The organism is Snodgrassella sp. M0110, from assembly GCF_016101465.1.
In the GTDB taxonomy this organism is placed as follows: domain Bacteria; phylum Pseudomonadota; class Gammaproteobacteria; order Burkholderiales; family Neisseriaceae; genus Snodgrassella; species Snodgrassella alvi.
Genome location: NZ_JACFQM010000003.1, coordinates 1 through 57,671, shown reverse-complemented (window position 1 = coordinate 57,671; position 57,671 = coordinate 1). Strand labels below are relative to the sequence as shown.

Genomic DNA, 57,671 nt, shown 5'->3' with positions numbered 1-57,671 from the left:
GAATTTAGGCACAAACTGGTCGTTGACAGCGCTTTGCACATAAATATGATTGGCACAGACTTAGGTTTGTCCGTCATTGTGGAATTTGAAAATTATGGCGCTGGTTACTGCTGCATCAATATCTGTATCATTGAAAACAATAGATAAAGCTTTCCCCAAGTTCTATAGAAATTTTTTTACTGAAAATGCTTATTACGCAATAAGTTTTGTTCCAACTTCGTTTTTAAAGTAATCCGGGTGGCAGTTACCGCACATACAGCTTCTGTGGTAACCATTTTAGGATTATCAGCCAGTTTTTCACCGATTGTAGGATTGGATATGGTTATGATTTTTTATCATCAGCATTTAATCATTCACCATCAACTTAGCACTGGGTTTTGAATAATTTAGAATCATACAACTGCGTTTTATTTTCCCTGAAATATGACTATTTAAACGTTTACAACTGTTAAACGATAATATGATTGTGTCGGATAGTTTAGGAAAATATTTGTTTGTTAATGCGGATTTTTGGCGGTATGAATTTATTTATTACTACAGTGCTTTATTGATATTGATAATAGTTGTTTTAAGATAAGCCTATAGTCAGTTTTAGAACCTTATTAGAACGCTGATTACGGTGCTGATCAGTGATTAACCTTTGACTTTGAGGGCGATTTAATTGCTGAAGGCGGTGGCTGAATAATCAGGCACAAGATGAAAGATAAAATTACCATGGCTAAAGAAATGGTATAGATACTCTGATGGCCGAAGTTGGCCGAAATTACGCCCTGCAACATACCGGCCAGAATAATACTGCAAGAAATACAGTTATTAAACAATGTAGAAGCAACACCCGTACGTTTAGGTAATAAATCCTGGAAATAAATCAGGCCGATACTGGCTATTATGCCGATAAATAAACCATTAAAGAATTGTAAACCAATCAGCATCCATTCGTTTTGGGTCGAAACCATACCGATATAAAATATGATGCCGCAAATGACTGCAAAACAAATCAGATTTTTATTACCAAAGCGCGGTACCAGCATGCTGGCAATCAGCATAGCGGGAATTTCAATGGCAGCAGCTATGCCCATCAAATGTCCGGGCAGTGACGGTGAACCGGGCAGAATGTCATCGATATATAAAGGCATATCAATCAAATACATCATATTGGCTGTACCCATACTGATTGAAGCGATAAACAGCAAAATGACATTAGGATTATTGAAAATCTTTTCTTTTGGCTCTTGTTTTTTAGTAACAGATGTTGGACGTTTTATGACAGGAAAGCACAGAAAAACGATCAGCATGGCTACAAAAAACATAGCTGCCGCACTCAGATACATAATGGTAAATCCGTAATTCACGGCTAATGCAAATGATAATGGCGGACCGATTACCCAGGCCAGTGACAATTGTGCCCGTAAAATGCCATTGAAAACGACAATGTTGCGGCCAGTTTTATCTGTATATTCACGTGCAGATGCAAAAATTTGCGGCATAGCAGCAGAGGTAAAAGCTGAAAAAAATATGCCTACGGTAACGAGGATAAAGTATTGGCGCGAAAATGCAAATGTAATGCAATTTCCTATGCCCATCAGACAACAAAATAGAATAATATTCCGTCGAACACCTTTATTATCAGAGTATTGTGCCAGCAGAAAGCTGATGACAATGCCGGCAACGGCATTGATTGAGTAAAACAAACCTACCTGATATGGATTAACCTTCACATCTTCGGCAAGATAACGGCTGAGTGTCGGTGCCTGCAATGCACCGGCAATACCAATAATAAATGCGGCAACCAGAAAAGAACCCAGAATAATATAAGCCTTTTGTTTTATCGCAAGGTTTTCTTCCATAACTGACTTTTCTATTCTGAAAAGAAAGAGTTATATCATAAATCATGGTTATAGGTATTTAAAACTCTTAATAAAATATCATATTTTTTTATTAAGTACATAAGTTGTTGTTAATTTGTTAATTAAATTTCAAATTGTGGATATTTATTTAATTTGAATTTATTAATAATAAATATAAATGCAGTATATATGAAATCGTGTTTGATAAAAAATAGGCACATGACTATAAAACCCGATAAACTTTTATTTAAAAATAATTGGCAGAGACCAGCGTTTGTATAAAGATATTTGATTATTACAAACTGGTTTAAATGATTAATTTTAAATGAAATTTTTTGGAAAATTTGAACAGTTTTTCAACGAAAGTTTCTAGTAATTGAGGATACAAAAAGTTGTTAATAGCTTTTTATAGTATCGACGATACCGGACTAAGTTATCAGAAGCTGTTTATTAACAAAAATTTTGCAGGATTAATCGGTTACAGGGTAAGCCGGATAATCCTGCAAAAGTAAATATTTAAATCAGCTTCTGTGTATGCAGCAGATTTTCAATTTGTTCTTTATTCCAGTTATTGCTTACAGCCAGTGTCAGGATAGCCACAGCAGTTTCCAGATTACATTTACCGCCGTTGATAACGCCGGCTGCACGCAATTCATGTCCTTGTGCGTAAACAGCAGAGGCACATCCCTGTAAAACCTGACTGATATTCAGAACAGGTATAGATTGCTCACTAATCTGTCTGATTGCAGCCAGAAAATTCCTATCATTAGGTGTATTGCCATTGCCATAGCTTTGTAAAATTACTCCGTCAGGCGGATTGTGAGTAAGACTGGTGGTAATCATTGCCAGATTAGCGCCCGGAGTCAGAGTAAAGCAGTGAATTCTGGCCGATGTACTGATGTCATATTGTGCAGATAGGTCTGAATTGCCGGCAACAGGCAGATTAGTATTAAACCATCCTTCGGATTCTGACCATTGTGCCAGTGAACCAAACTGCGGATTGGCAAATGCGTCTGCCTGTTCTGTACTGATTTTGCTGCTGCCGACAGCCGGCCAGAGCTGTCTGTTAAAGGCAATGGCAGTTTGGGTAAAACCCGGCAGGCTGAATGCAGCTAGTGCAGTACGCAGGTTTTGTGGTGCATCACTGTTATCAGCTTCCAGGGGTAGCATGGCTCCGGTAAGGATAATGGGGATATTCAGTTTCGGCCGTGCCAGCGCAATTATATTGGCACTGTAGGCCATGGTATCGGTACCGTGCAGAATGAGCAGACCATCATAATTTTCAGCTTTGCTGTCTATCCAGTTAAGCCATGTCTCCCAGTTTGAAAGGGTAATCGCTGAAGAATCAATCAGTGGTTCACAAATAAACCAGTCGCATTTGAGCTGATGACTGTATTCCTGAAAAATCGGCGCAGCCAGGCTGGCAAAATTGGCAGCCGGAGCCAGTCCGGCCGGTGTTTGCTGCATACCAATGGTTCCGCCAGTGTAGTAAACAGCCAGATGTTTCGGGGAGTTCATATATGCTGCCTTTCATACGGTTACTGGTATTAGTGCAAGCATATCACGAACGGGTTTTGTTTACTCTGGCTTACGCGTACAATAAGGTTTTTTCTGTGTCTGAAGAATGGTAATCATGATTCGTACTCGTTTTGCTCCCAGTCCTACCGGTTTTTTGCATATTGGTGGTGTGCGCACTGCTTTGTTCTCTTGGGCATTTGCACGTAAACATCATGGTAAGTTTATATTACGAATTGAAGACACGGATCTGGAACGTTCTACGGCTGAATCAGTGCAGGCGATTATGGATGGTATGCACTGGGTTGGTCTGGACTATGATGAAGGTCCGTTTTACCAGACAAAGCGCTTTGACCGTTATGCAGAAGTTTTACGTGAGTTAGTGGCTTCCGGTCATGCCTATTATGACTATACCAGCCGTGAAGAACTGGAAGCAATGCGGCAGGAAGCTGAGGCACGTGGTGAACACTTCTGGTATGACCGCCGCTGGCGGCCGGATGAAGGCAAAACACTGCCGCCTGTACCCGAAGGTGTTCAGCCGGTTGTACGTTTTAAAATGCCGCTAACTGGTGAAACGGCATGGGATGATTTGGTTAAAGGTCATATTGCCATTGCCAATCAGGATCTGGATGATCTGATTATTGCGCGTGCCGATGGTACGCCTACCTATAATTTCTGTGTAGTTGTAGATGATTATGATATGGGTATTACGCAGGTTATCCGTGGTGATGACCATGTCAACAATACACCTAAACAGATTAATATTCTTTTGGCTATGGGTGCAGCTTTACCTCAATATGCTCATTTGCCGATGATTTTGAATGAAAAAGGCGCAAAAATGAGTAAGCGCCGTGACGCTGTTAGTGTGGTTGATTATGACCGGCAAGGTATTTTACCGGAAGCTTTGCTGAATTATCTGGCACGACTCGGCTGGGGACATGGTGATGATGAATTCTTCACGATGGAACAGTTTGTTGAATGGTTTGATTTAAAAGATGTCAGCCCTTCAGCCAGCCGTTTTGATCATGAAAAGCTGTTGTGGCTGAATGCGCAGCATATTAAAGCCAGTGATAATTCTCGTCTGGCTGAGCTGGTGCGTCCGCGTCTGACACAGCAGGGCATTGAAGTGACTGAGCAGCCGGATTTGGCTGAAGTGATAGCACTGGTTAAGGAACGTGCTCAGGATTTAAATCAGCTGGCTGAAGAATGCAGATATTTTTATGCTAAAGCCACTCCTGGAGAAAAGGAAGTAGCTAAACACTGGGATGCTGATGCTCCGGCACGTATGCAGCGCTTTGCAGCCCTGCTTGAACAGTTATCACACTGGGATGCGGAAAGTATTCACGCTCTTTTTGCACCATTTTGTGAAACAGAAAATATTAAAATGGGTAAATTGGGTATGCCTTTACGTCTGGCTGTATGTGGTACAGAAAAAACCCCGTCGATTGATCAGGTGCTGGCTTTATTAGGGCGCGATGAGGTATTGCGCCGTCTGCGTCAGAACTGAGTTTGATTTGCATTTACACAGGCTGCCGGTCTTGTGATTATTTGTCTACAGACAGATATTACAGTACCGGCAGTCTGTGTTATTTAGGCTAATAGTATTGAGTAAAAATTTTTTTTGTGTAAATAAAAAGCTGATTATGGATGTAAATTGTGTATTTATGGCATTTTTTTGTAAGTTTGATACACAATTAATTATGCCGGCAGGTTGCTGCTGTGTTCTGCCTGTGGCACAATCTGCGCCGGTTTTGGATGAATGTAAATGAATACAAAAGCAAATTTATCACAACGTATTGTTGTTGGCATGTCCGGTGGAGTGGATTCATCGGTTACAGCCTGGCTGCTCAAGCAGGGCGGTTATGATGTGCGCGGTGTCTTCATGCAAAACTGGGAAGACGATAACGATGACGAATATTGTTCTATCAAGCAGGATTCACTGGATGCAGTAGCAGTGGCTGATCTGATTGATATGGATATTGATATTGTTAATTTTGCAGGTCAGTATAAAGATAATGTCTTTGCATATTTTCTTCAGGAGTATCAGGCTGGTCGCACACCCAATCCTGATGTATTGTGTAATGCAGAAATTAAATTCAAATGTTTTCTGGAACATGCGCTGAACGGTGGTGCAGATCTGATTGCAACAGGACATTATGCACGTAAGGATGTACGCGATGGCGTACATTATCTGCTCAAGGGGCTGGATCAGAATAAAGACCAAAGCTATTTTCTGTATCGACTGCAACCATACCAATTACAGCGTGCATTGTTTCCGCTGGGTGATCTGGAAAAATCTGAAGTACGCCGACTGGCGGAGCAGGCTCAGTTACCCACAGCCGGAAAAAAAGACAGTACCGGAATCTGCTTTATTGGTGAACGTCCGTTCAGACAATTTTTACAGCGTTATCTGCCTACTAATCCGGGTGCAATGGTGACGCCGGAAGGTAAAATTGTAGGTGAGCATGAAGGACTGATGTATTACACACTGGGGCAGCGCAAAGGTTTGGGTATTGGTGGCGACGGTGAGCCATGGTTTGTTGCCGGAAAAAATTTGTCGGATAATGAGCTTCTGGTTGTACAGGGACATGATCATCCACTGTTGTTCAGTCGCAGCCTGATTATGCATGATTTAAGTTTTACGACACCAGAACGTCCGGCAGAAGGGCGCTATGGCGTGAAAACACGTTATCGCATGCCTGATGCGGCGGCTCAATTGCGTTATCTGGCTGATGATTGCGCGGAACTGGTGTTTGATGAACCACAATGGGCAGTGACACCCGGTCAGTCTGCTGTACTGTATGCTGGCGCTGTGTGTCTGGGTGGTGGTATTATCAGAGATACCGACAGTCATAGTATTCAAAATAATTAATTTAATCACTTATATCAACAGACTGGCTGGCTACAGTCAGTCATCTTGCAGACAATGCTGATGTTCTGATTTGATGTTTTCTTTGCAGTCTGTTTTGACTGATATTTCCTTACTTCACTTTAAATTAGACGCATTGTTGCAGAGGAAAAAGATAATGGAAAAAATCTGGTTACAAAGTTATCAGGAAGGGGTGCGGGCAGAAGTAGATGTGCGTGCATATTCGTCAATTATTGACGTTCTTGACACCAGTGTGAAGAAATTCGGCCCGCAGCCAAGCTTTTCCAATATGGGTACTACACTCACGTATACTCAAACTGCTACTTTTGTAAATCAGTTCACCTCATATTTGCAGAATGTACTGAATCTGCAAAAAGGTGAGCGGGTAGCAATTATGATGCCTAATGTATTGCAGTATCCGATTGCGGTATTCGGGGTGTTACAGGCTGGCGGCGTAGTTGTTAACGTCAATCCTCTGTATACGCCGAGGGAATTAGCACATCAGTTGATTGATTCCGGTGCAACTGCGATTATTGTACTGGAAAATTTTGCGCATACAGTGGCTCAGGTTCTGGAGCAGACTGCAATCAAGCAGGTGATAGTGGCCAGTATGGGCGATATGCTTGGCTGGCTGAAGGGTACTGTAGTGAACTTCATGCTGCACAAAGTCAAAAAAATGGTGAAGCCTTTTCGGATTGAGGGGGCAGTTACTTTTCTGCATGCTCTGGAATTAGGGAAAAAACAACGTTTTACTCCGGTACCGCTTGAGCTGGAAGATTTGGCTTTGTTGCAATATACCGGCGGAACAACCGGTATGTCCAAGGGCGCAATGCTGACCCACGGTAATATTGTAGCCAATATGCAGCAGGCATCAGAGTGGATTAAGGCAAATCTGGTGCCCGGAAAGGAAGTAGTAGTAACACCATTGCCGCTATATCATATTTTTTCACTTACTGTGAATATTATGATTTTTGCTAATGCCGGTTCCAAAAATATTCTGATTACCAACCCACGTGATATTAAAGCTTTGGTCAAAGTTCTGAAAAACAATCGGGTAACGGTAATGAGTGGCGTTAATACTCTATTTAATGCACTGATTCATAATGAAGAATTTAAAACGATTGATTTTTCAACCTGGAAACTGGTACTAGGTGGAGGAATGGCAACTCAGAAAATGGTGGCGCAGGAATGGAAAGCCATTACGGGTGTGCCCATTATTGATGCTTATGGTCTAACTGAGGCCAGCCCCGGCGTGTGCGCTAATCCGCTGAATAATCCTGAATATACGGGTACTGCCGGTTTGCCGGTTTCGAATACAGATATTGAAATTCGTGATGATAACGGCAAGGTTCTCGGGGTTGGTGAAGTAGGAGAATTATGGGTTCAAGGGCCGCAAGTAATGAAAGGCTACTGGAACCGGCCGGAAGAAACAGCTAAAGTTCTTGATAGCCGTGGTTTTGTGGCTACCGGTGATATGGCTGAAATTGATGCTAAAGGTTATGTAAAACTGGTAGATCGCAAAAAAGATATGATTCTGGTATCGGGTTTTAATGTATATCCGAATGAGGTAGAAGAGGTTGTAGCCGCTATGCCTGAGGTGCTGGAAGTGGCTTGTATCGGTGTACCTAATGAAAAATCAGGCGAAGCAATCAAGTTATTTGTAGTAAAACGGGATCCGAATCTGACTCGTGAACAAATTATTGCCTATTGTCGCCAGAATCTGACCGGTTATAAGGTGCCTAAAGATATAGAGTTTTGCTCAGAATTGCCCAAATCTGCTGTAGGAAAAATTTTGCGTAAGGATTTGAGAACAGAAAAATAATATTTTGTTATAAAAAATGGATACTGCTAATATAGGAGCAGTATCTTTTTTTATTCAGTAAATAAAATGTAATAATTTATTTATTATGGGTATCAAGCATAATAAATGATATAAACATATTTATAGGTTTTATTTGTTTAATATTAAAATTTTGTTTAGTTATAATAAGTAAATGAATTTACTAATTTTTTAGCTTAATTTATTGTTAAAACTGAATTGTAAATCAATCCAATTTCGATTGTAATTCAAATGAAATATTTAATTTAGAATGAATATTTTTAGTATTTGTTGTTGGCAATAATAAGAAAGCTGGAATTTTATTTTTAATTTTAAATCTTTATTCTACTTTCAGTTACTTAGCAGAAATTCTTTAGATTAAGTTGATAACTAAAAACTGATATTGCTTTTTGGAGCTAATTCTAATCATGTAAATATGCTCATGCTACTGAGGATAATAGTCAATTTTCTTTCTTATTTGAATACAATTAATATCAATAGCATAATGATATTATTCATTATATTTATGCAGCAAATATGTCTGAATTAAATAGTAATCAGGCTGGAATGCTGGGTAAATTCATATCCAGAACACTTTGTTTCTGGCTTTCACGAAATTCTGCCAGTTTTTGTGCTAGCTGCGGATTGTCATTGGCCAGCATGGAAATGGCAAATAAAGCAGCATTGGCTGCACCAGCTTCACCAATAGCAAAAGTGGCTACTGGTACGCCTTTAGGCATTTGGACAATAGACAGTAGTGAATCTTCACCGCGCAAATATTTACTTGGTACAGGTACGCCCAGAACAGGAACGGTGGTTTTGGCAGCAACCATGCCCGGCAGATGAGCAGCCCCGCCAGCGCCGGCTATAATCGCTTTCAAGCCTCGGGAACGGGCGGTTTCAGCGTATTCAAACATTAAATCCGGAGTACGGTGTGCGGATACAACCTGTATTTCATAAGGAATACTGAATTGCTGCAGAAACTGCTCTGCCTGCTGCATAATCGGATAGTCACTATTGCTACCCATAATAATGCCAATTTGCGGAGTGTTCATCGAGTTCCTTTTTTGATTGGTAACAGGTTTTTTAATTGATGCCTGGCTTTAACAGCGGCATTACTGTTGGGATAACTATTGATAATGTGCTGATAAGTAAGGCGGGCAATATCCTGCTGCTGTAAATGAGTCTGACATTGTGCCACCAGATAAAGGGCATTGGCACTTTGACTGTTTTGCGGATAAAGGCTGTTAAAGCGCTTGCCGATATTAATTACCGATTCACAATTATTCAAACGGGAATGGTTTTGCAGCAGCAGCCACATGCGCTCTTGTGCCTGGGCGCTGCCATTGCCACCACTATCAGCATTTTTCAGCAGACGAATGCTTTGGCTATAAAGACCGGCATTATATAGCCGGCGTGCTTCGCTGGTATTATCATTAGTAGCGGAGGCTTTGGCCGGAGTAGTGTGGCTGACCGGAGTATGTGCATTCAGGTAGCGCGATAATGTATCTTGTTGCTGACGAATATCATTCATCTGGTTTTGCAGGCCATTGATCTGTATCTGTAAAGCATTCAGTTGCGTCTGAATCTGGTCAAGCTGCTCAGTGGATTGGTTAGTATTTGTATGTACTTCTTCCGCTGCAGAATTGCTAGCTGCAACAGAGGGGGATGGTATGTTACTGCAAGCACTGATACAAAATGTAACTATCAGGATTAGGCTGAAATGGTATTGATTTAAACGTGAATTCATGTATTTTTCTCCTCTGGTTGTTTATTATTATCTTTTCTGAATAAGTGTTAAACCATCACCAAGTGGTATGGTTAACGGAATTATCCGCGTATCGTTTATCAAGCTGGCATTGAACTGACGCATAATATGAACACTTTCTGATTCATTAGCATTGGCTGTCTGTGCAACACGGCCGTGCAATAAGACATTATCAATGGCGATAATACCGCCGGGACGAACCAATTGCAGGCAGCGCTCAAAATATTGAGGGGTGGGTATCTTATCCGCGTCTATCAGAGCAATATCGTAATAATTGTTTTGATTACTGGTAATCAGTTTATCGAGGGTTATTATTGCCGGCTGCAGATACAGCTGGATTTTATGGCTGACATTAGCCTCTTGCCAGTAGCGGCGGGCAATATCGGTATAGGTTACGTTAATATCACAGGCAGTGATATGTCCGTCTTCCGGCAGTGCCATTGCCATAGCTGTACTACTGTAACCAGTAAAAACACCAATTTCCAGATAGTTGCGAGCCTGAATCATCCGTGCAAGCCATACCATTAATTGAGCCTGTTCCGGTGCGATACTCATATTACCCTTGCGATGCAGTGCCGTTTCAGCACGCAGCTGTGCCAGTAGTGGCGCTTCTGCAGGGTTTATTCCGGCAAGATATTGCCTCAGCTCCGGGGTATTCAGACAACCGTTCTGGCTCATAACGGGTTAAACAGGGATTATTCAGTTAGATAGGTATAGCCTTTTTTCGGCAATCTAGAGGCGGCAAAGTTTGCCTCATCTTCTGGATTGAGCTGTACATCCCATAGCATGCCGCGATGTTCGATTTGTGCTTGTGCCTCTTCTGGGTGCTTAGTCAGAAATTCATTCAGAAACTGGGTAGTGTCAGACTGATAATTATACATATCGGTTTCTTCTTACATGATGAGTTCAGAAACGGGTGTATTATATACAAAGTAGGCAGTGGTAGTGAAGAAAATGCCGGCAGATTGCACTTGTCTGTGCGGTGAGGAATGATGAGATACAGATAGATAGGTTATACTATAGTACTATATCGGTCGTGGTTGCTGCGGCACGCGAGTATTTTTTCACAAGCTTTTGTATTATTTATGCTAACAAAGTGGTTACATAAGGTTTTGCCGAGAAAGTCTGCCCGGCTTGGCAAAAGGCGGGAAATCTCATTGGCACAACACCATATTCAGGCAGATGATCTGAGTTTTGCGGCGGAAAAAGTCATTACCCGCTTACAGAGAGAAGGTTATCAGGCTTATGTGGTGGGCGGTGCTGTACGTGATTTACTGCTTGGAGTGACACCAAAAGATTTTGATATAGCAACAGATGCTACACCCGAACAGGTGCGAAAACTTTTCCGGCGCAGCCGTATTATCGGCCGGCGTTTTCCGATTGTGCATGTTATGGTTGGCCCGGAAACTATCGAAGTAACAACTTTTCGCGGCGGTGCGGTTAACAGCCATAATGAGCTGGGCCGGATAATGAAAGATGTGAGTTTCGGTACATTAGAACAGGATGCAATGCGCCGGGATTTTACTGCCAACGCTTTGTACTACGATCCGAAACGACAAGTTATTCTGGATTTTCATCATGGGGTTGAAGATATTCTCAACCGGCGTTTGGTAATGATTGGTAATCCGGTCGAGCGCTATCAGGAGGATCCGGTGCGCATGCTGCGGGCAGCCAGATTATCTGGAAAACTTGGCTTTACCGTAGATAAACATACATCTAAACCAATAGCTGAATGTGCGCAGCTTTTAAAGCGGGAGCCGCCGGCACGGCTTTTTGATGAAGTGCTGAAAATTTTGTTCAGTGGTTATGCACAGGCCTGCCTGCGTCAGATGAATAAACTTGGTCTGAAAGATATTCATCCGTTGCTTGATGCATTAATGCCGGGTGGAGAGGATAATGACAATATTGCTGCATTGGCGCTGCATAATACAGATGAACGGCTGCGGGCAGATAAATCAGTTTCTATGGGTTTCGTATTAGCTGCTATATTATGGCCGCATATCAGAAAGGCATGGCAGCGGGAGCTGAATAACGGTATGCGCTCCAGTGCTGCTATGAATGCAGCAATTAGTTCAGAACGCCATTACGTAGATAAAAACTGGGGTGTGCCGCAGCGATATAGTGTAACTATGCGTGAAATCTGGAGTTTGCAGCCGCAGTTTGAGATTATGCGCGGGGCGCGTCCTTACCGCTTACTCGGACAGCCGCGTTTTCGTGCTGCTTTTGATTTTATGTGTCTGCGTGCCAGTCTAGGGGAATTATCTCAGGAAACAGTTCAGTGGTGGCAGGCTTTTCAGCATGCTTCAGAGGCAGAGCGAGAGCAGTTAATCCGTACAGCCGCACAAATAGAAAAAACTTCAACAAGACAAAAAAGATACCGTAACAAACACGCTAACAAACTCAAGCAGGAGGAAACATGAATTTAGTTACAGCGGTAATTGCTTTAGGGGCTAATCTCGACAATCCACGTAAACAGGTTGAAGCAGCTCTGGCGGCTTTAAATCAGGTAAAAGGATTGCGGGTAAAGGCAATTTCACCTCTTTATAGTACGAAACCAGTAGGTATCACTGATCAGCCGGATTTTGTCAATGCAGTTGTTCTGGTTCACACGACTAAGAGTGCTCATGAGTTATTAAACACTTTATTAGAGCTGGAAAATAAACTTGGCAGGATACGTGATGTCCCGAACGGACCGCGTGTGATTGATCTGGATCTGATAGATTATAATCATCAGAATATTAATGATGCCGATCTGGTCTTACCTCATCCGCGTGCATGTGAACGGGCTTTTGTGATGGTTCCGCTGGCTGCAATTGCGCCGTATTATGTAATCGGTACTCATGATAATGCTTCTGCGGTAGCTGCAACATTATTAAAAAAAGAGCCGGATGCGGTGACCATTATGACTGATATAACTGATATTATTGACGATCAGGAATAAAAGCAGGGGAAAAAGGAGTATGGATTATCGCTACATAGTCGTAGAAGGATCCATTGGCAGTGGTAAATCTGCTTTAAGTCGCCGTCTGGCGCAGCATTTTGATGCTTTACTGCTGTCGGAAATTCCGGAAAGCAATCCGTTTCTGGAAAAATTTTATCTGAATGCGGCAAATCACGGGCTGGCGACAGAGATGCATTTTCTAATGCGCCGTTGTGAGGCAATAAATGTAATTTATGCTGAAGATGAGCGACGCTCGCGGATTGTAGCTGATTTTCTGCTTGAAAAAGATCAGATATATGTGCCGGTAATTTTACGTGAAGAAGAGCAGACTCTGTACTGGCAGATTAAGCAGAAAGTGATGCCGAAATTTCCGGTACCGGATCTGGTTATTTATCTGGAAGCTGATGACGAGTTACTCGACAAACGTTTGCGCCAGCGGGATGACGGAATGGTAAATCTGTTTCCGGCTGGTTATTTACAGCAGATTCACGCAGAATATCGTCGGTTTTTTCATTTATATCAGCATGCTCCGCTATTGATTGCTAATACTAATGAGCTGGATTTCCTTGGTAATGATGACCATTTTGAACTATTACTCAATACCATTGCCAATATGCAGGGTAGTCGTAATTATCTCAATTTAAGCGAATAATTATTTAAAATTGTTTGGTGAAATAATTATTTCTGTTGTCTGCGTGGATATTTCAGCCAATCTGATTTGTCGTAAATTAGCTATATCGGCATTTTATGCCGTTTAATTTGAGTAAAAAAATATCAATGACAATATTCTGTTAATTAGGTATTTATTTGCTCTTTGCGATGGATTTCAGACTTACAAACTGTACTTTTTATAGAAAAAAGTACAGTTTTTGTATATGGAATTGCAAAATTCAGATACGTATTTTTCCGGCATTATCGAGGATGAAATTACTGGTTTAGTACCAACATCTGGATATATCCATATTAGATAAATAGTTTTAAAGATATCCCGGTCAGATGAGAATAAAGGATGGCAAAATATTTGTTAATCTGTTCTGGTTTGGCTGTAGTCTGTGGTATTTTGCCGGTCATTACAACTAGCCGAATATTTGTTGTAACAAATTTGGGTTTCTTTAGCCGGAATGCAGGTTAAAAATAAATGAGCTGTTATTACCGGCAGTATTTTCTGATAAAACATAAATAGCGGATTTATCTGTATATGCATACTATTCATACTTTAAGGAAAATGAAGGCAGCCGGTGAAAAAATTGCCATGCTGACTTGTTATGATGCCAGTTTTGCCCGTCTGATGAGCGATGCCGGTGTTGATATATTGCTGATTGGTGATTCGCTTGGTATGGCGGTACAAGGGCAAACATCTACTATACCAGTTAGTGTTGATGATATCTGTTATCACACGGCTGCTGTAGCACGGGGTAATCAACAGGCAATGATTCTGGCTGATCTGCCTTTCGGTGCCTATCAGCAAAGCAAAGAACAGGCTTTTGCTGCTGCAGTACGCCTGATGGTTGCCGGTGCACATATGGTAAAACTAGAAGGGGGGGCATGGATAGCAGAAACCACACAGTTTTTACAGCAGCGAGGTATTCCGGTATGTGCACATATCGGTCTGACACCGCAATCTGTTCATACACTCGGAGGCTATAAAGTACAAGGTCGTGGTGAAGCCGCGGCACAATTAATGGCCGATGCTCAGGCTCATGCACAGGCTGGTGCTGATATGGTATTAATGGAGTGTGTACCCGGCCGGCTGGCAGCAGAGGTGACAGCAGCACTTAGCTGTCCGACAATCGGTATTGGTGCAGGTGTCGACTGTGACGGACAGGTTCTGGTAATGCATGATATGCTGGGTATTTATCCGGGTAAAACAGCTAAATTTGTCAAAAATTTTATGCGGGATCAGGATAGTATTCAGGCAGCTGTCAGTGCCTATGTTCGCGAAGTAAAAGCAAAAACTTTTCCGGCAGCAGAACATATTTTTGCTGATTGAAAGTTTGAATTAAATTTCTGTTTTTAATTGAAAATATTATATTTTTTTGTGGGTTTTTCTTTACAAATAGTCAATAGGCATATTTTGTGGATATTTATACGGGCTTGTTTTTTTTTCTGGAAGTATATATAAGTTAATTCGTTGACAAATAAAAATTTTCAGGGAGATGCTTATGGCGCTCGCCAAGCCTTACCCCCGTGCTTTAACTATTGCCGGATCTGATTCCAGTGGCGGAGCAGGTATTCAGGCGGACTTAAAAACTTTTGCTGCGCTGGGCGCATACGGTACCAGTGTGATTACAGCCATTACTGCACAGAATACTTTTGGTGTACAGCAGGTTATGGTAGTAGCGCCGGATATGATAGAAGCGCAGTGTGCGGCAGTGATGTCTGATATTCGTATTGATGCAGTCAAAATCGGTATGCTGGCTGATATTGACAGCATCCGTACGGTTGCTCAATCACTGCAACAATATCATTTGCCCTTTACTGTACTGGATCCGGTCATGGTGGCTACTTCAGGTTCAGCTTTGTCGATAGAAAATACTGTGCAGACAATGAAGCATTTGCTGATGCCGCTAGCTGATATTCTGACACCTAATCTTTTTGAACTGTCTATCATGACACATAAGCCGATAGCCACTACGGATAAAGAAATGCTCGAGCAGGGACAGATTTTACTGGATGAAGGCTGTCATGCGGTACTGGTAAAAGGCGGGCACCGTAATAACTCTGAAGATGCTGCAGACTGGCTGATGGAACGGGATAATGAACCGGTATGTTTTAAAAGTCTCCGGATTCATACTTCACATACTCATGGTACCGGCTGTACTCTTTCAGCTGCGATAGCCGCTTTGCGACCACAGCATGAAAATCTGGCTAATACAGTTGCGGCTGCCAAAAGTTATGTACATGGTGCGATTGAGGCAGGGCAACACTGGCATCTGGGACATGGGTATGGTCCGTTAGCGCATTTCTGGCGTATAAGGCATGATTAGTAGTTTTGCCGCTATGCTAAAATTGGCAGCTTGACGGGTATAAGGCCGACTGCAAGGTATAAATTGCTTTTTTATCAGACAGGGGAAGTTTTAATGCAGACATGGCATCAGGCAATTGGTGCAGAAAAACAGCAACCGTATTTTCAGCATATTCTGGAAACAGTACGTGCTGAAAGGCTGGCCGGTAAGGTGATTTATCCGCCGGCACAAGATGTGTTCAATGCGTTTAAGGCAACTGAATTTGCTCAGGTTAAAGTGGTTATTCTTGGTCAGGATCCTTATCATGGTCCGCAGCAGGCGCATGGTTTGTCTTTTTCTGTACGGCAAGGTGTAGCCATTCCTCCTTCACTAGTCAATATATATAAAGAACTGACTGAGGATATACCCGGCTTTCGTATTCCGCAGCATGGCTATTTGCAGCACTGGGCAGAGCAAGGTGTATTGTTGCTTAATACCGTTTTAACCGTGCGCGCCGGTCAGGCACATTCACATGCAGAGCTGGGCTGGGAAACTTTTACCGACCATGTGATTGCTGTCTTAAATGCTGAACGTGAACATATTGTATTTATGCTTTGGGGCAGCCATGCCCAAAAAAAAGGTGCTATGATTGACCGGAAAAAACATCTGGTATTAACTGCACCTCATCCGTCTCCTTTATCTGCATACCGTGGTTTTTTCGGATGCAGACATTTTTCACGGGCTAATGCATATCTGCAGGAGCACGGATTAAGCCCGATAGACTGGCAATTGTAAGATATCCGGCTGACCAGAAGCCGGCCTGATAAACAGTACGGTTGTGTTTTTGCCGGAAGCATCAATAAAACCATGTTAAATCTGAATCCGCAACAACACGAAGCTATTCACTATCTTGATGGACCATTACTGGTGCTGGCCGGTGCCGGCAGTGGTAAAACGCGTGTTATTACTGAAAAAATTGCTTACCTGATTACACAAGCACATTATCCTGCCCAGCAGATAGCTGCAATTACCTTTACTAATAAAGCGGCACGGGAAATGCAGGAGCGTGTTGGTCATTTATTAAGTAAATCGCAAACCCGCGGTTTAACTATATGTACTTTTCATTCGCTGGGTATGCGTTTTTTACGTGAGGAAGCAGCAGCTGCGGGATATAAAAAACAATTTTCTATTCTCGACAGTGCCGATGCGGGCAAAATCATCAGTGAATTACTGGGCAGTACCGGCAGGGAAATGGTGTTTAAAGCCCAGCATCAGATTTCACTGTGGAAAAATAGTCTGCTTTCTCCGGAAACTGTTATTCGGCAGGCTGATGATACATGGACACATCAGATGGGGCAGTTATATGCCTCTTATCAGGATACTCTGACCAGCTATCAGGCAGTAGATTTTGATGATTTAATCCGGATACCGGTTGAGCTGCTCCAGTCACAGGCAGACATTCGCTATAAGTGGCAGCTTCGTTTGCGTTATTTGCTGGTAGATGAATGTCAGGATACCAATACCTGTCAGTATGCGCTGATGCGTCTGCTTACCGGTGCAGAAGGTAAGTTTACTGCCGTAGGTGATGATGATCAGAGTATTTATGCCTGGCGTGGTGCCAATATGGAAAATCTGCGTTTGCTGCAACAAGATTATCCGGATTTAAAAATTATTAAACTGGAGCAGAATTATCGCTCTACTGCACGTATTCTGCGTGTAGCCAATCAGGTGATTGCCCATAATCCCAAACTTTTTGCTAAAACATTATGGAGTGAATACGGGTTGGGTGACATGATTGATGTTATTGCCTGTAAAAATGAGGCTCATGAAGCTGATGTAGTCGTCAGCAGAATTGCTCATCAAAAACTGATTGGTGGTGATGCAGTACATTACCGGGATTTTGCGATTTTATATCGGGGTAATCATCAGGCGAGAGTTTTTGAAGAGGCATTGCGCAGCCGGAGAATTCCATACAGACTTTCAGGCGGACAAAGTTTTTTTGATAAGGCTGAAATCAAAGATGTTCTGGCTTATGTTCGTTTACTTGCTAATCCGGACGATGATCCGGCATTTTTGCGCGCAGTAACGACACCACGGCGAGGAGTAGGTGAAACCACACTGGCTAAGCTGAATAATTATGCCAAAGTGGCGCAATGCAGTTTATTTGAAGCTGCACGCAGTATGGATGCACTGGCAGAGCTGTCAGCAAAAAGCCGTGAACCGTTACAGCAGTTTATGGCTTTGCTGGTTGATTATCAGGCACGTGCTACTGTGGAAGATGCCGGACAATTGTTGCACAGTTTGCTTGCCGATATAGCTTATGAAACACATTTGCTCAATACGGAGGAAGGACGGGCCGGAGAAATTAAATGGCGCAATGTGCAAGATTTGCTCAGCTGGATAGGCAAAAAAGGTGAAGAAGATGGCCGAAATATTCTGGAAATAGCCCAGACTATAGCACTAATGACATTGCTTGATGGTAAAGAAGATGAAGATGCAGATATGGTAAGCATGTCTACTTTGCATGCGTCTAAAGGTCTGGAGTATCCGCATGTGTTTCTGGTAGGCTGTGAAGAAGGAGTATTTCCGCATGCTGACAGTATCGAAGAAGGCAATATTGATGAGGAACGCCGGCTGATGTATGTGGGTATCACCCGTGCGCGGCAATCCCTTACTCTTACACATTGTCATAAACGCAAACGTGCTGGTTCTTGGGAATTTCATGAACCCAGCCGTTTCATTGATGAAATGCCGGGCGAAGATATTCGTTTGCTGGGACGTAAAGGCAGTGAACCCATTGTTAGCCAGTCGGAAGGTAAAAGTATTCTTGCCGGAATGATGGCACGGCTGGATAGTCTGCAATAGCTGTCTGTAACGTCATGTGATTTGCACCATTACATGTTAAAATACAAATTGTTTGCTGCCTGTGCAGCTTGATTATGGAAAAAAATTATGAAAATCGCCAAAAATTCTGTTGTGACGCTGGATTATGAAATGTTTGATGCTGATAACCAGCTGATCGATAAAACTGAAGAACCGATTAGTTATTTACATGGTGGTTATGACGGTATTTTTCCATTAGTGGAAGAGCAGTTACATGATAAAATAATTGGCGATGTAGTGGATGTAACACTGGCACCCGACGATGCATTTGGTGAACAGGAAGAAGATCTGATTCGTATCGAACCATTGGATGTGTTCCCGGTTGAAGTTAAAGTGGGTATGATGTTTGAAGCGGATGATCCGGAAACCGGAGATGTAATGGTTTATCGTATTACCGATGTGGCTGATGGCAAAGCTGTAGTTGATGGTAATCACCCATTGGCTGGTCAGCGTATTCGTTTTAAAGCAACTGTAAAAGATATTCGCCCTGCTACTGAAGAAGAACTGGAACATGGTCATGTTCATGGGGCGCATGATCACCATCATCATTAAATTGCAGATATTATTCAATAATTAAATCAAAAGGAAGTTTTGCTGTATGCGTAAACTTCCTTTTTTGATTTTTACTGGTAATATTCAGCACAATAATATTTTTATAATATAATATTAGGAAAAATGTTATGAAAATTACTAAAAATTCTGTAGTGACGATAGAATGGGAAATATTTGATCTTGATAATAAACTGATCGAAAAATCTCCAAAACCGTACAGCTATTTGCAAGGTGGCTATCGTGGTATTATGCCTATGGTGAAAGAACAATTATATGATAAAACTGTTGGTGATATAGTCGATATAAAACTGGCGCCGGCTGATGCGTTTGGTGAAGTTGATGAAGACCTTATTTTTGTTGATCAGCTGGATAATCTTCCTGGCAAAAAAGATGACATATATGTAGGGTTGCTTTTAGAAATTAAAGACAGGAAAACTGGTGAGGTACGTATATATCGTGTTACCGATGTGTCTGATAATAAAGCTGTAATAGATGGTAATCATCCTTTGGCCGGTCTTCATATACGTTTCAAAGCAGCTGTAAAAGATATTCGTCCGGCTACTGCTAAAGAACTGAAACGAGGTTCTGTTTAAGAGTAAATGGCGGTTAACTCTTAATAATTAATTAGTTATTAAAATTATATAAAATAAAGGGAATTTTTGCTTTAAACGAAAACTTCCTTATACAGTATTACTAATAATATTTCACATTATAATGGCATATTGGCTTTCGTTGTCTCTGATTTACTGATTCACAGTATTAGTTTCAGACGGTATGATAAACCATGCATGCATTTTCTTATTAATGCCATTATGACTCCCGAACAAATTCTTGCAGCAGCACGTCCGTATTCATTGTTTCTAAGCCGTTTACTGGATAATCAATTACTTAATACAGACAAACTTTATCTCTGGCTGGAGCGGCAACTGACCATTGATGATTTTCGGAATTTCGCTGACTGGGCGCAATTACAGAGCAGTGAAAATGAAGATGAACTGGCACGCCAGTTACGCCTGCTGCGCCGTTATGTAATGGCACATATTATGGCTCGTGATTTGGCGCGGATAAGCGATTTAAATGAAGTCACTGTAACCATTACCCATCTGGCGGATTTCGCTATAAATATTGCTGAGCAGTATGCACATGCCTACTATGCTGGTTTGTACGGACAGCCAGTCGGTCAGTATAGCGGAGATAAGCAACGCCTTAGTATTGTAGGTATGGGGAAAATGGGTGGCTATGAGCTGAATGTATCGTCTGATATTGATTTAATTTTTGTGTTTCCGGAAGCCGGAGATACTGATGGTAAACGACAGAAGAGCAATCAGGAATTTTTTACAAAAGTCGGACAGAAAATCATTGCTCTGTTAAATGATATTACCGGAGATGGTCAGGTCTTTCGGGTTGATATGCGTTTGCGTCCTGATGGTGATTCTGGAGCTCTGGTAATCAATGAAACCGCACTGGAGCATTATCTGATTCAGCAGGGACGGGAGTGGGAGCGTTATGCATGGACAAAGGCGCGTCTGGTCACAGACTATCCGAATAATATTGCTGCACTGGTACGACCTTTTGTGTATCGCAAATATCTGGATTTTAATGCTTATGACGGCATGCGCAACCTGCATCGGCAGATACAGCGTGAAGTTACCCGTAAAGGTATGGCCGATAATATCAAACTTGGTGCAGGTGGTATCCGCGAGGTGGAATTTGTTGCCCAGATATTCCAGTTAATACGGGGCGGACAGGTACGCAGCCTGCAATTAAAAGGTACACAGGAAACGCTGCATGCTTTGCTTCAGCACGGTATGCTATCGGAGGATAGTGTCGATACATTACTGAAAGCCTATTATTTTTTGCGAGATACCGAACACCGGCTGCAATACTGGGATGACCAGCAAACCCAGATGTTACCAACTGGTGAAAAGCAGCAGCAAATGCTGGCACAAAGTATGGGATACAGCGACTACAAAGATTATCTGGCTGCCCTGAATCTGCACAGACAGGCTGTGCACCAGATTTTTGAAGCAATATTTACTGAACCGGAAGATAAAGCCAAAGTAAATGATCCGGATATGCTGCGTGTATGGCAGGATGAAAGTGACAACAAAGAAAAAATCGCTTTGCTGACTGCGCACGGGTTTGATGCAAAAAATGTATTGCAGCGGCTGCAGCAATTGCATCATGGCAGTCAGTACCGGCAGTTATCGTCCACTGCACAACAGCGTTTTGACGAAATCATACCGTCAGTGCTTAGTATTGCCGCAAAATGTCCGCAAGCGGATGTTACTTTAGCCCGTTTACTGGATTTTCTTGAGGCTATCGGCCGGCGCAGCTCTTATCTGGCATTTATGCATGAGCATCCTGAGGCTCTGGAAAAGCTGGCTGGTTTAATGAGCCAGAGCAGCTGGGTAGCTACTTATCTGCAGCAGCATCCGGTATTGCTGGATGAGCTGCTCAGCAATGAATTAATGCGTATAGATACTGATTGGGCAGCTCACTCGATTGAACTGGAGCATCAGCTTGATGAGTGTCACGGTGATGTTGAAGCCCAGATGGATGTTTTACGCCGGTTTCAGCATGCATGGACTTTCCGTCTGGCCGTGCAGGATCTGGCTGGCTTGTGGACAGTTGAGTCCTTATCCGACCAGCTTTCCGCTTTAGCAGACTTGATTATTCAAGCTGCACTTACAAGAGTATGGACTGAATTACCACGCAGGCATACTAATACTGCACATTTTGCCGTGATTGGTTATGGCAAATTAGGCGGCAAAGAGCTGGGCTATACTTCTGATCTGGATTTGGTTTATGTATTTGATGATAATCATCCGGATGCTGTCGATACTTATACTCGTCTGGCACGCCGCTTGACCAGCTGGCTCACTGTTCCGACTGGCGCCGGCATGCTCTATGATATTGATTTACGTCTGCGTCCGAACGGAGATTCCGGTTTTACCGTCACACATATACAGGCTTATGAGCGCTATGAACGTGAAAGTGCATGGACATGGGAACATCAGGCTTTAACACGTGCCCGCTTTATTGCCGGAGACAGTGTAGTTGGCAGACGCTTTGATGCTATACGGAATGAGATACTGTGTCGTCAGCGTGATGCAGAACAGCTTCGGAAAGAAATTATTGCCATGCGCGAAAAAATGTTCCCTACACATCCTCCAGTTGATAGTAACGTGAAATATGCCCGCGGCGGTGTCGTTGATGTGGAATTCATTGTGCAGTATCTGATTCTTTCTTTTGCACATCAGTATCCGCAATTATTACAAAATTATGGCAATATTGCTTTACTCAGTATTGCTGCTAAGCTGGGGCTGATTGACAGTAAACTGGCGGAAGGCAGCCGTACTGCGTATCGTTATTATCGACAGCTACAGCATAACACCCGTCTTCGTGACGCAGTCACTACGCCCATAGATGCTTCCTTACTTGAATATTATCAGATAGTGAAGAAACTATGGAAACAGGTATTTGCTGCCGAACCGTCGGAGTAAATATTTTATCTGTCGGTTTTCACTTCTGCTAAATATAAAATCCTTATTCATCAGTTAAATTCCATCGTTATGCTGCTTGATATGAACTAAGCAGACAGCTACAATCAAAGGTCGCACTAGCTTTCAAACTGGTCTACTGTAGTGAACCAACTGATATTTGACTTTGACGATCGTAGCTATCCCGGATTTGATAAATTTCTTGGCCATACCAATGCGGAACTGATTTATGTGTTACAGCATCAGGCTGACCCATTTATCTTTGTCTGGGGGGAAGCAGGCAGTGGTAAAAGCCACTTGCTCAAAGCATGGGTGGCTCAAGCACAGTCACGCGGGCTGAAAGCTGAATATGTTGATGCAGCCAGAGAAGGTCTGGGACACTGGCTGTTCGATCTGGACTGTGTTGCCGTAGACCAGATTGAATTACTCAGTGCAACTGAACAGCAGCAACTATTTTCTCTTTTCAATCATTTTCGCAACAGCCGGCACGGTAATCTGCTTTTAAGTTCAGCAATTCCTCCTCAGCAGCTAATGATCCGTGAAGATTTACGTACACGCATGGCCTATTGTCTTGTCTACGAAATCAAACCATTAAGTGATGATGAAAAATTCAACGCTCTGGTAGGCATGGCTCATGCACGGCAAATACCGGTTGATGCAGAAGTAATCCGCTATTTGCTGGCTCACTGGCGCAGAGATCTGGATAGCTTGCTGCTGATGCTCAATACCCTGAATGATTATTCACTGGCGCAGGGTCGACGCATCACTCTTACATTATTGCGCCAGTTACTTAAACAACAGGAAAATGCATGAATCTGGCTATTTTTGACCTTGACCACACACTGATTAACTGTGATTCAGATAATGAATGGCCGAAGTATCTGATGCAAAAGGGACTGGTAGATAAGTCGTTTGTTGACATGAAAAATGACAAATTCTACCAGGATTACCTGAATGGCTGTCTGGATATTGATGAGTTTCTGAAATTCCAGCTTGCACCACTGGCGCGCTTTAGCCGCGCGGAGCTGGATGAAATGCATAATGAGTATATGCGTGATTTTATCGTGCCGCATATTTCTACTATGGCTAAAATGCTGGTTCAAGGACACCGCGATGCCGGTGATGAAATGCTGCTTTTGTCTGCTACTAATGAATTTATTATCGCACCCATTGCAAAAGCGTTTGGTATTCAGAATATTATCGGCGTGCAGTTAGAAACAGATGCAGACGGTAACTATACCGGACACTATACAGGTACGCCCAGTTTTAAAGAAGGCAAAGTTACCCGCTTGCAGCAGTGGCTAGCACAGCGCGGACAGCAGCTGGAAGATTTTAGTAAAGTGTATTTTTACAGTGATTCGCATAATGATTTGCCTTTGCTCAATTTGGTAACTGATCCGGTTGCCGTTAATCCTGATGAGAAACTGGTGCAGTATGCCCATCGCCATGGCTGGCCGATACTGAATTTTATGTAATGATGTATCATAACTTTGGCAAACAGCGGAAAATTTATTCAAAATTTCTGGATTAGAAATTATATTTCCTGAAATAAATGGTAGTGTTGAATATAATAACTTGGCAGTAAAAGTGGTTCCAAAAATTACAGAGGAAGAAAAATAAAATTTTGTGGATGAGTGATTGAACTATGTAATATGAATGATTTATTTACCTTCATTTTTATCAGCCAGAATTCATCAATCACCTTATCCACTAAACGAGAGAGTTTTTGAAATCTTAGCTTAGCAAAGATAGTAAGGATTATCAGTGGTGTTGAATGAGGAAAAACCAGTGGTATGCGCCTTGGTCAATTGGAATAATGGATCGGTATAATTTTGAATTGGCTAAACTGGTCGTAACATCAGAATTTCAAAGTAAGCATATTGGTGCAAAGTTTATAGAGGTTGTCATAATCAAAGTCAGAGAGCAGGGAGAAAAAAGCTCTATTCGAGCTATACTAGCTTGAAGCCTACATACAACTCTATCAGTAAGCTGGTTTTAAAAAAACTGAACATACAAGTGTTTTTAAGAAGTCAATATTCAAATGGTGCTGAATTTGTAAAGTTACATTACGAATACATTAAAATTTTTATATATAAAAACATACAAAGAATAAATAAGCTTATTTTTACAAATAAGCTTATTTATTTACGATATATAAATATATATATAGTTTCTGCATAAATTTTTACTGAAATTAATTAAAAAAGTGTGTTAATTTAGTTAAACGTAAATCTAATAAAATTATTTTATAGTAAGTATTATTTAAATAAAAATTATGGTTACTTTAGCTCAAGGTACTATTTTAAGTAATGAGAAATTATGTGAATTGTTTCTTTGCTCACCTCAAGGGGGGATGCGCAAATCAAACAGAACGAATACATTGGTGCTCATCACTAATCATATAAATTCTATATATAACGATATATGGAAAGATGATATTTTATACTATACAGGTATGGGGCAATTGGGAGATCAGTCTTTAGAATCTGCACAAAATAAAACCTTAGCTAATATTGAAAACAATGGTGTAAAAGTGCATTATTTTGAGGTTTTCAAAACAAATGAGTACACTTATATAGGTGAAATGCTTAAAGCCAGTGAGCCCTATACAGCACAGCAATTAGATGTAGAAAAACAATGGCGGCAAGTTTATATTTTCCCTCTTCGTTTAAAGGCAGGGGGACTTCCTAATGAAGTTATAAATCATTATGAGAATGAGAAATTATCTTCAATAAAAAACTTATCTGATAAAAAGCTGTTAGTTAAAATTCGACAGCAAAATGATGGAGCTAAACAAACTAAAACCAGTAAAATGACGGTTAAAGTGCCACGTTATCGACGCAGTATGGAGTTAGCAGAGTATGTAAAGCGTCAGGCTAAAGGTCATTGTGATTTGTGTGAACAACCTGCTCCTTTTACTAATAAAGAACATCAACCTTATTTAGAATGTCATCATATAATATGGTTATCACAGAATGGTGCGGATACATTAGATAATATAGTTGCACTTTGCCCAAATTGCCATCGAAAAATGCACATAGTACAAGATGAGAACGATATCAAAAGATTAATTAATATTGCTTATCAACGTATGCAAGAATTGGATCATAAAAGCTGATTTAGAGAATCATTTATTTTCATAGTTAGATATGTTTATTCAATTTGGTATTTACGATAAACAGATAAATAAATCTTTCATATTAATAAAAATTCTGTCGCCGGCCGGTATTATGAATACCCGCCAGCATTACCGACGGCATTATTCTTACAATACAAGAATCGCGCGAAAGTCATTGATATTGGTTAATGTCGGCTTTGTTATCAGTAATTGTCCGGTTGTACTAAAAAAATCATATGCATTATGATTATTCAGCATGTCGTGTGTTGATATTCCGGCTTGTTCGGCACGGAGTAATGTATCAGGTGTTATCCATGCTCCGGCATTATCTTCGCTGCCATCAATACCATCTGTATCGGCAGCCAGTGCATAAATATTGTTTGCTCCATTCAGAGCAATAGCCAGTGCCAGTAAAAATTCAGTATTACGACCGCCGCGTCCTTGTTGCCGGTTTAAGGTAACAGTGGTTTCTCCACCACTGAGAATCAGCAAAGGTTTATTGCGCTGATGCCGGTTTTGCTGAAACAGAGCGATTCCGGCCATTACCTGAGCCACTTCACGTGCCTCGCCACCTATACGGTCTCCTAGATACAGTACTTCAATTCCCTGATGGATTGCCCGGTTTTGCACAGCAGTAAATACCTGATCAGGGCTAATAATAATGTGAGCACTGCTGTTCGGAAGATTTTTAGGTGTTTCAGCCTCTGCTTTGTTTAAATAGGCGATAACACTTGCGGGAAGGTCGATTTGGTATTGATTTACAATACGTTTAATATCAGCCAGCGTGGTAGGATCGGGCACACCTGCGCCGGAGCCTATGGTACTGATATCATCACCAACTACATCTGAAATAGCCAGAGTGGTGATATGTGCTGGTGCTGCTGCGGCAGCCAGTCGACCGCCTTTGATGCGAGAAAGATGTTTCCGCAGTGTATTCATGGCGTCTATGGGAACACCATTACTAAGTAACTGGCGGTTAATATATTGCTTATCAGCCAGTGTGATACTGCTAACCGGCAGTGTGGTCAGAGCGGAAGCGCCACCTGAAACGAGATAATAAACCTGATCCTGCGGATTTAATCCGCTAACAGCATTAAGTAAGGCCTGAGCAGCAGTCTGTCCGGCAGAGTCCGGTAGAGGATGACTGGCTTCCAGTACTTTGATGTGCTTTGTAGGAATGCTGTGTCCGTAACGGGTAACAACGACACCGGATAGTGGCGGATAGTCTTGCGGCCATATTCTTTCCCATTCAGCCGCCATGGCAGCAGCAGCCTTGCCTGCACCGACAACTATTACCCGTCCGCATGGATTTTTCTGTGGTATCCATTTACTCATTTTATTCACCGGACTGGCTTCTTCGATCGTATAGCAAAATAATTGCTGTAAAAAGTTGATGGCATTATCGTGGCTGAGCATACAGTTATCCCCTTAGATTTTTATTTGAGTTTCAGCGGTTTTTAGCAGTTTCAAATTTTTCTGCCAGAAAATCAATAAAGCTACGCACTTTAGCACTGAGAAATTCACGATTCATATAGGCTGCATACAGTGTATGGCTTTCCGGACAAGCAATGTGTTCGATGGTTTCTAAACGTTTGTGTTGTATATCTTCTCTCACCATCCATTCAGGTAAGTATGCCAGCCCCATATGATTAAGCGCCATCTGGTGTATCAGCAGAGCACTGTTACTGGTACAGGCAGGAATAAGCGGTAAATCAAGATGAACGTATTGCGGTAACAGACCATAATGCCGTTTCAGGTCTGCTACAGTATGTGGCATGCCGTATTTTTGCAGATATTTCGGGCTGGCTACCCATAAAAAATCAATGCGGGTAATCGGTTTAACGATGAGATTGGGTTCAGGGTTATTGGTGACACGTAAAGCAAGATCAATACCTTCTGCAACCAGATCGGTACGCCGGCTATCCAGATTAACGGATAAACTTACTTCTGGAAATTGCTGTCGGTATTCAGACAGAATTTCACCAAAATGGCGTGAAGCACACCAGTTTGGAGCAGTAATTTTAAGTAAGCCCTGCGGTTTGACCGTACCAGCCTGTGCAACACGTTTGGCTTCGGTAAGTGTATCCAGTGCTTCTACGCAGCGATGATAGTATTCCTGTCCGGCTTCGGTAAGGCTGATGCGGCGGCTGGTACGGTTGAGTAGTTTAGCCTGAATGTTTTTTTCCAGATGATGCAGGTGTTTACTGGCCATCGCTGTAGAAATATCCATAAATTCAGCTGCTTTAGTAAAGCTGCCTAACTCTACTACGTAACGGAAAACCCACATGCTTTGTAATGTGTCCATTTTGTTTCTTTAAAGGAAATAATTATTGAATAAAAATGATATCGTTTCTTTTTAGTAAATTCAATACACTATTTTTATGTTTTTATGAATAAATTTTATAAATTAATATGATTAAGATAAATAAAATTCATACTATTGATACTGAATTTGCTTTGAGATTATTGTGTCTGGTAACAGCATTTTTTATACAGTATGCTCGGCAAAATTCTGACTGTGGTTATTTTCTATGACTGACGGAAATGAATCAATAGTATTATTTTCGGTAACAGATGTTGCTGATATGCTGAAATGATTAGGAAATATTCTGCTGAAGATTGGTTTATTTGTGCAAACTGCGGTTTTTATTTTGGGCAGACAGATGGTTGCCGCTTGTTTGTTTTTCATGTTCATCCAAACAACATTGATACCTTACTGACACCTATACTAAATCAGGGTGAGCAGGCAGTATTATACTGGTTTATTTTTCTGTATTTGTTTGTTGCCGGAGGTGGTCATTTTACGGCAGAGAATCGGTTTAAATATTGGCAGATTATCACTAGAATGGCGTTTTCAGTTGAAAGCTTGTTTTATATACCTGATAAAATTCTAATTATATACATTGGGTTATGTATGTTAAGCGCAAAATTAGATTACTTAATATTGAATATAAATTTAAGCGAGGATGGATAATAAGTCTGCATTAATTAAAATTGATTATTGTAGTAAAAGTATTTACTTTAATTGAATTTAATATCATTTCAATTAAAAAATATTCAATAAATTTTTTCATTAATATTTTTAATGCATAAGCATAAACAGGCTTTTAAAGTTCTAGAAAATATTCATTATGAATGATAGATTAAATATGATATTTACAATGTACAGTGGTTGATTATACTGGTAATAAAGCGGTGTGTGATTTTGTTAAATAACGCTATAATGTGAATAATTTTTATCTTGGTAATATTGAATAAATTGCTCAGATAAAAGTGACTTTATTTAGCGTGCTCTTTTAAGAAAAGCTTATTGGTGTTGAAAACCTAAGACTGAGAAAAGATATGGATGAATTAATTAAAGAAGCAGCATTACATTTTCACGAAGAACCCCGACCGGGTAAAATTCAGATTACACCGACAAAACCATTGGCTACTCAATATGATTTGTCACTGGCTTATTCGCCGGGTGTGGCTGCACCGTGTATGGAAATTCACCGTGATCCCCTGAATGCATACAGATATACTGCACGCGGTAATCTGGTTGCTGTTATTTCCAACGGTACAGCGGTACTTGGTTTAGGTAATATCGGAGCACTGGCCGGAAAGCCGGTAATGGAAGGTAAGGGGGTTCTGTTTAAAAAATTCGGTGGTATTGATGTATTCGATATCGAAATTAATGAAACTGATCCGGACAAACTGGTAGATATTATTGCTTCACTGGAGCCGACATTCGGCGGTATTAACCTTGAAGATATTAAAGCACCGGAATGTTTTTATATTGAGAAAAAACTGCGTGAACGCTGCAATATTCCGGTATTCCATGATGATCAGCATGGTACAGCTATTATTACTGCTGCTGCAATTAAAAATGCTCTTGAAGTTGTTGGTAAAGATATCGGTCAGGTCAAGCTGGTATGTTCCGGTGCCGGTGCAGCAGCAATTGCCTGTCTGGAACTGTTGGTTGCGCTGGGTATGAAGCGTGAAAATATCACTGTGTGCGATTCAAAAGGTGTGATTTACCAGAATCGTGAAGAAAACATGGTGGAATCAAAAAAACTTTTTGCTATCCCGGATAACGGTCAGCGGAAACTTGCTGATGCTGTTCATGATAAAGATATTTTCCTTGGATTATCTGGTCCGAATGTATTGAGCGTGGATATGCTCAAAACAATGGCTAAAGATCCGATTATTCTGGCCATGGCCAACCCGACTCCGGAAATCTGGCCACCTGAAGCTAAGGCTGCACGACCGGATGCGGTAATTGGTACCGGCCGTTCTGATTTTCCGAATCAGGTAAATAATGTTTTATGCTTCCCGTTTATTTTCCGTGGTGCGCTGGATGTTGGTGCAACTACCATTAATGAACAGATGAAGCTGGCCTGTGTGCATGCTATTGCAGAACTGGCCAAAGCTGAGCTGAGTGATGAAGTCTCTGCTGCTTATGGCAATACAGAGCTTTCTTTCGGACGTGAATATCTGATTCCGAAGCCATTTGACCCTCGTTTGATTGCTGTAGTGGCGCCTGCTGTAGCCAAAGCCGCTATGGATTCCGGTGTCGCAACCCGTCCGATTGATGATATGGATGCTTATGTAGAGAAACTTAGTCAGTTTGTCTATAAATCCAGTCTGTTTATGAAACCGGTATTCTCTCAGGCGAAAAAAGAACTGAAACGTGTGGTATTATGTGAAGGTGAGGATGAGCGTGTTCTGCATGCCACTCAGCACATTGTCAACCACAAGCTGGCCTTCCCGATTCTAATTGGCCGGCCGGCAGTAATTGAAGCACGTTCGAAAAAACTGGGTCTGACTATACAGCCAGGCAAGGATTTTGAGATTGTTAATAATCAGGATGATCCTCGCTACCGTGAATACTGGCAGGCTTATTACGAGCTGCGTAAACGTCACGGTGTCACCGAGGAAATGGCACGGCGCCGGATGATTAGCAGTTCTACTCTGATTGGTGCAATGCTGGTACGAATGGGCAGTGCTGATGCATTACTGTGTGGCACGGTAGGTCGTTTCCATGATCATTTCAATATTCTGGAAGAAGTAATTGGCTATAACAATCCTGAACAGAATGCCTGTGCTATGAACGCACTGATTATGACCTCAGGTAATATGTTTATTGCTGATACCTATGTTAATCCGGAACCGACTGCAAAGCAGATTGCTGCTAATACACTGATGTGTGTTGATGAAATGAAACGTTTTGGTATAGAACCAAAAGTGGCTTTGTTGTCCAATTCAAACTTCGGTTCACTTGATCAGCCAAGCAGCACCAAAATGCAGGAAGCACTTGCTTTAATTAAAGAGGCCGCTCCGGAGCTAAACGTTGATGGTGAAATGCAGGGTGATCTGGCACTGGATGAAAAACTGCGTCAGAAACTGATGCCGGACTGCAAACTCAAAGGTGCTGCAAACTTATTGGTAATGCCGAATGTTGAAGCAGCGAATATCAGTTACAATCTATTACGTACTTCATCTCATGGCGTAACGATTGGCCCGATCCTAATGGGTATGAATGAATCTGTACATATTGTAACTCCTATGGCTTCTGTACGCCGTATAGTAAATATGGTGGCTTTGGCTGCTGTAGATGCTCAGCGTAAATAATCGCTGAATTTTGGAAGAGTCTGCAGGCTGTCTGTGTTTTCAGACAGCCTTTTTGTGTCAATTATGGAGACAGTTTATGAGTAATGTGTCAGCACCCCAAACTGCACCTAACTATATTACTCCTGCAGGATATCAGGCTTTACAGGATGAGCTTTACCATCTGGTTCATAAAGAACGCCCCGAAATTGTTAATGTTGTGAACTGGGCTGCCGGTAATGGTGACCGAAGTGAAAATGGTGATTATTTATATGGAAAACGCAGATTGCGTGAAATTGACCGGCGTATTCGGTTTCTGACTAAAAGACTGGAAGCCGCGCAAGTTATAGATCCGGAGACACGTGAACCCAGTGATCAGATTTTTTTTAGTGCTACTGTAACTATTTTGCGCGGCAATGGTCAGGAGCAGACTGTACATATTGTTGGTACAGATGAGATTGATACCAGTAGAAATAAAATTTCCTGGGTATCACCGCTTGCACGTGCTTTATTGAAAGCTCATGAGGGTGATGAAGTACGTCTGCATGGTCCTGAAGGAGTGGAAAATATCGAAGTATTGACAGTGGAATATATTCGTATTGATTAATATTCACATCTTTCTAATAATAATGTTAATATTCTGGGTAAAAGTTAATTTTTGCAATGTTTATACTGAAATATTGCCATAATAATTTATTTGTAAAATAAATTTCATATGAATTGTGCTGAACTGATTATCTATAAGTACTTTCATAATGACAAACTTAATATCAATGCCGAATTCTTTATAACTGTGTTAAAACATGAACCCAAAACTTGATCCTGTTTTCAAACAACTCAATGCTCTTATTTTAGGTAAACAAGAATTATTAATACAAATTGTTACCTGTGTACTGGCTCGCGGTCATATCCTGCTTGAAGATGTGCCCGGTGTTGGTAAGACTACTCTGGCACAAGCACTGGCTGCTGTAATGGGATTAAATTACCAGCGCGTACAATTCACTAATGATATGTTACCTGCTGACTTACTTGGTGTTAGTATTTTTCAGCCAAAATCCAACGAATTTATTTTTCATCCTGGTCCGGTTTTTAATTCTTTTTTACTGGCAGATGAAATCAACCGTGCTTCTCCCAAACTGCAATCGGCTTTGCTTGAAGCCATGGAAGAAGGGCAGGTTTCTGTAGATGGTAAAACCTATGTGCTGCCGAAACCATTTCTTGTAGTTGCTACTCAAAATCCGACTGAGCAGCTGGGTACATACCCCTTACCAGAATCTCAGCTGGATCGGTTCATGATGTGCCTGAGTATCGGCTATCCGGCAGAAAAAGAAGAAAAACAGCTCTACATCTCAGGCGGGCGTCGCCAGTTTGTGCCACGCCTTAAAGCTGTATGCAATGCGGAAATATTACAGCAATGGCAAGCAGAAGTATCCAAAATTAATTTATCAGCAGCCGCTGCAGATTATATTTATCGGCTGGTTGCTGCTACGCGGAATCCGGGTACATTTGCAGTCGGACTGAGTCCTCGCGCCGGATTGGCTGTAGTACAGGCCGCCAAGGCCTATGCATGGATTCAGGGGCGGGCACATGTCGTTCCTGAAGATGTGAAAGCAGTATGGGTGGCTGTGGCAGCACACCGGCTGCAACCACTGCAAAGCCAGAACAGAAGTAGTACTTTACTTTCAGGAATGCTGGATCATGTGGCTGTTGTCTGAGGCACCCGTTCCTACACTTATTGATGGGCATACACCTTTACGGGCACGTAGTGTACGTGTCAATCTGACGCGTATGGGCTGGGGCATGATTATTGCCTGTATCCTGTTATGGATTATGGCCGTTAATTATCAGGTGAATGTAGCTTATGCACTAGTATTCTGGTTATTAGGCATATTATTGTTCGGAGCACTTGCCGGTATTCGTCAGTTAACCGGGATAGTATTAACGATTGAACCACAACCAGAATATTATGCCGGTAAAGAATGCGTACTGACTTTGCGAGCCTGTGACAGGTGTAAACGTACACGCTGGTTATGGCTTCAAACAGCACAGGAAATAACCGGCACAGCCAGTGACTGGGAATTATGGACAATTACACCTGAAAATACAGATTTTCTCTGGGCATTACCGCCCCAGAAACGCGGTATCCTGCCACGGTTATTATTGGCCGGAGCAAGTATGGCACCGTTTGGGTTATTAATGATTAAAACTCAATGGGAATTTACTGATGAGGTTATTATTTTTCCAGAACCTGTAGAACATACCAGTCCGATTGCACGCACCAGTGATGATGAACCTGGAACTTTAATCAGTCTGAGCGGTCAGGATCCGGCTTATTTGCTACCACATCAGAATACAACTTCATTGCGGCAGATTGCATGGAAGCACTATGCTAAGACAGGTAATTTACTTGATAAATATTTTGAACAGGGAGGAAAACGGGTACAGCCATTACTGATTTCCTATCGGGATTATCCTCCAGGGACCAGCGTGGAAAAAATGGCCAGTATGATGTGCTATCGGGTACTGGCAGCAGATGCAAGCGGGGAGAAATATGTGCTTGAATTACCACGGCAGCGCTATGAAGCAACGACTGGTCAACGGATAAAATGTCTGAATGCTTTAGGTAGATGGTAATGTGGCTTGCTGATCCGGTTTTTTTACGTAAATCTCCTCCTGTACGCACTCAGTTTATTTTATTGATTATGCTGGCGTGGGTGGCTTTACCCTTATTATTTGATTTGCCACTAAGTGTTGGCGCTGCATTCGCATTGTTGTGGATGGGGCGCATTGCTCTGCTGTTTACCAGTATTAAAAAATTACCATTATGGGCACTGGTAATATTGCTGCTTGCTACTTCTGTATGGGTATATTTTCGTGTTGGAACAATTATTGGCCGGGATGCCAGCGTTTCCCTGCTAATGTTGATGATAGTACTCAAAGCATTTGAGGGTGAAACCTTACGCGACTGGCAAATATTATTGTTAGCACAGTTAATCCTGATGGGTGGAGGGCTGCTGTTTAATCAAAGTATATTAATGGCACCCTGGCTGGTTGTGGCGTTGTTCTGTCTGATTTCATCTCTGGGGTTACTGGCGGGTATCAAACCGGTGACGGCAATACGGCAGGGTGCTTTGATTTTAATTTTGTCTTTTCCACTGGCCGTTATTTTATTTATGGTGGTGCCACGCAAAGATACGCCATTATGGGGTGTGCCGCAGCCGCAGCAATCAGCAGTTACAGGATTGTCGGATACTCTTGAATCAGGAAATGTCAGCAATCTGATTCTGAGTAATGAACTGGCTTTCAATGTTATCTTTGATAATGATGTTATTCCACGCAATGCTGATATGTATTGGCGTGTGATGGTAATGGGTAAAAATGAAAACGGGATATGGCATGCGGTAAAAGAGCAATATACTGATGAAGATACTTTACAACTACCCGGCAGAGCTTTGCTGGCACAACAAGCTAATAGCAAAATGGTAGGGTATCAGCTGTTTATTCAGGATGATCATGGTCGTATACCGGCGCTGGATCAGCCCTTACCTGATGTTCAGGCTGATTTAAGCCGGCGTGTGGGTAATGTTGTCAGAGTCAACAGCAGTCGCGAAGGTCTGCGCCGGATACATTTATATTCTCAGATGACTCCATACCTGCGTCAGCAAATGGACCAGGCTTTGCTGAATTATTATACCCAGTTACCGGCAAGGCTTAATCCTGAAACCCGCAGACTGGCACAACAGCTGGCTGGAAAATCCAAAAGCAGTGAAGAGTTTATTCGTCATATACTAACTTATTTTAAAAGCTCTCATTTTCAATATACTTTAACACCGAAACGCAATCAGGAGACACAAAATAAAACAGACTATTTTTTATTCGAGGGGCGTGAAGGTTTTTGTGAAGACTATGCAGATGCTATGGTATGGCTGGCTCGTTCAATTGGTGTACCGGCACGAATCGTAATTGGTTATCAGGGAGGAGAATATCACCCTGACAATAAGTTCTGGCAAATTCGCAGTAAGGATGCACATGCATGGACTGAAATCTGGATTGCAGAAAAAGGACTATGGAAGCGGGTAGACCCGACCAGCGCCGTTTCTTCAGTGCGTGTAGACAAAGGGGTGGAAAGTGCTTTACCGGCTGCACAGAGTGCCGGTTTGGCTCCAGTTTATCCGTTATTGCAGAAATATCTGGATAATGGTCAGTTTTACTGGCAGCAATGGGTGGTTAATTATGATACCGGCAGTCAGAAGTCAATACTTAGCTGGCTGAATTTAAAAGATATACCTGTGTATGTACTGATAATAGTTATTGTAATTGCAATTATCATTACAGCACTCCCGCTGGTTTTCTGGTTATGTCGTCAGGGTAATGCGCAGTCACAGCCATTAACTGATGGAATTAATTTGCTTAAACAGGCTGTTATAGAAGGCGGAGAATCAGAAATATCCGCTATCGGACCACTTGAGTTAGAGGATATTCTCGCAAAGCATAATTTACTTAATGATGATTTAATTGCATTACTGAATCAGTATATAGACTGGCAATATGGGGCAACAGGGATGCCGGACAAAAGGAGCCAGCGCAAATGGCTGCGTAAAATGAAACAGGCAGTACGTAACCTGTAGATTTTGTTATTAATCTGTTTTGATTAAAAAATTTTCAAACAGATATTAAATATTGAAACAAAAATTACCCGGCTATCAATGTATCAGAAGTCGGGTAGTTTATTATTATATTAAAATACCATATTATTTTTAGAGTAAGAAATTTTCAGAATTATCCTGTAAAACCTGATTTCCGAATTACCTCTAATAAATAATTTTTATTTAAATTAAAAAATAACAATATTTTAAATCCTTTAGAATAAAATAAATAATTAATTTTAATGTATAATTATTTAATTTTAAAAAAAACATAAAATTAAAATAGAGTGTTGTTAAAAATATAATATTTTTTAATTTTGGTGTTGCTTTAAGATTGTTGACGCCGCCGGATAATTGTATTTTGTATCACTAAAATTTTATTTCATATTAATTGGCTATCTTTATGAATTAGAAAAATATTTTGTGTTAAATGTATAAAAAATTTTGATGTCTATTTTCAAAATGTCAGAAGAAAAAAGAAATAAAGAATATTAATTAGCCACAGCGCCAGACTTTTTTTCCTAAAATTATAAAGTTATCTAGATGATTATAAGAAATTTTAATAGTTTCATAATCACCATTTGAGCTTATGAGATTTATACCGTCAACAGTTTGACGGATTTGTCTTATAAAAAAATATTTATTGTAAATAATAGCATATGTTTCACCATCAACAGGTTCAACATCATTAGTGTTTATCATAACAATATCGTTATTTTCCAAATTAGGAGCCATGCTGTTACCTTTTACACGCATGGCACGCAAATCATCAGGGATTAAATTTTTTGATTTGAACCAATTATTATTAATGAGTAGGGGTTCTTCAAATTCTGATAAAATCCATTTGATATTTTCATGATTTTTTGATAAATCAATAGTGTATATCATAACTTTTTTATATCCCTCACTAGGACTGGGGTTTTCAGTTGGTTTTGGATTTTCATCTGTTTGTATAAAATTTTCCCCTGTATATAGCCATGTAACCGTTACTCCTAAAATTTTTGCTACTTCCTCTAACCGTTTTCTTTTTGGAGCTGTGGCTTTAGTTTCATCTTTATTTTCCCATAGTTGGATAGCTGTAATTGATATATTTAACTTCTCTGCTAATTCAGCTTGGGTTAAACCTTTATTAGTTCTAGCTTGTTTAATACGGCTATGAATAGTGTGCATAAATTTTGACTTATTTTTTATTTCAAATAATAAAAGATTCAAGAATACAATTAACTTATTAATTTAAATAATTATTTTTGATTAATGTGTAAAAAAGTGCCCGCTGTATCAATCTGTCAGCGGGCCTGTTAAAAGGTTTAGATGTTATTTTTGATCATATCGATAACTTCTTTGCCTTTACCTTCGAGGATAGCTTTAGAACCATACCAAACCATGTTTTTCACATTTTCATAGCTGATTGCCGGCGGCATTATCAGTTCTTTATCACTGATTACAACATCCAGTAATGCCGGACCTTCGTGTGCAAGGAATGTTTTTACAGCAGCCTCCAGCTCAGAAGATTTGCTTACGCTTTGAGCACTGAAACCACAGCCTTCTGCAATGGTTTTGAAGTCACCGTTTTTCAGGTCAACATAGACTTCTACCAAACCTTCGCCTTTTTGTTCCTGCTCTACGAAGTTCAGGGAACTGTTGTTGAAAACAACTATTTTAATCGGCAGATTTTCCTGTTTGGCAGTAAGCAAATCACCCATCAGCATGGCTAAACCGCCATCTCCGGATAAAGAAATGACTTGTCTGCCCGGAAAGGCTTTCTGGAAACCATAAGCCTGAGGCATACCGTTTGACATGGTGCCGTGTTTAAGACTGGTCAGGAAGCGTCGTTTGCCATTCATGGTTAAATAACGGGCTCCCCACAGCATTGGAGTTCCTACATCTGCGGTAATCAATGCATCATCACTGGCATACTTATCTATCAATTCTATTAGTTGCTGCGGGTGAATTGGATGTTTGTCATCCGGAGTGGCATACGTTTCAAATTTATCCATAATTTTGGCAAATAAAGCGGTATGGTGCTCCAGAAAACTGCTGTCGTTACGAGTCTGTATTTTCGGCAAAATTGTTTGCAGAGTGGTTTTAACATCACCAACCAGCCCCAGATTAATCGGATGACGCAAGCCTAACTGAGTAGCTTCATGATCAATCTGGATGATATTGGCCTTTTCCGGATAATATTCAGACCATGCAAAGCTGCAACCGAGTAATAACAAGGTATCGCAGTTTTTGATGGCATCATAACCAGCCTTAGTACCAAACATCCCGGTCATGCCCACCTGATAAGGATTATCCCAGGCAATGCTGTCTTTAGCACGGGAAGTGTGTACAACTGGTGCCTTTAGTTTTTCTGCCAGTGCAATTACTTCATCATGTGCATCTTTAGCGCCAAAACCAGCGTAAATGGTGATTTTATTTCCCTGATTAATCGCTTTAACCAGTTCTTCTATTTCGTTATCATTCGGACGGGTAACTGGCTGCGGGCACCATATTTTTATTGGTTTTTCAGCTACTTCAATTTTACTGATGTCGCTGGGCAGGATTACAACGGCTACACCGCGTTTATTAATGGCAGCCTGTGCGGCCTGAGTGAATATACGCTGAGCTTCTTCCGGCTGGTTTACCATCTGGCAGAAAACGCTTGTATCCTGATAGACCTTGAGGAAATCCACTTCCTGCGGGAATCCGGTGCCCATAGAAGTGGCAGCCAGCTGACTGGCAATAACGATTACTGGTGCATTATTGCGGTTGGATTCGTATAAGCCGTTAATCAGATGCAAGCTGCCAGGACCACAGGAACCAGCACATGCAGTAAGTTTGTTTGTAATCAGAGCTTCAGCGCCGGCAGCAAAGGCAGCTGCTTCTTCGTGACGTGTATGCACCCAATTAATGCTACTTTTTTCTATCGCTTTGCCAACAAAGTTCAGGGTATCACCGATAATGCCGTAACAGTTGCTGACACCTGCTTCAGTAAGAACATCAACCAATATTTCTGATACAGTTTTCGTTTTAGACATGCTGTATTTCCTCTTAAAATTGATTATTTATTTCAAAAATAATAAAGTAAATATTTTCTTACTATTTATTTATATAACTATATGTTATAAATAAATAAAATATTTATATTAATTCTTTATCAATATTGTTTTTATTGTAATATTGTGTAACCAACAAAACAAGATTATTGTTGAAAAGCATTTAAAATCGATATTTTCGAATAAATTTTTATAAAAATGGCAGCCTTTATGTTTTGCCGGCTGCCAAAAAACTGCTTAATAATCAGATTGCGCGGTCATCAAACAATGGAATGCGAGTAATCCGGCTAATGCTGTGCATATAATCCAGCACCGGCGCAGTCCATTCTATTCCTTTGACCATAGTCATATTGCGCAATAAAGGAAATAAAAGAATATCTTCCATTCCGAAAGTACCATTACTACCATGATCATTCACAATTAGCGGCGATAGTGCAATCAGATCGGCATTGAACCGGTTAATATAGGTTTGACTGTTTTGTAAATGGTGCTGAAAATCACCAAAAATAGCTGTTTTTTTGTTGATGAAATAGTTGATGGCATTCTGAGTCGCAAACTCAGGCAGGTTAATACTGATGCAGCGCGGTAAAGTCAGGAAATTACGGTAAGTATCAACAATTTTTATCCAGCCCTCAATTTCAGGCCGTACTGTATTGTTTATAAGAGTAGTACCAGAAAGCTGGTCAATGTAGTGAACGATATCTAGACTTTCTCCCATGGCAGTACCATCATCTTTTACCAGAATCGGTACCATTTTTTTTCCGATTAATTTATTCGGAGTGTCTTCGTCATCATTCAGCAGATAGATATTTTCTACCGGTACTATTTTTTTACCGAATATCATTCTGGCTCGTACACAGTAGGGACAATGGTCATAAATATAAAGTTGCATTCAGATTTCCTTTTCGGATTTAGTGTGTTGATTAAATGTACAATATACAAAAAATATCATGTTTTAATATTTATACTGATAGTTTCGTATTGTTAAATAAGCGATAAATACTGTCAGGTAACAATAATACTGATTAAAATAATCTGTTATTGTAGATTGTGTATTACAAATATTAATTAATATTATACATATATTAATTAAACTTAGTTTACGGTTTTTTCATGAGTTGCGATTTCTTTAATCAAAATCTAGATTTTTTTCAAAATTTACAATTACATTTGGCTGATGCCCTGGCAAAAGAAGATGGTACTGCGGGGTTTGTAACAGATGAATGGTCTGGCAAATTGGGAAACGGGCGCAGTATGGTGCTCAAACAAGGAGCTGTGTTTGAACAGGCTGGCGTTAATTTTTCTCATGTTAAAGGTACCGCTATGCCGGCTTCAGCTGTGCGAAAACGCCAGTATCTGGCAGGAGCTCCTTATGAAGCAATGGGGGTGTCACTGGTGGTGCATCCGTGTAATCCATATGTACCTACCAGTCATGCGAATGTACGCTTATTCATTGCATATCCGGAACGCAGTAACCCAGTCTGGTGGTTTGGCGGCGGTTTTGATTTGACCCCTTTTTATCCATTTATTGAAGATATAGTGCATTGGCATAAGGTTGCTTATGATGCGTGTCTGCCTTTTGGTGAAACGGTATATTCAGAATTTAAAGAGTGGTGTGACCGTTATTTTTATCTGCCTCATCGGCAGGAACAGCGAGGCGTAGGAGGATTATTTTTTGATGATTTAAACCGCTGGGATTTTGCTCGTTGTTTTGCTTTTATACGAGCAATAAGTGCTGCTTATTTACAAGCTTATCTGCCTATTGTGGCGCGGCGCAAAAATATGGATTTTGGCGAGCGTGAACGTCAGTTTCAGTTATACAGGCGCGGACGTTATATTGAATTTAATTTATTGTGGGACAGAGGCACTCAGTTTGGTTTACATGCCGGCGGGCGAACAGAATCTATTTTGATGTCTATGCCGCCTTTAGCCCGCTTTGAATATCAGTATGAACCGGTACCTGGTTCTGCTGAAGCTGTTCTGGCCAGATATTTACAGGCGCGTGACTGGCTGGCAGAAGCAGAAAACTGTCTGGTTTGAGTAGTAAAATTATTATATATACTGTTTAACTTTGTTTTTTGTTCAATCCTTGCTGGCAGGATAGTGCTGTAAGCAGACACAGGCAAATTGGCATTATCATGTCGGGTGTAATATTGGTTATTTCCAATACAAATAATATGGCGGTAAGGGGCATTTTTTGCTGTACTGCCAGAAAAACGGTAGCTCCGGTCACAACTGCGGCGACTATGGGGACAGGTGGCAGCATGCTGTTCCATGCAGTGGCTGCCAGTAATGCAATCAGACCGCCAAGCATCATCGAAGGAGTAATAAATCCCCCGTATGCTCCGGCACGGGTGGCCAGTAGAAGCGCCAGCCATTTACCGATTAATAGTGCCAGAGCATAATGCCAGCTTATCTGGTCATTAAATAACAGTTCATTACCGGCTTTTCCGTTACCAAGTATCTCCGGCAGTTGCATGGACAAAACCCCGATGAGTATAAAGGCACCGATACTGATAAAGATCAGCTTGGGGCTGGTACGCACAGCCGGTTTGCAACAGGCGAGCTGGTATTGTAACAGCCATGAGAATGCAATAATCAGTGGCCCCAGTAACAACGACCAGATTAACAGCGGGCTGTTCAGGGTAATTGCCGGTAGCTGATAGGCTGGCTGGCTGCCCAGTCCGATCCGGCCTACCCATGCTGCGGTTGTACAGCAGATTAAAGCCGCAATAACAGTATTGCGCTGGAAACTGAATAATAAAGTTTCCAGTGCAAACAGAGCACCGGCCAGAGGTACATCAAAAACCGCGGACAGACCGGCGGCTGCACTACAGGCAAGCAGGATTTTTCTCTCTTCTGTACTGATGTTAAATCGCCGGCCGATAAAATCTGCAATGGCTGAACTGATTTCACGTGGCGCTGTCTCACGTCCGAGAGGTGAACCCATGCCTACTGTGAATATCTGTAACATACCATGAAAGAAAGTAGAAACTAACGGTATAGGAGTAGCACTGTTGCCAATTGCCTCTTTGATATCAACCAGTTTGGGAGCAAAACGGTGCAGCAGGTACCAGCCGGTGCCCGCTATTACGCCACATGCACTTAATGCAAGTAAACGATGTATAGCTGTGGTTTGTTCGACAATATTACGAAATGTGATGCCGTCTGTACGGACTATTCCGTACACTAACTGCTGAATAAAATGCAATAATCCGATAAGTGACATGCCTGCCACGCCGGCGATGGCACCACAAAATAGTAATAAGGCAATCAGTTTTGGATTTAATCTGAACATGGCATGATAAATTTGCGATAAATCAAAGGTACTTTTGCATTTTAAATAACGATATTGTAAACGACAGCACAGAATTTGCCGAATTTTGGCACGCGTCTGTGTTAAAATCAGAATATTTTGTCAGGAATTTAAAGGAAGTATTACGGTGATCAGTACCAATAAAATTACGATGCAGTTTGGCGCGAAGCCATTGTTTGAGAATGTATCGGTTAAGTTCGGTGGGGGCCATCGTTATGGGTTGATTGGTGCCAATGGCTCGGGTAAATCAACTTTTATGAAGATTCTCGGCGGTGATCTCGAACCTACTAGTGGTGAGGTGGCTATTGATCAGGGGCTGCGTCTGGGTAAGCTGAGACAGGATCAGTTTGCATATGAGGATATGCGCGTACTGGACGTGGTACTGATGGGGCACACAGAAATGTGGGCAGCCATGACAGAACGCGACGCCATTTATGCTAATCCGGATGCCACTGAAGATGATTATATGCGCGCAGCCGATCTGGAAACAAAATTTGCCGAGTATGACGGCTATACAGCTGAGGCACGGGCGGGAGAATTACTTGCCGGTGTCGGTATCGATGAACATCTGCATAATGCCAGCATGAGTGAAGTTGCACCGGGTTTTAAACTGCGTGTATTACTGGCACAGGCACTGTTTTCCAAACCGGATGTGCTGTTGCTGGATGAACCGACCAATAATCTGGATATTAATACTATTCGCTGGCTGGAAGGTGTGTTGAACAGCTATGAATCCACCATGATTATTATTTCGCACGACCGCCATTTTCTGAATGAAGTATGTACTTATATGGCCGATGTGGATTATGGTGGCATTACTCTGTATCCGGGCAATTACGATGATTATATGCTTGCCTCTGCACAGGCACGTGAACGTACTTTAAAAGATAATGCTAAAGCTAAGGAAAAGCTTCAGGAATTACAGGAGTTTGTGGCACGTTTTTCAGCCAATAAATCCAAGGCAAGACAGGCAACCAGCCGGGCGAAACTGGCTGATAAAATTAAGGCAGATATGGTGGAAGTGAAACCTTCCAGCCGTCAAAGCCCGTTTATTCGCTTTAATTTTGATGATAAGAAAAAGCTGCATCGGCAGGCGCTTGAAGTTGAGGATTTATCAAAACGTTTTGACCGGCAATTGTTTAAAAAGCTGAGTTTGATGCTTGATGCCGGTGAACGTCTGGCAATTATCGGTCCTAACGGTGCCGGTAAATCTACGCTGCTGAAATTACTGGCTGGTGCATATAATGAAGCATACAATGATGGCATTAAAGCAGATAGCGGTACTATAAAATGGGCAGAGAAAGCACAGGTTGGCTATTACCCGCAAGATCATGAAAATGATTTCGATGTATCTATGACTCTGACTGAATGGATGCGTCAGTGGGGCAAGGAAGGCGATGATGAGCAGGTGATTCGCGGTACTTTAGGCCGTCTGCTTTTTGGCAGTAATGAAGTCGGCAAGCAGGTACAAGTACTTTCCGGTGGTGAAAAAGGCCGTATGCTATATGGTAAACTGATTTTGCAGGAACCTAATGTGCTGGTAATGGATGAACCTACAAATCACATGGATATGGAAAGTATTGAGGCGCTGAATATGGCGCTGGAAAAATTCCCGGGTACTCTTGTGTTTGTTTCTCATGACCGCCAGTTTGTTTCCAGTCTGGCTACACAGATTATTGAGCTGGATGGTGAAGGTGGTTATGAATATTATCTGGGTGATTATGAAGGTTATCTGGCTAAAAAGGGTGTAGTTTAATATTTGTGAGCTGCCTGTGTTTACAGGCAGTTTTTTTATATGGGAGAAAAAATGAATACCGGCAAAAGTAACCCAGTTGAGCTGATTGATTGTAATGAAAAAGAACATGCGGCAGCCATTCTGGCGCTGTTTAACGATACTATCGCCACCTCAACTGCACTGTATGATTATGAGCCCCGTTCACTATCATTTATGCGTGGCTGGTTTGCAGCTAAACGTGAGCGCAATTTTCCGGTTATCGGTGCAGTAAATGGTCAGGGTGAACTGATGGCTTTTGCTTCATGGGGTGCATTCCGTGATTATCCTGCCAATAAATATACGGTGGAACACAGTGTATATGTGCGTAATGACTGTCGCCGGCAGGGACTGGCACGCAAACTGATGCAGGAACTGATTGTACGTGCACGTCAGGCTGATTTACATGTGTTAATGGGTGTGATTGATGCAGCCAATGACAGCAGTATTGCTCTGCATGAACAGCTTGGCTTCAAACATGTTAGCACATTGCCTCAGATTGGTTTTAAATTTGGTCACTGGCTGGATGCGGCACTTTATCAGTTAATTCTGGATACACCAGCTCAGCCTGTCGATGGTTAATAGTAACTCGGTTTTTTACAAAGCTCGCCATCAATACAAAATCATATCTTAGCCGGCTTTAAGCCACCAGTGCACAGTTACTAAACCCAGAATAGTCAGCAGTAAAGAACCGCCTGTATGCAGCAGTATATGTGTTACTGCCAGAGTATAACGTTGTGACAAAAGCATTTGCACGGCTTCGAGTGAGAAGGTGGAAAATGTAGTCAGCCCGCCGAGAAAACCAGTAATAACAAACAGACGCCATTCCGGAGCGATCTGGGTAAAGTGTATACACAATGCACTGAACAGACCAATCAGATAAGCACCGATCCAGTTTGCCAGCAGTGTGCCATAGGGCAAACCGGAATGAAGCGTATTCAGCGAGATTCCCAGAAGCCAGCGCATGATGGCACCCAGAGCTGCGCCGGCAGCAATGGCAAATAAAGATAAATACATAATCAATCCAATCATACAACGAATATACAATTAATAATTTTAAACTAAAGCCGGACATGCCATATTGCCTTCTGCTGCTGAAATGACTACGCTAGTGTTTTTAGACATGTAGAAAGTATCAATATGGATCTGACTGAAACCAAAATTTCCAGTGCAGCAGGCCAGCCGGGGCAGCTCGGTACTGGTCGATAACATCCGCTGGCAGTCCTACCTGTCGAGCATGACCAGCGCCGAGGCCGAGGAATGGGGTGTGGACGACGACCAGCGCCGGTTCTTCGTCCGCTTCGGTGTGAGCAAGGCCAACTATGGCGCACCGTTCGCTGATCGGTGGTTCAGGCGGCATGACGGCGGGGTGCTCAAGCCCGCCGTGCTGGAGAGGCAGCGCAAGAGCAAGGGGGTGCCCCGTGGTGAAGCCTAAGAACAAGCACAGCCTCAGCCACGTCCGGCACGACCCGGCGCACTGTCTGGCCCCCGGCCTGTTCCGTGCCCTCAAGCGGGGCGAGCGCAAGCGCAGCAAGCTGGACGTGACGTATGACTACGGCGACGGCAAGCGGATCGAGTTCAGCGGCCCGGAGCCGCTGGGCGCTGATGATCTGCGCATCCTGCAAGGGCTGGTGGCCATGGCTGGGCCTAATGGCCTAGTGCTTGGCCCGGAACCCAAGACCGAAGGCGGACGGCAGCTCCGGCTGTTCCTGGAACCCAAGTGGGAGGCCGTCACCGCTGATGCCATGGTGGTCAAAGGTAGCTATCGGGCGCTGGCAAAGGAAATCGGGGCAGAGGTCGATAGTGGTGGGGCGCTCAAGCACATACAGGACTGCATCGAGCGCCTTTGGAAGGTATCCATCATCGCCCAGAATGGCCGCAAGCGGCAGGGGTTTCGGCTGCTGTCGGAGTACGCCAGCGACGAGGCGGACGGGCGCCTGTACGTGGCCCTGAACCCCTTGATCGCGCAGGCCGTCATGGGTGGCGGCCAGCATGTGCGCATCAGCATGGACGAGGTGCGGGCGCTGGACAGCGAAACCGCCCGCCTGCTGCACCAGCGGCTGTGTGGCTGGATCGACCCCGGCAAAACCGGCAAGGCTTCCATAGATACCTTGTGCGGCTATGTCTGGCCGTCAGAGGCCAGTGGTTCGACCATGCGCAAGCGCCGCCAGCGGGTGCGCGAGGCGTTGCCGGAGCTGGTCGCGCTGGGCTGGACGGTAACCGAGTTCGCGGCGGGCAAGTACGACATCACCCGGCCCAAGGCGGCAGGCTGACCCCCCCCCACTCTATTGTAAACAAGACATTTTTATCTTTTATATTCAATGGCTTATTTTCCTGCTAATTGGTAATACCATGAAAAATACCATGCTCAGAAAAGGCTTAACAATATTTTGAAAAATTGCCTACTGAGCGCTGCCGCACAGCTCCATAGGCCGCTTTCCTGGCTTTGCTTCCAGATGTATGCTATTCTGCTCCTGCAGCTAATGGATCACCGCAAACAGGTTACTCGCCTGGGGATTCCCTTTCGACCCGAGCATCCGTATGAGACTCATGCTCGATTATTATTATTATAGAAGCCCCCATGAATAAATCGCTCATCATTTTCGGCATCGTCAACATAACCTCGGACAGTTTCTCCGATGGAGGCCGGTATCTGGCGCCAGACGCAGCCATTGCGCAGGCGCGTAAGCTGATGGCCGAGGGGGCAGATGTGATCGACCTCGGTCCGGCATCCAGCAATCCCGACGCCGCGCCTGTTTCGTCCGACACAGAAATCGCGCGTATCGCGCCGGTGCTGGACGCGCTCAAGGCAGATGGCATTCCCGTCTCGCTCGACAGTTATCAACCCGCGACGCAAGCCTATGCCTTGTCGCGTGGTGTGGCCTATCTCAATGATATTCGCGGTTTTCCAGACGCTGCGTTCTATCCGCAATTGGCGAAATCATCTGCCAAACTCGTCGTTATGCATTCGGTGCAAGACGGGCAGGCAGATCGGCGCGAGGCACCCGCTGGCGACATCATGGATCACATTGCGGCGTTCTTTGACGCGCGCATCGCGGCGCTGACGGGTGCCGGTATCAAACGCAACCGCCTTGTCCTTGATCCCGGCATGGGGTTTTTTCTGGGGGCTGCTCCCGAAACCTCGCTCTCGGTGCTGGCGCGGTTCGATGAATTGCGGCTGCGCTTCGATTTGCCGGTGCTTCTGTCTGTTTCGCGCAAATCCTTTCTGCGCGCGCTCACAGGCCGTGGTCCGGGGGATGTCGGGGCCGCGACACTCGCTGCAGAGCTTGCCGCCGCCGCAGGTGGAGCTGACTTCATCCGCACACACGAGCCGCGCCCCTTGCGCGACGGGCTGGCGGTATTGGCGGCGCTGAAAGAAACCGCAAGAATTCGTTAACTGCACATTCGGGATATTTCTCTATATTCGCGCTTCATCAGAAAACTGAAGGAACCTCCATTGAATCGAACTAATATTTTTTTTGGTGAATCGCATTCTGACTGGTTGCCTGTCAGAGGCGGAGAATCTGGTGATTTTGTTTTTCGACGTGGTGACGGGCATGCCTTCGCGAAAATCGCACCTGCTTCCCGCCGCGGTGAGCTCGCTGGAGAGCGTGACCGCCTCATTTGGCTCAAAGGTCGAGGTGTGGCTTGCCCCGAGGTCATCAACTGGCAGGAGGAACAGGAGGGTGCATGCTTGGTGATAACGGCAATTCCGGGAGTACCGGCGGCTGATCTGTCTGGAGCGGATTTGCTCAAAGCGTGGCCGTCAATGGGGCAGCAACTTGGCGCTGTTCACAGCCTATCGGTTGATCAATGTCCGTTTGAGCGCAGGCTGTCGCGAATGTTCGGACGCGCCGTTGATGTGGTGTCCCGCAATGCCGTCAATCCCGACTTCTTACCGGACGAGGACAAGAGTACGCCGCAGCTCGATCTTTTGGCTCGTGTCGAACGAGAGCTACCGGTGCGGCTCGACCAAGAGCGCACCGATATGGTTGTTTGCCATGGTGATCCCTGCATGCCGAACTTCATGGTGGACCCTAAAACTCTTCAATGCACGGGTCTGATCGACCTTGGGCGGCTCGGAACAGCAGATCGCTATGCCGATTTGGCACTCATGATTGCTAACGCCGAAGAGAACTGGGCAGCGCCAGATGAAGCAGAGCGCGCCTTCGCTGTCCTATTCAATGTATTGGGGATCGAAGCCCCCGACCGCGAACGCCTTGCCTTCTATCTGCGATTGGACCCTCTGACTTGGGGTTGATGTTCATGCCGCCTGTTTTTCCTGCTCATTGGCACGTTTCGCAACCTGTTCTCATTGCGGACACCTTTTCCAGCCTCGTTTGGAAAGTTTCATTGCCAGACGGGACTCCTGCAATCGTCAAGGGATTGAAACCTATAGAAGACATTGCTGATGAACTGCGCGGGGCCGACTATCTGGTATGGCGCAATGGGAGGGGAGCAGTCCGGTTGCTCGGTCGTGAGAACAATCTGATGTTGCTCGAATATGCCGGGGAGCGAATGCTCTCTCACATCGTTGCCGAGCACGGCGACTACCAGGCGACCGAAATTGCAGCGGAACTAATGGCGAAGCTGTATGCCGCATCTGAGGAACCCCTGCCTTCTGCCCTTCTCCCGATCCGGGATCGCTTTGCAGCTTTGTTTCAGCGGGCGCGCGATGATCAAAACGCAGGTTGTCAAACTGACTACGTCCACGCGGCGATTATAGCCGATCAAATGATGAGCAATGCCTCGGAACTGCGTGGGCTACATGGCGATCTGCATCATGAAAACATCATGTTCTCCAGTCGCGGCTGGCTGGTGATAGATCCCGTCGGTCTGGTCGGTGAAGTGGGCTTTGGCGCCGCCAATATGTTCTACGATCCGGCTGACAGAGACGACCTTTGTCTCGATCCTAGACGCATTGCACAGATGGCGGACGCATTCTCTCGTGCGCTGGACGTCGATCCGCGTCGCCTGCTCGACCAGGCGTACGCTTATGGGTGCCTTTCCGCAGCTTGGAACGCGGATGGAGAAGAGGAGCAACGCGATCTAGCTATCGCGGCCGCGATCAAGCAGGTGCGACAGACGTCATACTAGATATCAAGCGACTTCTCCTATCCCCTGGGAACACATCAATCTCACCGGAGAATATCGCTGGCCAAAGCCTTAGCGTAGGATTCCGCCCCTTCCCGCAAACGACCCCAAACAGGAAACGCAGCTGAAACGGGAAGCTCAACACCCACTGACGCATGGGTTGTTCAGGCAGTACTTCATCAACCAGCAAGGCGGCACTTTCGGCCATCCGCCGCGCCCCACAGCTCGGGCAGAAACCGCGACGCTTACAGCTGAAAGAAGTTTATCGCGGTTCCTTTTTAAATGTTTCAGAGGACACTGTTCGTTTACCCAATGGCAACCAGGCACAGCGGGTAGTTGTACAGCATCCGGGTGCTGCGGCTGTACTTGCGGTTACGGCTGAGCAAAAAGTGGTATTGGTACGACAGTGGCGCTATCCGGTAGGTGAGGCTTTACTGGAAATCCCGGCAGGTAAGCTGGACGGAAAAAATGAAGATCCTGCGCATGCTGCTTTGCGCGAGCTGGCTGAAGAAACCCCTTATACTGCTGCTGAAGTAAAACTGATACATACTTTTTATACTGTTCCCGGTTTCGGTGATGAAAAAATGTATCTTTATCTGGCTGAAAATGTGCAACCAAATAGTGCTCTGGCGGCGGATGAAGATGAAATTATTGAACCAGTGTTGCTCAATCGTGAGCAAGTGCGTTCGGCACTGGCAAATAATCAGATTCATGATGGAAAAACGCTGATTGCTTTGCAGTACTGGTTGTTATATTGTTAATAAATTTATATTTGTCATGAAAATAATCCCGTTACCCGCTCTTTCTGATAACTATATCTGGCTGTTGCAGCAAGAAAATCAGGCTATAGTAATTGACCCGGGCGAAGCACCTGTTGTCATAAATTATCTGACTGAACACAACCTGACCCTGGATGCTATCTGGCTTACTCATTCTCATTATGACCATATTGATGGGGTGGCGGAATTAAAAAAACATTATTCGCAATGCCAGATTACCGGTTGCATTGATTGGCATATTGTGAATATACCCGTAACTGAAGGCAGTAAATTTCAGGTATTCGGTCAGCATGTAACAGTTTGGCATATTCCCGGGCATACTACAGATCATTTGGCTTATTTAGTATGCGATTCTGCCGGTCGTTACAGAGTATTTTGTGGTGATACGCTGTTCAGTGCAGGCTGCGGACGAGTGAATGGGACTATGGCACAATTGTTCAGCAGTTTGCAGCGTTTAAACAGTCTGCCGCCTGATACCTTGTTTTATCCGGCACATGAATATACCGCAGCAAATTTGAAATTTGCACAAGCCGTTGAACCGAATAATTCTGCAATCAGAAAAGCATTAGTACAGGCAGATAAATTACCTACCTTACCGGTAAGTCTGGCACATGAACGCACAATCAATCCTTTTTTGCGTACCAGTCAGCCGGAAGTGATGGCCACATTACGCCAAAAAGGCCTCTCAGAGCATCAGCTTGCCCAACCATTGGCAGTGTTTACTTATTTAAGGGAGTGGAAAAATCATTTTTAAAATTAATCACAATGTGACTTTCTGCATGCTATGATTATTTCAACATAATAACGAAGGAATAAATGAGTTGAAACTGAGCTAAAGGATGGCGACTGATAACCTCAGCCGGCATATGCAGCTTTCAATTTATCTGAATATGAAAAAATCATCATATTGTATGGACTGGACTAAGTTGCTCAGTACCCAGCGCTTTAAGCCGGAAAATGGTTGTATTGTGCCTACAGTGACCGCTTCAAGTGAAGAGGGGGCAGATGCACTGCGTACTGATTTTCATATTGATTATGATCGTGTGGTTTTTTCCAGTGGTTTTCGCCGTCTCGCCCGTAAAACGCAGGTTCATCCGTTTGCCTTACATGACCATACGCATAATCGTCTGACTCATAGTGTTGAAGTTGCCAGTGTCGGGCGCAGTCTTGGAAATCGGGTCGGTGTAATGCTGAATGCCGGCCATTTCCTGCCATCTGGCAGCCATGCTGCTGATATCGGGGCGATTGTACAGGTTGCCTGTCTGGCTCATGATTTCGGTAATCCGCCATTTGGTCATACAGGTGAAGATGCATTGCGTGAATGGTTCCGTGATCCGCAGCATGCTCATTATTTACAGGAATTGAGCAATACAGAACGCAATGATATCGAAACTTATGAAGGAAATGCACATAGCTTGCGTCTGGTAGCCAGTCTGGAAATGTATCAGAATGATGGCGGAATGCGTCTGACTGCTGCTGTTATCGGTGCTTTAATTAAGTATCCGTGGACCAGTTCTGCGCCGCATAGGCGGAATAAATTCAATATTTATCAGACTGAGCTGCCCTTTATGCGTTGTATTGCAGAACAGCTGGGGTTACCGCAAACCGGTGAAAATCAGTGGATGCGCCATCCGCTTTCATATTTAATGGAAGCTGCTGATGATATTTGTTATGCCTTGCTGGATTTGGAAGATGCTGTCGAAATGGGATTATTACAGGTGGTAGACGTAGAGCAAATTCTATCCAGGCTGACAAATAAAGAATATTTCTGGCAGTCTTATAGCAGTCAGGAGCGTTGTGCCCGATTGCGCGGAATTGCTATCGGAAGAGCAGTAGACGATATTGCACATACTTTTATTAAGCATCATCGGGATTTATTGAACGGTTCATTTCGAGGTAAGGATTTGCTTGCTCTGGCTAGTCCGGATGTTAGTGAAGCTCTGAACGCTGCAAAAGAGCTGGCTCGCACACGTATATTCCGCCATCAAAGTAAGCTCATTACTGAAATTGCTACTTTCCCTTGTCTGGGTTCGATACTGGGTTTGCTTGTACCTGCGGTGCATGCCTTTATTAAAACCGATCAGCTTAGTAAAAGGCAAGAGCTGGCATTGTCATTATTAAAAGAACAAAAACTGGATAAAAAGGATGGTTTATATCTGGGATATATGAAAGTTCTGGATTTTGTAGGTGGTATGACTGACAATACTGCGGCAAAGCTGGCGCGTGAAGTATCCGGAATCGGAATGCTGTAGAATTTTTGCTTATATGGTTTCAAAATAAATATATAAAAATCAATATATTTATCTATTTGTTTTCATTTTTATCTATTTTTGGCTTGCCAAAAGACCATTTATTGCGTATTATCGCGCTTCTTGATTTTCGGTGACTCTTAAACGAGTTCGAAAGCAGTGCACCCGTAGCTCAGTTGGATAGAGTATCTGGCTACGAACCAGAGGGTCGGGCGTTCGAATCGCTCCGGGTGCACCATCAAGCAATGCGCCCATCGTCTAGCGGTTAGGACATCGCCCTTTCACGGCGGTAACCGGGGTTCGATTCCCCGTGGGCGTGCCAGATTTTAAAACCTGTTTGATTTTTCAAACAGGTTTTTTTATTTTAGCTTAAAATATTGCTGGTTTAATTGTTTAGTCCTGAGAATATAGCTGCTGAATTTTGTCATTAAATTTTTCAGGTTTCACTAGAGCTGTTAATACAGATAAATATTTTATACGCCCAAATAAGCAGACCGTTGAGATAGCCACCGTTGCAAGTGTTTATTGACTACTTCAGGTTGCTGGCTAATCAGAACAGGCGCTAAATCACGTGCTTTTTCCAGTATGGGCAGATCTTCTTCCAGATTGGCAAAACGCAGCATCGGCACACCACTCTGGCGTGCTCCCAGAAACTCTCCCGGTCCGCGAATATTCAAATCTTGTCGGGCAATTTCAAAGCCGTCGGTATTTTCATAAATTACTTTCAAACGTGCTTTGGCAACATCACTAAGAGGTTCACTAAATAACAATACACAGCGGCTGGCTGCTGCTCCACGTCCCACCCGACCGCGAAGCTGATGCAATTGTGCCAGTCCCATACGTTCAGCATGTTCTATTACCATCAGACTGGCATTGGGTACATCTACACCAACTTCAATCACTGTTGTAGCTACCAGTACCTGAATACTGCCTTCAACAAATGCTGTCATAACAGCTGCTTTTTCTGCCGGCTTGAGCCGTCCATGTATTAAGCCTATATTCAGTTCCGGTAACGCCGTCTGTAATTGAGCAACTGTATCTACGGCAGTTTGCAATTGCAGTACTTCAGATTCTTCAATTAACGGGCAGACCCAGTATACCTGCCGGCCTTGTGCACAGGTATGCTTTACCAGTTTTTCAACTTCCTGACGGCGGGCCGTGTTTACCAGATGGGTTATAACAGGTGTTCGTCCGGGAGGCAGTTCATCAATGACAGAAACATCCAGATCGGCAAAAAAACTCATTGCCAGTGTGCGTGGTATTGGTGTGGCGGACATCATCAGCTGATGTACATCTTCACCTTTATTTTTTAATGCCAGACGCTGGGCAACACCGAATCTGTGTTGTTCATCAACAATAATCAGACCCAGATTATGAAAAGTAACATCATCCTGAAATAGAGCATGCGTACCTATTGCCAGCTGGGCAATACCATCTGCCAGTTCTTTCCTTGCTTCATCACGGGCTTTTTTGCGCATACTGCCTGAAAGTCTGGCAATCCGGATTCCTAAAGGTGAAAACCATTGTGTAAATTTCAGATAATGTTGTTCAGCCAGAATTTCTGTGGGTGCCATAACCGCTACCTGAAAACCGGCTTCTATTGCAATTGCAGCTGCCAGAGCACAAACAATGGTTTTACCGCTGCCCACATCTCCTTGTAGTAAACGGTGCATAGGGTGTGTCTGGGCTAAATCATCAGTGATTTCAGCAAGAGCACGCTGCTGAGCTTCTGTTAAGGTAAAACTCAGATTAGCTAGTAAGTGTTCACTAATATGGCCGTTACCAGTTAAAGCTTTTGCATGCCCGTTTAAGCGTTGCTGGCGTGCCAGCCTCATGGATAGCTGTTGAGCCAGCAATTCATCAAATTTCAGTCTTTGCCATGCCGGTAAAGTACCTTCATGTAAATCACGCGCAGTGTACTCTGGTGGCGGAGAGTGCAGAAAAATCAGGCTTTCCAGCAGGGGAGGTAATTGTAACTGCTGTAATAATTCAGCCGGCAGTGTATCATCTGCCGGCAAGTGCTTAAGTGCAGCCTGAATCAGCCGGCGAAGGGCAGGCTGGTTTAGTCCGTTAACGGTGGGATAAACAGGAGTGAGGTTTTCTGCCAGTCCTTTATCAATATCAGTGCGAATTTTTGGGTGCACCATCTCATCGCCAAAAAAACCATGTCTGATTTCACCCAGAGCCCGAATCACATTACCTTCTGCCAGTTGTTTTTGCTGATTAGGATAAAAATGCAAAAATCGCAGGTACAAGACATGTCCGGATACGTCCTGAACTTGTACTACCAGCTGTTTACGCGGACGGAATTGTATTTGCTGATGAATAACAGTCGCTTCAATCTGTACCGGCACCCCGTTCTGTGCATCAGCAATCGGCGTAATATGTGTCTCATCTTCATAGCGTAACGGTAAGTGTAAAGCCAAATCCCAAATATTAGTAATATTGAGTTTGGTCAGTTTGGCAAGCGTATTGGCACTTACTGGAAAGGGAAAATCAGCAGCAGACATAGTGACAAACAGTAAAAGCATATTACAACATGGTTACGATAGCATGTTTGCACATATAGCGCTAATCTGACCACTTTAATCATATTTAAAGAATTGATCAGAATATCAAATTAATACACTGTGTATTTTGATTAAAAAATAAACCCGTTTCGCTATCCAGACAGCGAAACGGGTACTTTGACAGAATGAATTAATCTTGTCGCTCTACCTGTGTTACATCACGTACAGCACCGGTATCAGCACTCGTAGTCATGGCTGCATAGGCACGTAAAGCAACAGAGACATGACGCTGGCGTTTAACAGGTTTCCATGCACGGGCACCACGACTTTCCATTTCTGTGCGGCGTTGTACCAACTCTGCATCAGATACAGCCAGATGTATCCGGCGTTCAGGAATATCAATTTCGATAATATCTCCTTCCTGTACCAGCCCGATATTGCCGCCTTCAGCAGCTTCAGGAGAGGCGTGACCAATCGAAAGACCCGAGGTGCCCCCGGAAAAACGACCGTCTGTAAGCAGAGCACATGCTTTACCCAAACCTTTAGATTTCAGATAACTGGTCGGATAAAGCATTTCCTGCATTCCTGGGCCACCTTTGGGACCCTCATAACGGATAATAACCACATCACCAGCTACTATTTGATTACCCAGAATGGCTTCAACAGCTTCATCCTGACTTTCAAACACCCGGGCACGACCGGTAAATTTAAGGATGCTATCATCTACACCAGCCGTTTTAACAACACAGCCGCGTTCAGCGAGATTACCGAATAACACAGCCAGACCGCCATCCTGAGAATAAGCATGCTGTTTATCACGGATACAGCCATTTTCACGATCCAAATCCAAAGAAGGCCACATCGCGTTTTGTGAGAAAGCCTTTGTTGAACGGATTCCGCCCGGTGCAGCCCGATACCGTTGTATTGCCTCAGTATTGTTCTGATTGCTTACATCCCAGTGCTTAATCGCATCTGCCAGTGTAGGCATATGTACAGTATGTACACTGGTATCTAGTAAACCGGCATGATTAAGCTGGGATAAAATGGCCATAACACCACCGGCACGATGCACATCTTCCATGTGATATTTCTGTGTAGCCGGAGCCACTTTACACAGGCAGGGTACATGGCGGCTTAACTGATCAATATCAGCCATTTTAAAATTAACACCGGCCTCGGTCGCAGCTGCCAGCAAGTGTAATACCGTATTGGTAGAACCACCCATAGCAATATCCAGACTCATAGCATTATTAAAAGCTGCCTTAGTTGCAATACTGCGCGGAAGCACACTGGAGTCATCCTGTTCATAATAGCGTTTGGCTAATTCAACAATACGCCGGCCTGCTTCAAGAAAAAGTTCTTTACGTAATGCATGAGTAGCGAGTAAAGAACCATTACCTGGTAAGGATAAACCCAGAGCTTCAGTCAGACAGTTCATTGAATTAGCTGTAAACATACCAGAGCATGAACCGCAGGTAGGGCAGGCACTACGCTCCACTTGTGCAACCGTTTCATCGCTGATTTTATCGTTACCAGCCTCAATCATTGCATCAATCAGATCCAGCTTGCGGATTTGTTGCTCACCATTGGTGGCTGCAATTGTTTTACCGGCCTCCATTGGACCACCGGAGACAAAAATAGTCGGAATGTTCAGGCGCATGGATGCCATAAGCATTCCTGGAGTAATTTTGTCACAGTTGGAAATACACACTAGTGCATCAGCACAATGTGCGTTGACCATATATTCCACACTATCCGCAATCAGGTCGCGTGAAGGCAGACTATAAAGCATTCCTTCATGCCCCATAGCGATGCCATCATCAACCGCGATGGTATTAAACTCCTTGGCAATACCGCCAGAACATTCGATTTCACGTGCTACCAGCTGACCTATATTATGCAAATGCACATGTCCGGGAACAAACTGAGTAAAAGAATTGGCTATAGCAATAATCGGTTTACCAAAATCACTATCAGCGACACCTGTTGCACGCCAGAGTGCGCGTGCACCGGCCATATTGCGCCCATGTGTAGATGTTTGTGAACGGTATTGTGGCATTATGCATTCCCTTGTATTGGTTTTTTATCTGTAAATGTAAAACAACTGCCAGCATGGTACGCAGACAGTTGATGTTTGTAAACTTAGAACTGAGTTGATTATATAATTTTAACAAGTTAATTTCAGACTACACAGAAATTAATATTGCTGAAACGACATATCAGTATGTAATATTCTTAAGTATATAAAATTATTTTTTTATGACAATTGTTTTGGCCAAATAATCTTGGAGAGTACGACGATTGGCCTCTGTTCTGAACAGCATAAAAAAACAAATAAATGTAATTAAATAGTTAAATATTTTCTCAGTAGATTCAGGATTAAGGTTAAAAATTTCAATCAATAAGTATGAAAAAATAATGATAATTGTTTGAAACAAAATTTCACGAATTAATACAGTACCGACAAATCCCGGATTGCGTCCGTCAAGGTTAATAACTTTAATTTTCATAATGCGCTTACCAAATGACTGACCAGTTTTACTCATCATAATCCATTGTGCTGTGATAAATGGTATTGAAGGTATTAAAATACATATGATCAAAGCTAGGTAATCTAGGTAATTTATTTGCATAGATACTGACTGGGAACCCTCATGAAATACATATAGCAGTGCAGCCAAAAATATACATAGAGAATATAAAACAGCGTTAATTATATACGCAGCGCTGATGAATCCCCTAATGATTTTGGTAAAAATCATTAAGTTAAGGTGGATACACATCTTGTCATATGATCAAATGGTTTCGCGAAAAATCAATAATCAGACAACAAGATGTGCGAACTCGATATTTTACACGACTCTCTTTACCAATTCTGCCCCGAATTACACTTAAAACGACTCAACAGCTTAACGTTGG

The 57,671-nt window shown here is 43.0% G+C and carries 48 protein-coding genes, 2 tRNA genes and 2 pseudogenes; 35 read left to right on the top strand and 17 right to left on the bottom strand.

Going from position 1 to position 57,671, the window contains the following annotated elements:
* Positions 1-626 precede the first annotated feature (626 nt).
* Positions 627-1,847 (bottom strand): sugar efflux transporter, encoded by a 1,221-nt coding sequence (locus H3T84_RS05190; protein WP_198218444.1) that lies wholly within the window; start codon positions 1,845-1,847, stop codon positions 627-629.
* 516 nt (positions 1,848-2,363) lie between these two features.
* Positions 2,364-3,365 (bottom strand): asparaginase, encoded by a 1,002-nt coding sequence (locus tag H3T84_RS05185; protein WP_174829953.1) that lies wholly within the window; start codon positions 3,363-3,365, stop codon positions 2,364-2,366.
* 112 nt (positions 3,366-3,477) lie between these two features.
* Here H3T84_RS05185 and gltX point away from each other — a divergent pair, with 112 nt between their 5' ends.
* From gltX to H3T84_RS05170, 3 genes are all read left to right on the top strand, one after another.
* A complete protein-coding gene (gene gltX / locus H3T84_RS05180; protein ID WP_174829976.1) occupies positions 3,478-4,869 on the top strand; it encodes a glutamate--tRNA ligase in 1,392 nt (463 codons plus the stop codon).
* A gap of 258 nt (positions 4,870-5,127) precedes the next feature.
* Positions 5,128-6,234, top strand: coding sequence for a tRNA 2-thiouridine(34) synthase MnmA (mnmA, locus tag H3T84_RS05175; RefSeq protein WP_025330338.1), 1,107 nt, complete (start codon positions 5,128-5,130; stop codon positions 6,232-6,234).
* A gap of 154 nt (positions 6,235-6,388) precedes the next feature.
* Positions 6,389-8,053 (top strand): AMP-binding protein, encoded by a 1,665-nt coding sequence (locus H3T84_RS05170; RefSeq protein WP_198218443.1) that lies wholly within the window; start codon positions 6,389-6,391, stop codon positions 8,051-8,053.
* Positions 8,054-8,607: 554 nt separating this feature from the next.
* Here the strand turns inward: H3T84_RS05170 and purE are convergent.
* From purE to H3T84_RS05150, 4 genes are read right to left on the bottom strand one after another with little or no spacing between them, the layout of a single operon-like run.
* Positions 8,608-9,105 (bottom strand): 5-(carboxyamino)imidazole ribonucleotide mutase, encoded by a 498-nt coding sequence (purE, locus tag H3T84_RS05165; RefSeq protein WP_100116690.1) that lies wholly within the window; start codon positions 9,103-9,105, stop codon positions 8,608-8,610.
* Positions 9,102-9,800 carry a tetratricopeptide repeat protein gene (locus H3T84_RS05160; protein ID WP_198218442.1) on the bottom strand — a complete coding sequence of 233 codons (699 nt, stop codon included), beginning with the start codon at positions 9,798-9,800 and terminating at the stop codon, positions 9,102-9,104. The genes purE and H3T84_RS05160 overlap by 4 nt, the downstream gene beginning before the upstream one ends.
* 27 nt (positions 9,801-9,827) lie before the next feature.
* The gene (locus H3T84_RS05155; RefSeq protein WP_198218441.1) at positions 9,828-10,496 is read right to left on the bottom strand and encodes an O-methyltransferase; all 669 of its coding nucleotides are present in this window, start codon (positions 10,494-10,496) and stop codon (positions 9,828-9,830) included.
* Between the two features lie 17 nt (positions 10,497-10,513).
* Entirely contained in the window at positions 10,514-10,699 is a 186-nt protein-coding gene (locus H3T84_RS05150) for a DUF3460 family protein (protein ID WP_084585198.1), read from the bottom strand.
* Between the two features lie 204 nt (positions 10,700-10,903).
* Here H3T84_RS05150 and pcnB point away from each other — a divergent pair, with 204 nt between their 5' ends.
* The 13 genes from pcnB (at position 10,904) to H3T84_RS05085 (ending at position 25,760) form a co-directional block, all read left to right on the top strand.
* Positions 10,904-12,238, top strand: coding sequence for a polynucleotide adenylyltransferase PcnB (pcnB, locus tag H3T84_RS05145; RefSeq protein WP_198218440.1), 1,335 nt, complete (start codon positions 10,904-10,906; stop codon positions 12,236-12,238).
* The gene (gene folK / locus H3T84_RS05140) at positions 12,235-12,759 is read left to right on the top strand and encodes a 2-amino-4-hydroxy-6-hydroxymethyldihydropteridine diphosphokinase (RefSeq protein ID WP_198218439.1); all 525 of its coding nucleotides are present in this window, start codon (positions 12,235-12,237) and stop codon (positions 12,757-12,759) included. Before pcnB ends, folK begins: the two co-directional genes overlap by 4 nt.
* A gap of 19 nt (positions 12,760-12,778) precedes the next feature.
* Positions 12,779-13,411 (top strand): deoxynucleoside kinase, encoded by a 633-nt coding sequence (locus tag H3T84_RS05135; protein WP_198218438.1) that lies wholly within the window; start codon positions 12,779-12,781, stop codon positions 13,409-13,411.
* Positions 13,412-13,957: 546 nt separating this feature from the next.
* The gene (gene panB / locus H3T84_RS05130) at positions 13,958-14,749 is read left to right on the top strand and encodes a 3-methyl-2-oxobutanoate hydroxymethyltransferase (protein WP_084547688.1); all 792 of its coding nucleotides are present in this window, start codon (positions 13,958-13,960) and stop codon (positions 14,747-14,749) included.
* Positions 14,750-14,921: 172 nt separating this feature from the next.
* Positions 14,922-15,746: a bifunctional hydroxymethylpyrimidine kinase/phosphomethylpyrimidine kinase gene (gene thiD / locus H3T84_RS05125; RefSeq protein ID WP_198218437.1), complete on the top strand. Its 825-nt coding sequence runs from the start codon at positions 14,922-14,924 to the stop codon at positions 15,744-15,746.
* A gap of 93 nt (positions 15,747-15,839) precedes the next feature.
* The gene (gene ung / locus H3T84_RS05120; RefSeq protein ID WP_198218436.1) at positions 15,840-16,499 is read left to right on the top strand and encodes a uracil-DNA glycosylase; all 660 of its coding nucleotides are present in this window, start codon (positions 15,840-15,842) and stop codon (positions 16,497-16,499) included.
* A gap of 72 nt (positions 16,500-16,571) precedes the next feature.
* On the top strand, positions 16,572-18,569 hold the full coding sequence (gene rep, locus H3T84_RS05115; RefSeq protein ID WP_198218435.1) for a DNA helicase Rep: 1,998 nt from the start codon (positions 16,572-16,574) through the stop codon (positions 18,567-18,569).
* Between the two features lie 87 nt (positions 18,570-18,656).
* On the top strand, positions 18,657-19,139 hold the full coding sequence (locus H3T84_RS05110) for a peptidylprolyl isomerase (RefSeq protein ID WP_198218434.1): 483 nt from the start codon (positions 18,657-18,659) through the stop codon (positions 19,137-19,139).
* 128 nt (positions 19,140-19,267) lie between these two features.
* Positions 19,268-19,732 (top strand): peptidylprolyl isomerase, encoded by a 465-nt coding sequence (locus tag H3T84_RS05105; protein ID WP_198218433.1) that lies wholly within the window; start codon positions 19,268-19,270, stop codon positions 19,730-19,732.
* A gap of 195 nt (positions 19,733-19,927) precedes the next feature.
* The gene (glnE, locus tag H3T84_RS05100) at positions 19,928-22,645 is read left to right on the top strand and encodes a bifunctional [glutamate--ammonia ligase]-adenylyl-L-tyrosine phosphorylase/[glutamate--ammonia-ligase] adenylyltransferase (protein WP_232346117.1); all 2,718 of its coding nucleotides are present in this window, start codon (positions 19,928-19,930) and stop codon (positions 22,643-22,645) included.
* A gap of 141 nt (positions 22,646-22,786) precedes the next feature.
* Positions 22,787-23,455, top strand: a complete 669-nt coding sequence (gene hda / locus H3T84_RS05095) for a DnaA regulatory inactivator Hda (protein ID WP_037392794.1) — start codon at positions 22,787-22,789, stop codon at positions 23,453-23,455.
* Entirely contained in the window at positions 23,452-24,117 is a 666-nt protein-coding gene (locus H3T84_RS05090) for an HAD family phosphatase (protein ID WP_084550501.1), read from the top strand. Before hda ends, H3T84_RS05090 begins: the two co-directional genes overlap by 4 nt.
* An 800-nt stretch (positions 24,118-24,917) precedes the next feature.
* Positions 24,918-25,760 carry an HNH endonuclease gene (locus tag H3T84_RS05085; protein WP_198218432.1) on the top strand — a complete coding sequence of 281 codons (843 nt, stop codon included), beginning with the start codon at positions 24,918-24,920 and terminating at the stop codon, positions 25,758-25,760.
* A gap of 147 nt (positions 25,761-25,907) precedes the next feature.
* Here H3T84_RS05085 and H3T84_RS05080 read toward each other — a convergent pair whose 3' ends face one another.
* Together H3T84_RS05080 and H3T84_RS05075 are read right to left on the bottom strand one after the other, a co-directional pair.
* On the bottom strand, positions 25,908-27,176 hold the full coding sequence (locus H3T84_RS05080) for a glycerate kinase (protein ID WP_198218431.1): 1,269 nt from the start codon (positions 27,174-27,176) through the stop codon (positions 25,908-25,910).
* Positions 27,177-27,207: 31 nt separating this feature from the next.
* The gene (locus H3T84_RS05075; protein ID WP_198218430.1) at positions 27,208-28,065 is read right to left on the bottom strand and encodes a LysR family transcriptional regulator; all 858 of its coding nucleotides are present in this window, start codon (positions 28,063-28,065) and stop codon (positions 27,208-27,210) included.
* Positions 28,066-28,353: 288 nt separating this feature from the next.
* On the opposite strand from H3T84_RS05075, the gene H3T84_RS05070 reads away from it, so the two are divergent.
* From H3T84_RS05070 to H3T84_RS05045, 6 genes are all read left to right on the top strand, one after another.
* A complete protein-coding gene (locus tag H3T84_RS05070; protein ID WP_198218429.1) occupies positions 28,354-28,734 on the top strand; it encodes a hypothetical protein in 381 nt (126 codons plus the stop codon).
* Between the two features lie 368 nt (positions 28,735-29,102).
* Positions 29,103-31,373 carry an NADP-dependent malic enzyme gene (locus H3T84_RS05065; RefSeq protein WP_174833100.1) on the top strand — a complete coding sequence of 757 codons (2,271 nt, stop codon included), beginning with the start codon at positions 29,103-29,105 and terminating at the stop codon, positions 31,371-31,373.
* Positions 31,374-31,449: 76 nt separating this feature from the next.
* Complete coding sequence (gene greB / locus H3T84_RS05060) at positions 31,450-31,956, top strand: transcription elongation factor GreB (RefSeq protein ID WP_174833101.1); 507 nt, start codon at positions 31,450-31,452, stop codon at positions 31,954-31,956.
* 196 nt (positions 31,957-32,152) lie between these two features.
* Positions 32,153-33,064, top strand: coding sequence for a MoxR family ATPase (locus tag H3T84_RS05055; RefSeq protein WP_174833102.1), 912 nt, complete (start codon positions 32,153-32,155; stop codon positions 33,062-33,064).
* Positions 33,048-33,983, top strand: coding sequence for a DUF58 domain-containing protein (locus tag H3T84_RS05050; RefSeq protein ID WP_198218428.1), 936 nt, complete (start codon positions 33,048-33,050; stop codon positions 33,981-33,983). Before H3T84_RS05055 ends, H3T84_RS05050 begins: the two co-directional genes overlap by 17 nt.
* Entirely contained in the window at positions 33,977-35,977 is a 2,001-nt protein-coding gene (locus H3T84_RS05045) for a transglutaminaseTgpA domain-containing protein (RefSeq protein WP_198218427.1), read from the top strand. Before H3T84_RS05050 ends, H3T84_RS05045 begins: the two co-directional genes overlap by 7 nt.
* A 513-nt stretch (positions 35,978-36,490) precedes the next feature.
* Here the strand turns inward: H3T84_RS05045 and H3T84_RS05040 are convergent.
* The 3 genes from H3T84_RS05040 to grxB form a co-directional block, all read right to left on the bottom strand.
* Complete coding sequence (locus tag H3T84_RS05040; protein WP_198218426.1) at positions 36,491-37,165, bottom strand: LexA family transcriptional regulator; 675 nt, start codon at positions 37,163-37,165, stop codon at positions 36,491-36,493.
* A 137-nt stretch (positions 37,166-37,302) separates the two neighbouring features.
* Positions 37,303-39,015, bottom strand: a complete 1,713-nt coding sequence (locus tag H3T84_RS05035; protein ID WP_198218425.1) for a thiamine pyrophosphate-dependent enzyme — start codon at positions 39,013-39,015, stop codon at positions 37,303-37,305.
* A gap of 262 nt (positions 39,016-39,277) precedes the next feature.
* Positions 39,278-39,925, bottom strand: coding sequence for a glutaredoxin 2 (gene grxB, locus H3T84_RS05030; RefSeq protein ID WP_025330362.1), 648 nt, complete (start codon positions 39,923-39,925; stop codon positions 39,278-39,280).
* Positions 39,926-40,146: 221 nt separating this feature from the next.
* Between grxB and hemF the strand changes: the two genes are divergently transcribed.
* Positions 40,147-41,073: an oxygen-dependent coproporphyrinogen oxidase gene (gene hemF / locus H3T84_RS05025; RefSeq protein ID WP_198218424.1), complete on the top strand. Its 927-nt coding sequence runs from the start codon at positions 40,147-40,149 to the stop codon at positions 41,071-41,073.
* Between the two features lie 25 nt (positions 41,074-41,098).
* Here hemF and H3T84_RS05020 read toward each other — a convergent pair whose 3' ends face one another.
* Entirely contained in the window at positions 41,099-42,331 is a 1,233-nt protein-coding gene (locus H3T84_RS05020; RefSeq protein WP_198218423.1) for a chloride channel protein, read from the bottom strand.
* Between the two features lie 145 nt (positions 42,332-42,476).
* Here H3T84_RS05020 and H3T84_RS05015 point away from each other — a divergent pair, with 145 nt between their 5' ends.
* Both H3T84_RS05015 and H3T84_RS05010 read left to right on the top strand, forming a co-directional pair.
* Positions 42,477-44,105 carry an ABC-F family ATPase gene (locus H3T84_RS05015; protein ID WP_198218422.1) on the top strand — a complete coding sequence of 543 codons (1,629 nt, stop codon included), beginning with the start codon at positions 42,477-42,479 and terminating at the stop codon, positions 44,103-44,105.
* 51 nt (positions 44,106-44,156) lie between these two features.
* The gene (locus H3T84_RS05010; RefSeq protein WP_198218421.1) at positions 44,157-44,702 is read left to right on the top strand and encodes a GNAT family N-acetyltransferase; all 546 of its coding nucleotides are present in this window, start codon (positions 44,157-44,159) and stop codon (positions 44,700-44,702) included.
* A 48-nt stretch (positions 44,703-44,750) separates the two neighbouring features.
* Here the strand turns inward: H3T84_RS05010 and crcB are convergent, their stop codons facing one another.
* Positions 44,751-45,137 (bottom strand): fluoride efflux transporter CrcB, encoded by a 387-nt coding sequence (gene crcB / locus H3T84_RS05005; protein ID WP_037392000.1) that lies wholly within the window; start codon positions 45,135-45,137, stop codon positions 44,751-44,753.
* Between the two features lie 154 nt (positions 45,138-45,291).
* Between crcB and H3T84_RS05000 the strand changes: the two are divergent.
* The 5 genes and pseudogenes from H3T84_RS05000 to H3T84_RS04980 form a co-directional block, all read left to right on the top strand.
* Positions 45,292-45,555, top strand: a pseudogene (locus H3T84_RS05000) (hypothetical protein); the annotation flags it as partial.
* Entirely contained in the window at positions 45,542-46,393 is an 852-nt protein-coding gene (gene repC, locus H3T84_RS04995; protein ID WP_000240536.1) for a replication protein C, IncQ-type, read from the top strand. The pseudogene H3T84_RS05000 and the gene repC, both read left to right, overlap by 14 nt.
* A gap of 308 nt (positions 46,394-46,701) precedes the next feature.
* Entirely contained in the window at positions 46,702-47,517 is an 816-nt protein-coding gene (gene sul2 / locus H3T84_RS04990; protein WP_001043260.1) for a sulfonamide-resistant dihydropteroate synthase Sul2, read from the top strand.
* 60 nt (positions 47,518-47,577) lie between these two features.
* Positions 47,578-48,381: an aminoglycoside O-phosphotransferase APH(3'')-Ib gene (aph(3'')-Ib, locus tag H3T84_RS04985; protein ID WP_001082319.1), complete on the top strand. Its 804-nt coding sequence runs from the start codon at positions 47,578-47,580 to the stop codon at positions 48,379-48,381.
* Positions 48,381-49,217, top strand: coding sequence for an aminoglycoside O-phosphotransferase APH(6)-Id (locus H3T84_RS04980; RefSeq protein ID WP_000480968.1), 837 nt, complete (start codon positions 48,381-48,383; stop codon positions 49,215-49,217). The genes aph(3'')-Ib and H3T84_RS04980 overlap by 1 nt, the downstream gene beginning before the upstream one ends.
* Positions 49,218-49,323: 106 nt before the next feature.
* Here the strand turns inward: H3T84_RS04980 and H3T84_RS12115 are convergent.
* Positions 49,324-49,473 (bottom strand): annotated as a pseudogene (locus H3T84_RS12115) (transposase zinc-binding domain-containing protein); the annotation flags it as partial.
* Between H3T84_RS12115 and H3T84_RS04975 the strand changes: the two are divergent.
* From H3T84_RS04975 to H3T84_RS04955, 5 genes are all read left to right on the top strand, one after another.
* Positions 49,421-49,975, top strand: a complete 555-nt coding sequence (locus H3T84_RS04975) for an NUDIX hydrolase (protein WP_370524049.1) — start codon at positions 49,421-49,423, stop codon at positions 49,973-49,975. The pseudogene H3T84_RS12115 and the gene H3T84_RS04975 sit on opposite strands and share 53 nt — an antisense overlap.
* A 16-nt stretch (positions 49,976-49,991) precedes the next feature.
* Positions 49,992-50,747 carry a hydroxyacylglutathione hydrolase gene (gene gloB / locus H3T84_RS04970; protein ID WP_198206660.1) on the top strand — a complete coding sequence of 252 codons (756 nt, stop codon included), beginning with the start codon at positions 49,992-49,994 and terminating at the stop codon, positions 50,745-50,747.
* Positions 50,748-50,904: 157 nt separating this feature from the next.
* Positions 50,905-52,245: a deoxyguanosinetriphosphate triphosphohydrolase gene (locus tag H3T84_RS04965; protein WP_198218602.1), complete on the top strand. Its 1,341-nt coding sequence runs from the start codon at positions 50,905-50,907 to the stop codon at positions 52,243-52,245.
* Between the two features lie 158 nt (positions 52,246-52,403).
* A tRNA-Arg gene (locus H3T84_RS04960) sits at positions 52,404-52,480 on the top strand.
* Positions 52,481-52,489: 9 nt separating this feature from the next.
* Positions 52,490-52,564 (top strand) — tRNA-Glu (locus H3T84_RS04955).
* Positions 52,565-52,715: 151 nt separating this feature from the next.
* Here the strand turns inward: H3T84_RS04955 and recG are convergent.
* The 3 genes from recG to H3T84_RS04940 all read right to left on the bottom strand — a co-directional run bounded on the left by recG (position 52,716) and on the right by H3T84_RS04940 (position 57,514).
* A complete protein-coding gene (gene recG / locus H3T84_RS04950) occupies positions 52,716-54,752 on the bottom strand; it encodes an ATP-dependent DNA helicase RecG (RefSeq protein ID WP_198218601.1) in 2,037 nt (678 codons plus the stop codon).
* 190 nt (positions 54,753-54,942) lie between these two features.
* On the bottom strand, positions 54,943-56,811 hold the full coding sequence (ilvD, locus tag H3T84_RS04945) for a dihydroxy-acid dehydratase (RefSeq protein ID WP_198218419.1): 1,869 nt from the start codon (positions 56,809-56,811) through the stop codon (positions 54,943-54,945).
* A gap of 190 nt (positions 56,812-57,001) precedes the next feature.
* Entirely contained in the window at positions 57,002-57,514 is a 513-nt protein-coding gene (locus H3T84_RS04940) for an RDD family protein (RefSeq protein WP_198218418.1), read from the bottom strand.
* Positions 57,515-57,671 lie beyond the last annotated feature (157 nt).

What these genes read in the sequence shown, in the direction of transcription:
- panB (WP_084547688.1), top strand. Translation starts at nt 13,958, where the DNA reads ATGCATACTATTCATACTTTAAGGAAAATGAAGGCAGCCGGTGAAAAA.
- ung (WP_198218436.1), top strand. Translation starts at nt 15,840, where the DNA reads ATGCAGACATGGCATCAGGCAATTGGTGCAGAAAAACAGCAACCGTAT.
- H3T84_RS05075 (WP_198218430.1), bottom strand. Translation starts at nt 28,065, where the DNA reads ATGGACACATTACAAAGCATGTGGGTTTTCCGTTACGTAGTAGAGTTA.
- H3T84_RS04980 (WP_000480968.1), top strand. Translation starts at nt 48,381, where the DNA reads ATGTTCATGCCGCCTGTTTTTCCTGCTCATTGGCACGTTTCGCAACCT.
- H3T84_RS04965 (WP_198218602.1), top strand. Translation starts at nt 50,905, where the DNA reads ATGGACTGGACTAAGTTGCTCAGTACCCAGCGCTTTAAGCCGGAAAAT.
- H3T84_RS05070 (WP_198218429.1), top strand. Translation starts at nt 28,354, where the DNA reads ATGATTAGGAAATATTCTGCTGAAGATTGGTTTATTTGTGCAAACTGC.
- H3T84_RS05040 (WP_198218426.1), bottom strand. Translation starts at nt 37,165, where the DNA reads ATGCACACTATTCATAGCCGTATTAAACAAGCTAGAACTAATAAAGGT.
- H3T84_RS05155 (WP_198218441.1), bottom strand. Translation starts at nt 10,496, where the DNA reads ATGAGCCAGAACGGTTGTCTGAATACCCCGGAGCTGAGGCAATATCTT.
- H3T84_RS05170 (WP_198218443.1), top strand. Translation starts at nt 6,389, where the DNA reads ATGGAAAAAATCTGGTTACAAAGTTATCAGGAAGGGGTGCGGGCAGAA.
- recG (WP_198218601.1), bottom strand. Translation starts at nt 54,752, where the DNA reads ATGTCTGCTGCTGATTTTCCCTTTCCAGTAAGTGCCAATACGCTTGCC.
- crcB (WP_037392000.1), bottom strand. Translation starts at nt 45,137, where the DNA reads ATGTATTTATCTTTATTTGCCATTGCTGCCGGCGCAGCTCTGGGTGCC.
- sul2 (WP_001043260.1), top strand. Translation starts at nt 46,702, where the DNA reads ATGAATAAATCGCTCATCATTTTCGGCATCGTCAACATAACCTCGGAC.
- H3T84_RS05090 (WP_084550501.1), top strand. Translation starts at nt 23,452, where the DNA reads ATGAATCTGGCTATTTTTGACCTTGACCACACACTGATTAACTGTGAT.
- glnE (WP_232346117.1), top strand. Translation starts at nt 19,928, where the DNA reads ATGCATTTTCTTATTAATGCCATTATGACTCCCGAACAAATTCTTGCA.
- H3T84_RS05185 (WP_174829953.1), bottom strand. Translation starts at nt 3,365, where the DNA reads ATGAACTCCCCGAAACATCTGGCTGTTTACTACACTGGCGGAACCATT.
- H3T84_RS05135 (WP_198218438.1), top strand. Translation starts at nt 12,779, where the DNA reads ATGGATTATCGCTACATAGTCGTAGAAGGATCCATTGGCAGTGGTAAA.
- H3T84_RS05045 (WP_198218427.1), top strand. Translation starts at nt 33,977, where the DNA reads ATGGTAATGTGGCTTGCTGATCCGGTTTTTTTACGTAAATCTCCTCCT.
- H3T84_RS05035 (WP_198218425.1), bottom strand. Translation starts at nt 39,015, where the DNA reads ATGTCTAAAACGAAAACTGTATCAGAAATATTGGTTGATGTTCTTACT.
- purE (WP_100116690.1), bottom strand. Translation starts at nt 9,105, where the DNA reads ATGAACACTCCGCAAATTGGCATTATTATGGGTAGCAATAGTGACTAT.
- H3T84_RS05150 (WP_084585198.1), bottom strand. Translation starts at nt 10,699, where the DNA reads ATGTATAATTATCAGTCTGACACTACCCAGTTTCTGAATGAATTTCTG.
- H3T84_RS05105 (WP_198218433.1), top strand. Translation starts at nt 19,268, where the DNA reads ATGAAAATTACTAAAAATTCTGTAGTGACGATAGAATGGGAAATATTT.
- pcnB (WP_198218440.1), top strand. Translation starts at nt 10,904, where the DNA reads ATGCTAACAAAGTGGTTACATAAGGTTTTGCCGAGAAAGTCTGCCCGG.
- thiD (WP_198218437.1), top strand. Translation starts at nt 14,922, where the DNA reads ATGGCGCTCGCCAAGCCTTACCCCCGTGCTTTAACTATTGCCGGATCT.
- H3T84_RS05190 (WP_198218444.1), bottom strand. Translation starts at nt 1,847, where the DNA reads ATGGAAGAAAACCTTGCGATAAAACAAAAGGCTTATATTATTCTGGGT.
- rep (WP_198218435.1), top strand. Translation starts at nt 16,572, where the DNA reads ATGTTAAATCTGAATCCGCAACAACACGAAGCTATTCACTATCTTGAT.
- H3T84_RS05055 (WP_174833102.1), top strand. Translation starts at nt 32,153, where the DNA reads ATGAACCCAAAACTTGATCCTGTTTTCAAACAACTCAATGCTCTTATT.
- H3T84_RS05010 (WP_198218421.1), top strand. Translation starts at nt 44,157, where the DNA reads ATGAATACCGGCAAAAGTAACCCAGTTGAGCTGATTGATTGTAATGAA.
- mnmA (WP_025330338.1), top strand. Translation starts at nt 5,128, where the DNA reads ATGAATACAAAAGCAAATTTATCACAACGTATTGTTGTTGGCATGTCC.
- greB (WP_174833101.1), top strand. Translation starts at nt 31,450, where the DNA reads ATGAGTAATGTGTCAGCACCCCAAACTGCACCTAACTATATTACTCCT.
- H3T84_RS05110 (WP_198218434.1), top strand. Translation starts at nt 18,657, where the DNA reads ATGAAAATCGCCAAAAATTCTGTTGTGACGCTGGATTATGAAATGTTT.
- H3T84_RS05065 (WP_174833100.1), top strand. Translation starts at nt 29,103, where the DNA reads ATGGATGAATTAATTAAAGAAGCAGCATTACATTTTCACGAAGAACCC.
- ilvD (WP_198218419.1), bottom strand. Translation starts at nt 56,811, where the DNA reads ATGCCACAATACCGTTCACAAACATCTACACATGGGCGCAATATGGCC.
- H3T84_RS04940 (WP_198218418.1), bottom strand. Translation starts at nt 57,514, where the DNA reads ATGATTTTTACCAAAATCATTAGGGGATTCATCAGCGCTGCGTATATA.
- H3T84_RS05080 (WP_198218431.1), bottom strand. Translation starts at nt 27,176, where the DNA reads ATGCTCAGCCACGATAATGCCATCAACTTTTTACAGCAATTATTTTGC.
- H3T84_RS05050 (WP_198218428.1), top strand. Translation starts at nt 33,048, where the DNA reads ATGTGGCTGTTGTCTGAGGCACCCGTTCCTACACTTATTGATGGGCAT.
- H3T84_RS05160 (WP_198218442.1), bottom strand. Translation starts at nt 9,800, where the DNA reads ATGAATTCACGTTTAAATCAATACCATTTCAGCCTAATCCTGATAGTT.
- hemF (WP_198218424.1), top strand. Translation starts at nt 40,147, where the DNA reads ATGAGTTGCGATTTCTTTAATCAAAATCTAGATTTTTTTCAAAATTTA.
- folK (WP_198218439.1), top strand. Translation starts at nt 12,235, where the DNA reads ATGAATTTAGTTACAGCGGTAATTGCTTTAGGGGCTAATCTCGACAAT.
- gloB (WP_198206660.1), top strand. Translation starts at nt 49,992, where the DNA reads ATGAAAATAATCCCGTTACCCGCTCTTTCTGATAACTATATCTGGCTG.
- grxB (WP_025330362.1), bottom strand. Translation starts at nt 39,925, where the DNA reads ATGCAACTTTATATTTATGACCATTGTCCCTACTGTGTACGAGCCAGA.
- H3T84_RS05085 (WP_198218432.1), top strand. Translation starts at nt 24,918, where the DNA reads ATGGTTACTTTAGCTCAAGGTACTATTTTAAGTAATGAGAAATTATGT.
- H3T84_RS05020 (WP_198218423.1), bottom strand. Translation starts at nt 42,331, where the DNA reads ATGTTCAGATTAAATCCAAAACTGATTGCCTTATTACTATTTTGTGGT.